This is a genomic window from Photobacterium arenosum (genome assembly GCF_014841115.1).
GTDB lineage: Bacteria > Pseudomonadota > Gammaproteobacteria > Enterobacterales > Vibrionaceae > Photobacterium > Photobacterium arenosum.
On sequence record NZ_JACYTP010000009.1, the window covers coordinates 113,116 to 170,786 of the forward strand.

Consider the following 57,671-nt stretch of genomic DNA (forward strand, 5'->3'; position numbering starts at 1 on the left):
TTGAATTCAGAGCAGAAAAGCGCCCGAGTTGACGATTCTGGAATCCAGCGGTGGCGTATGCCAGCATGATGGTGGGATCAATGAGGATGGTACAGATTGTAAAGAGGAAATATTTGAATTTGGTTGTCTCAATCGATTCATCACTCGAATACGCGACTTCAGTGATTTGATTGAAAAAATGCTTAATCAAACCAAAAATTGGACGCCTTAACTATTTGCTACCTGAGTACCCGTGAAGAATGTTGTTAAGCCAATCGCACAGTCTTCCATAGCGGTACGCTAATAGCGCATATCCTGTTCCCATCAGGAACATTTTCACCACTATTTGTTTGCCCGGTCCCTTTGGAACCGGGTTTTTTTTGTCTGTCCCGTTTCTCTTTCTGAAAAAGTGACAATAAAAAAGCACAGCCGGCTGGCTGTGCTTTTCAGTAAGAGTCAGGCGTACAGTTATGCGGCTGTCGCTAGCTTCTCTTTAGCTACTTGTGCGGTGACAGGCTTGGTGATGAATGACAACAGAACCGCGACTGCCAGCATGCCAGAACACACAGAATAGGCCAGCGTGTAGGTGCCGGTCATATCGACTGCTACGGCGGCTACCACTGGGCCAATGAAGCCACTGACACCCCACGCAGTGTATAGAACACCATAGTTAGCACCGTAATTCTTCAGGCCATAAAAATCGGCTGTGATCGATGGGAAAACGGCAAGCAGAGTACCGTAGCCAACCCCGGCAACGGCAGCACCGACAATCAGGCTGAACTCGTTGTCGAAGGTGGCGAACATCACCATGTTGATGGCTTGCATGATAAAGGCAATCATCAGCGTTTTAACGCCGCCGATTTTGTCTGACAGTATACCGGCAGCGATACGGCCACCTGAGTTGAACACAGCCAGAATCACCACCAGAAACGCCGCGTCAGAGAGATCGGCCTGAGTCGCTGCAATAGAAGTAATATTGCCGATAATCATCAAGCCTGCCGCGGAGGCAAAGGCGTACATCACCCACAAGGAGTAAAACTGGGGTGTTTTCACCATGCTGCGCCAGGTCATGTTAACAGCTGGTGCCGGATTGGCAGAGGCCGCGATGGCAGATGGCGCCTCCGGCTGGTAGCCTTCCGGTGGGTTGTTGATAGTGCATGCCAGAGGGACAGCGACCAGCAGTACAGCGATGCCGAGGATCAGAAAGCTCTGATTAATACCGTAATCGGCAATCAGGGATGATGTCAGCGGCGCCAGATACACAGCAGCCAGGCCAAAACCGGCCGCGATCAGTCCGTTTACCATGCCTTTCTTCGAAGGGTGGAACCATTTCATTGCTGAAGGGCTTAAACAGGCATAGCCGAAGCCAATACCGCAACCTGTCAATACCCCGAAAGTCAGCACCAGCAGCAGTGGTGTGGTGGCAAAGCTGGATACAATCATACCCAGGCCAACCATGGTCGTGCCGAGCAGCAAGACCTTACGCGGACCGATTTTGTCCTGAAGAATACCGGCTAGTAACAATGAGAGAGAAAAGGTAATGATAGCAACGGTATAGGGCAGGGACGCATCGGCGTTTGACCAGCCAAGATCTACCACTAAGGCTTTCTTAAATACACTCCAGGCATACAAAATGCCCATACACAAGTTAATACAGAACCCTGCCAGCAGGATTTGCTTGGCGCGATCAAATGTTTTCATAGGTCTCTCTAAATGCCGGAACGGCAACTGCTTTACTAAACTTTTCTTGGTAGCAATCAAAAAAAGATGTATTTGTTGTTGAGGGCGCGGATTCTATCAATAAATGTTATTAAAATACCGGACAGCAATGTTTTGTTACAAATAGCTTGCTTGAGGCAGGTGATGATGGTGTTTGGCGGGGAAGGTTCTCCACCCCCTGGATAGCAGAGGGTGGAGCCAGGGAAAAGCTGACAACCTCAGTTCATGAGTATGTTGTAAATTTTGTCTTTAAGCTGCAAACGCTCCATTTTCAGTTGGGTGAAGTGGTGATCTTCGGTGGGAATGTTGCTGCATTCCAATCCCCGTATTCTATGGTCAAGCTGGTGATATCGGTCTGACATGGCCTTAAAGCTTTCGTCGCAGGTCTTCAACTCTGTGATTTTGTCCTGCATTTCGGGGAACTCAATGAAGAGTGCGTGATTTTCACCTAACATGTCTGTCACTCCATAAATTTTAGTGAATGAAAGCCCTGCTTTTTCGTCATTGTTTTTATAAACGTTCAACTATTTGCTTATTGGTCAGAGATTACTGCTGGTCAGCGCATCCCTTGCAGTTAAAAATGTTTACTCGTTTAAGCATAGTCGAATGAGGTTATTTTCAACCCCACTGAGGCTGAAAATCAGATGAAAGGCACAAAAGCTATAGTGACGTTGTCACATCTCGACGGGAAGCAGGCGGGCAGGCGGGTGATTATTGATACTTTTTGGCACGTAGTGTTTTTTTGAGCGATTCAATATAGGCAATTCTGTCGGCATTAGCAGGCGCTGCCTGAGTTTGCAATTTTGCTTTAGCCTGTGCTTCTTCCTGTGACATGTAGCGGCCATTAATTCTGACATGAGGGGCTTTGGTTTCCTGTTCGGCTCGAACAGAGGCATCCTCCTGGGCTTTGGCTATTGCATCACGTGCCGTACTTTGGCTGGTTTTGTCTTCCATACGCTGTTGCAGCCAGACAGGTTGCTGCTTATTTTGGACCGGTTTATTGGCCTGTTGCTGACGTTGCTTAAGCACCGTTTCCAGATAATCGCTAAAATCCATGTTTCTATCCTCGCCCATACTGAGCGTATTGTAATTGGCTCTTGGCAGAAGTGAAAGTTTACAAACTGAGGTAATCTGACTCAGTAGGTAGAATGTTCTTTCGTATTCTGAACTGGCAGCAAAAACCTTGTTTCAAAATCTGATAGCGGCAGTGGCTTACAGTACAGAAATCCCTGAAATTCTTCTACACCTATGCTTGCCAGGAAATCTGCCTGTCCTTTGGTTTCTACACCTTCTGCCACCACGCTGATATTTAGATTATGGGCCAACTCAACGATAGCGTTAGTGATGGTGACAGATTCTTTATTGAGGGGTAAATCACGGACAAACTCGCGATCGACTTTGAGTATCTGAATCGGAAACCGACTGAGGTAGGCCAGGGAGGAATAGCCGGTACCAAAATCATCAATGGCAATTCTGACTCCCAGCGCGTTGATCTGACGTAACTTATTCAATGCCAGCTTAACGTCAGACATGACGACACTCTCTGTGATTTCCAGCTCTAAAAAACTAGGGTCGCACTGGCTATTCTGTATCGCTTTGCTGACAGTACTGACAATATCGGAATTCAGCAACTGCCGGGCTGAAATATTCAGGGCAAAATGCAGCCAGTGGCCTTGTAACTGCCACTGGCGTAATTGTTTGCAAGCCTGTTGAATCAAATGCTCACCAACCTCAATAATCAGACCTGTGGTTTCCAGAATAGGGATGAACTCAGTGGGTGACTGGATGCGGTTGTCATCATCGACCCAGCGTAGCAGCGCTTCCGCTCCGCAAAGCTGACGGGTCCGTGAGTCAAACCGGCCCTGATAGTAATACTGATAGCGATCAGTGCCGCAGCTTTGCCTCAGTTGAGCTTCCATTTCCAAACGTTTGACACTGTTGGCACCCATTTGCCGGTTATAAACCCGGTATTGTTGCTGTTGTTTGTTGTCTTTGGCTTTATACAGCGCAATGTCTGCCTGCCTGAGCAGGGTTTCGCTGGTCGAATGGATGCTGTCACTGTAGGTGATACCAATACTGGCACCGACCACCACTTCTTTACTGCCCAGTGTCATCGGCTCGCTGAGATGACGAAGGATACGCTCGGCCAGGTGTTCAAGAGCGGGCAGCCGGTTATCTGATGCTACCAGGATGGCAAATTCATCACTGCCTAATCTCGCCAGCATGTCATTTTCACGCAAAATAGTCTGCAGACGTTCGCTGACGGCTAGCAGCACCTGATCGCCGGTGTCGTGGCCCAGAGAATCGTTGATTTGCTTAAAGCGATCCAGGTTGAGGGTGAGCAGGCCAATGACAGGGCAGGGCGATTGCTGGAGCAGGTGATCGATCTGCTGCTGCAGCATCAATCGGTTTGGCAGTTGGGTGAGTATGTCAAAGTGCGCTAATTGTTTGAGTTTGCTTTCAAACAGCACTCTGTCGGTAATATCTTTCCCTGTTGTGATGTAATGGCTGATTTTCCCCAGGTTATTGCGAATAGGAGAAATGCGTTTTTCCATATACACCAGACTGTTATCTTTCTTGCGGTGCGAGATGATGCGGTTGATTGTCTGGCCTTTGACCAGCTGTTGCTGCAATTTTGCCAGTTCTGCAGGATTTTGCAGAGCGGTAAGAATCAGGTGCGCGGCATCACTGCCGATCAGCTCGTTGGCATCGAGCTCGTTATATTTTTCAAAGCTGTGGTTTACATACTCGATGATCCCTTTTTCGTTGGTGATGATGATAGAGTCGTCACTTTGCTCCAGGGCGCGGGACAAGCTTTTCAGTTTTTCTTCACGATCAACCCATACAGTGACATCCCTGATATTTAACAAAATCTCATTACCGTCATTGTAAGCGGTTTCGCTCGCAATGATTTCAAGGTGTTGTACAGACGTAGTGTTGATGGTGATTTGTTGACTGACGGGCTGGTTATCACCCTGATTCATCTTGCCGTGTACCTGACTGAGTAATCCAGCCAGCTTGTTACTGGCTTCGGGATCGTTAACCAAAGCGGTAATCTCTTGGTGTGAAGCCTGTTGTTCTGAGGTGTTCAAAATCTGGCAAGCGGACTGATTGATATTGAGTACAGTGTTGTCCTGCTTGAGCAGAACCATGCCGTCCGGAGCATGTTTCAGTACATGGCTGAACTTTTTGACCATGTCGTGTAACTCGCCTTTCAGGCGTTTTTCATGGCGAAGCATTTTATGCAGGTGCCAGGCCAGTACCAGACAGCCGAGAAGAAAGCCGAAAGAGATCAGTGAAAACAGCGTGAATTTTTCAAGTTTCTCCCGTGAATACAGATTGTTAAAGATAAACTGATTCACACTGAGCTGGTTCAGTATTGAGTGAAGTGTGCTGGCGTTTTCCCATTCTTCTGCCAGAAATTGATACCCGTCAGACAATAATGTGTGGTTATCAAGCCGTGAAGAGGCGTGTGTAATAGGATGTCCCCGTCTCTCTGGGTTAGCGCTAGGACTGCCATTAAGAAAAAAAAGACACAGCAAAAAGATAAAAAGCAGCAAAAAGAACAGCAGCATTTTCGAATGAATCACATTTCTCTTCATATATCATCCATCATCCATGATAGAGCAGAGTCCCTAAGAGAACAGTATAGTGACGGTTTTCTGGGCATGCATAACACGCATTTCATGCGTATTAGGAATTTTTTGGCTTATCGATGAACAATAGACAATATTTTTGAATATGAAAAATGCAGGCAGCATCAGGGGCTGCCTGCAATTGAAGAACCGTGATAGAAAGAAAATGATCAGTTTGGAGTGGATTGTGCCTCAATCAGTTGCTGGCGCTGGCTGCTGACAACAAAAGCGAACCCGATCAGAACGAAGACACAGGTGCCGGCAATGCTAAAGGCAACAATGCTCAATCCTTTATCGGCAAAAGCTGCAACCAGTGAACTGGCCGCAAAACAACCTAATGTTTGCAGGAAATTCATCACCCCGGCCGCGGTTGCGCTGCAGTGCTTGAAGTCTTCCAGGGCTTTACTGATCACAATGGGGTATATCGCACCGTTAGCAACTGCAATAAAACAGAAAGGCAGTAAAACGGGCCAAATGGTGTCTGGTTTATGCTGCACAGTGATCAACAGTATGACCAGCGCACTGCCGATGAACAGTTTCAGCAGCCAAGGCAGCAGCTTTTTACCTTCCATGCGGTTTAGCAGTGCCCGGCAGCCATAGCCGCCAATCAAAAAGGCAATAGTCTGCGGCACATAACTTAAGCCGATATCTTCGCTTGAGTAGCCCATAGCAGACATGATAAACGGTGACCCTGTCAGGTAGGCGAAAAAAGCAGCAGAGCAGGCTGCAAAAATGAGCATGTTACCCATGAATTTTTTTGACTTGAGCAGGCTTGTATAGTTAATTGCCAGTTCTGACAAGACGTTGCCCTGCTTTTTTTCACCCTTGGCACTTTCAGGCTGCATGGTCGTCATCAGTGCTAACACGGCACCTAAGGCAATCAGGCTCAGGAAGATAGCACGCCAGCCAAAATGTGACTGAATCGCTGCGCCAACTAAAGGCGCAAGGGCCGGTGAAAGGGCGACCAAAGGCATGATAGTTGCGAACACTTTTTCGGCAAGCTTTCCTTCATACCTGTCAATGACAATAGCCTGCCAGAGCACGGTGGCACTGCACGCACCCAGCGCCTGAAGAAAACGGAATGCCAGCAGGGTTTCCACATTCGGTGCCATTGCACAACCCAGGGTGGCGAGGCTGAACAACAACATAGCACCCAGCAATACTTTTTTTCTGCCTAAGCGGTCAGAGAGAGGGCCATAGATAAGCTGACCAATGGCCATGCCTAACAGAAAAAGGCCGAGTGTCATGCCAATCAGGCTGGATGAGGTATTCAGGTCGGCCTGCATGGCGGTGAAAGCAGGCAGATACATGTCGGTGGCCAGAAAGCCGAGCATGCTAAGTAATGCAAACCAGGCAAGCGTAACGGTAGTTGGTTTTGTCGTCATTTTATTGAAACCAGAAGTTTTTTCAGTGATCAGATTGTAAGCGTGGTGATTTGTGCTGTGAAACGCTAAAATTTCAACATTGCTATCAAAAAATTTGATTCAACATCACGCGTAATTAAGTAGCAGGATATATGTTTTCTTTCAATGATTTGCAAGTAATTGATGTTGTTGCGAGGCGGGGCAGCTTTTCCTCAGCAGCAGAAGAGTTGCACAAAGTGCCCAGCGCAATCAGCTACACGGTCAGGACAATCGAGGATAAATTGTCTGTAACCTTATTTGAGCGTCATCACCGGCAGGTCAGCCTGACTCCTGCAGGCCAGTACTTTGTTGAAGAAGCCAGACAGCTGCTCAAGCAAATGGAGCACATTAAGTTGCAGACACAACGTGTTGCCAATGGCTGGGCTGAAAATGTGTCGGTGGCACTGGACACTGTGGTCAGACAAAGCCGTGTCAGCACTATGGTACGAGATTTTTATCAGGCGTTCCCGGATGTTGAGCTGCATCTGACGATGGAGGTCTATAACGGGGTGTGGGACGCCCTGGCAGACGGCCGGGCAGATCTGGTGATTGGGGCGACGGCGGCCATTCCGGTCAGCGGGGATTTCGATTACACCGATATGGGAAACCTGCACTGGGTGTTTGTGATGGCGCCGGATCATCCGTTGACGGAAAGTCCGCTGCCTCTGCCAGACTCAGAACTGGCAAAGTATCCCGCTATCTGTCTTGAAGATACCTCACGTACATTACCTAAGCGCACAACCTGGCTAATGAATAATCAGCGCCGCATTATGGTGCCGGACTGGTCCAGCGCGTTTCAGTGTCTTGAAGCCGGGCTGGGCATAGGCGTTGTGCCGGAACATATGGCCGCCCCCAAGTTGAAAAGAGGCAAGCTGGTGGCCCGCACGCTCCCTCATGCCCCGCCGGTCAGTCCCTGCTGTCTGGCATGGAACAAAGCCAGCCTTAACCCCGCCCTGAGCTGGCTGCTGGAGTACCTGGGAGATAGCGAACAATTGCACCGAGAGTGGATGCGATAGCAGAAAAAAACACAGTATTCAAAGCGCTCAGTCGATGTTGTTCGTTTAAAACAACAGATTGAATACGCGAATATTGGTATGAAAAACAAGCGAGAGGATAAAAAAATCCTAAAAACAGCGCCAAGTCATAATTCTTTCATTCAGACCGCTTAGGATGCCCTTCGTCAAATCCATTACTTCCGATGAAGATGAATAAAAATACTGTGTTGACGATGAACAGAACGACAGAAAAGAATAGAGAGATGTTGGCAATCGCTATTGATTATATCTACCAGGCCTTTCCGAACCTGAGCTATCGCCCCAGACCTGATGACGTCAAGCTGCTGGCGGCTTTTCTGCAAAGTCAGAATCCTGATTCTCCGGCATGTCTGGGCGAGTTGATGAACAGCAGCTATAACGCTATTGATATCGAAATTAATAAATTTCACAGCCGGCAGGGAAAACACAATCAGAGCATACCGGCCTTCAGCTAGAGGACTGGTGACTGAAAACGGCGGCTGGGCAGGCCTGGGTCGCCGTTTTCTGTTGCTGACACGTGTTTCTGCCGGTGCTATCCGACCGGTGTTTTCAGGGTCTGATAGCCAGCCCAGATCCGTGTTGCGGTTGTCACCCAGCACAGTGATCCGAAAATCCAAGCGATGGGCGCAAAATGTGCCGGGAACAGGCAAAAGAGAACAAAACACGCGATAGTTTCTGTGCCCTCAGTCAAACCTCCCAAGTAAAACAAAGATTTGTGTTGATAAACCGGATTATCAATATCGCGCTTACCCGCCATGATGGCAAAAGCCAGAAAGCTGGAACCTGTGCCGACAAAGGCGAAGATCAAAAACGCACCAGCAACTGCATTTTGTGTCGGGTCTGCCAGAATGAAGCCAAAGGGCACAAGAGAATAAAACAGAAAATCCAGTGTGATATCCAGAAAACCACCACAGTCTGTGATGCCCCTGCGCCGGGCCAGAGCGCCATCCAAACCATCAAATATGCGGTTGATAATGATAAAACACAGTGCCAGCCAATATTGCTGGTAGAGGAGTGCAGGCAATGTCAGCAGCCCAATACCAAACCCGGCTACTGTAATTTGATTGGCGGTGAAAGGCGTTTTCGCCAGCAGTAAGCCTACACAGTTAACCGGCGCTTTGATGAGTTTGATGGCGTAGCGATCAAGCATGGGGCTGTTCCTCCTTCAGCGCGGCGGGCCAGTGCAATACCTGACCGTCAGGTGGCACGTCATCCTGATCATGGGTGACCATCAGCGCTGGGATATTCAGCTGCCGGATCTCCTTAAACACCAGGTCGCGAAACTGGATACGCAGATCTTTGTCCAGTTTACTGAAAGGCTCATCCAGTAAGATGGCGTCCGGCTCTGCCAGCAGACAACGCATCAGACTGATCCTGGCGCGCTGTCCGCCAGAAATCTGGCTTGGGCAATGAGAGGCCAGTTCTGTCAGGCCTAACGCAGCTAAGGTGTCATAAGCTCTGGTTTTTCGTTCAGGCTTTTTCACACTGGACGGTAAACCAAATGCCAGGTTCTGCCACACATTCAGGTGCGGGAATAGCAGATCATCCTGAAACAGCAGGCCAATGCGCCGTTTATCCGGAGCCAGTTCATTGAGCAATCTGTTATTGAGGTTGATCTCGCCCTGATAGAGGCAGTCGGGCGGAATATGGCCGGCAATCACACCCAACAGAGTCGACTTCCCACAGCCGCTGGGTCCCATAATCGTCAGTACCTGTCCCTGCTCAACCGACAGCGTCAGCGAACTGAGCAACCGCTGATGTCCATTATTTATAGTGAGGTTTTTGACTGACAAGCACATTGGCTTTTGCATTCCTTGTGTATGTTCCGGAGGTCATTCTCGATTGATAGTAACGGCTTGCGAAAGTGGCAAGCGCGAAGAGCATGAAGGGCACCAGTCCCTGCAGCAGTCCGTAAATCGCACTGACTCTTCTGTCCTGTCCGCTGGCGAGCGCAACGGCTTCTGTGGTCAGGGTGCTGACCCGGCCTGCACCAAGACTGAGTGTCGGCAGATACTGAGCCAGGCTGACACTACAGCCCACGGCCAGTGCCAGACAAATTGCCGGCATCAGCATAGGACGCTTGACCCGCCACCAGGCCTGGAACTCCGATAAGCCAAGGCTACTGGCTGTTTGCGTATACCGGCGATCAAAACTGCGCCATGGGCCATCCAGCGCAAGGTACAGGTAGGGAAACACAAAAAGCACATGGCTCCATATCACCCATAGCAGGTGATGCTGGCCGGGGATCATATAAGTGGTGACCTGAATACCGAACAGTAAAGAAACCTGTGGCAACACCATGGGCATGGCTATCAGCCAGCCTGGGATACCGGTTCCTGTTTTGTCCCTGTATTCCAGACAGCCAATGGCCAGACAAAGCGCAATCGCTGTACTGATACCGGCCAGCATTAGGCTGGTAGACGCCAGATCGGTAAACACGGCGGTTTCCTGTTGCCAGAATTGCACACTGAACCGGCTTGGTAACAGATCAGGAAACCGCCAGCGCAGCGCCACGGACCAGAGCATGAGAACAGGAATGACAAGCAGCGGCACCGCTATTAACGGCCAGTGAAAGTAACGCCCTGGCAATCGTTGCTCGCGATGGCCGGCATATTGCCAGCCTTGAAAGCCACGCAGAATCAGCCATTCCAGCACGCGAAACACAGCAAGCAGGCAAAGGCCCAGCATGAGCAGCATTAATGCGCCGACAGCGGCTCTGGGCAGCAAAGCGACATCCGGCTCATTGAACCACTGCCAGACCAGAACGGCAAAAGTGGGAGGACGGGTCGGGCCCAGAATCATGGCCATGTCTACCACAGAGATGCCATAAGCCAGCACGGCATAGATCGGCAGTCGCATCCTGGGGAGCCATTGCGGCAGTATAATAGTGATCCATGTTGATGCCCGGTTATAGCCCAGGCCATTGCCTGCAGCCAGCAAGCGGCCGACATTCAGTTGCTGCAGGACAGAGATACTCATTAATAACAGGAATGGAGTCTCTTTGATCGCCAGAGCCAGGGTGAGCCCTATGCCGTAAGAGTCCTGCAGCAGAGAAAACTGACCGGGATTGCCGCCCAATGCTGAGACGAAACGGGTGATGATCCCCGTGGATGAAAAGGTGAAAGCAAAGCCAATCGCGAAGGCCACATGCGGAATCGCCAGCATCGGAGAGAGCCAGGATTCTATACTCTGCCAGCGGCGGGAGCCCCAGTATCTCTGCAGGATCAAGAAGGTAAAAGCTAATGCCAATAAAGTACTGATGACGCCAGTGGAAAGCGTCAGCAGAACAGAAGCAGACAAACCGGGCCAGGCTAATGCCTGGTAGAAAGCCTGTGGCCCGGGCTGAGTCAGGCCAGCAAAGGGTAACCAGGACAGGGCTGGCAGCAAAATGCCGAACAGGCCCGGTAATAACGGCAAACAGCAGATCAACAGCGTGGCAATAAACATCAAGTACAACATATTGCAACGTTCGCCTAGTGGGTGTCAGGGATAAACTTACAGGGTGTCAGGAAACGCTCAGTGTCCATATTTTTGCTGCCAGGCGGCCTCCAGCGCAGTTTGCCAGCTAGGGTGTGGCTCAGGGATTGCACGATACAGTTCTAAACTTTGTGCTTGGTCGGCTCCCATAGCCTCCGGTGTCAGCACGGCAGGATCACCCCAGATCTGAATATTTGCTTTTCGTTGTTGCGCTTCAGGGCTCATGAGAAAGTTAATCACAACCCGGGCACCTGCTTTCGCGCTGGCATTCCAGGGGATGGCCAGAAAATGAATGTTAGAGAGGGCGCCTTGCTCAAAGGCAAATGCCTTGGCTGACTCAGGCAGATCACCGCGTTCAATCGCTGCTTTGGCCTCATTCGGGTTAAAGGTGATGGCAACCAGAAGCTGCCTGTCATCTAACAGTTGCATCATTTCCGTTGAACTGGCCGGAAAGCGTTTTCCCTGCTGCCAGGCAACGGCATGGAGCTGATTGAGGTACTTCCAGAGAGGCGCTGTGAGGCGAGCGAATTTCTTTTCATCCGTTGTCGGGTCAATGGGCTCATAGAGCGCCGGCGCCGCGTTGGTCAGCTCAATCAATGCGGCCTTTAAAAAACTGGTGCCATGAAATGCAGGCGGCTGCGGGTAGGTCACTTTGCCCGGAAAGGCGACGGCCAGACTTAACAGTTCAGCAAAACTATTGGGTGGGTTGCTTAATGTCTGGCTGTCATGGATGAAGACCAGTTGTCCTACCCCCCAGGGGGCTTCGAGACCTTCTGTGCTTTCGGTAAAATCTTCATAGACGGGCAGTTGTTTATCGACCAGCTCCCAGTTGGGTAGCTGGGCGACAAACGGGCCATCCAATAAGTGATTGGCTTTCATGGTGCGGAAGTTTTCGCCATTGATCCAAACCATATCGACGCTGCCGCCGGTTTGTTTGCCGGCCGCTTTTTCCGCTAACAGTCGCTGTGAGGTTTCAGCGATGTCGGCCACTTTGACATGGTTGAGCGTAATGTCATAACGACTCTTTACTTCGCGGGCAACCCATCTTAAATAGCTGTTGATGGGCTGGCTGCCTCCCCAGGCATTGAAGAAAACAGTCTGTCCGCGCGCTTCTTGTTCAATCGCATCCCAGCTCATCTCGGCGATGGGCGAGGTTTCAGTTTGTGCTTCATTTGCCAGAGCAGGCATAGCCGCTGCGATTGCCAACCCAAGTGCTATCCATGTCATTTTCATTGCTGATCCTTACTTTCCTGCAGATGAGCTTTCAGATTGTCGCTCTGTGATTTTTGTTGATGGCCGTTGTCGCCACCTCGCCGCCAGCGATGAAATCTCTCCAGCAATGCCAAAACCCGTTCCGGTTTATTGGCATTTTTCCATACACCTGCTGTGTATTTATTGGCTTCACTCATAGTGGGGTAAGGGTGAACCGTACCCAGAATTTTGTTCAATCCAAGCCCGTGTTTCATTGCCAGGGTAAACTCCGCGAGAAGTTCTCCGGCCTGGTTACCCACAATGGTGGCACCGAGGATGGTATCTTTCCCTTTTGGGGTCAATACTTTAATAAAACCATAGTCTTCACCGTCAGCAATTGCGCGATCTAAATCATTCAATTCATACTGAGTGGTTTCCGCGTCTATGCCCTGAGCTTGTGCTTCTTTCTCATTAATGCCCACACGAGCGACTTCGGGAGCCGTATAAGTCACGGCAGGCAGGACACGGTAATCCACTTTGAATGACTTAAACTGTCCGAACAGGCTGTTTACAGCCGCATACCAAGCCTGGTGTGCGGCGGCATGCGTTAACTGGAACGGGCCGGCAACATCTCCGACGGCGAAAATATTGGGATAGCGGGTTTGCAGGTATTCGTTAACGTCTATGGTTTTGCGTTCGTTCAGCGTGATGCCAAGTTCTTCCAGGCCAAAACCTGTAACATTGGCCACACGGCCTAACGCCAGGATGACCGCATCAAATTCAACCTGATGCTGCTGTCCGTGATTATCCTCAAGGATGACATACTGAAGGGCTTCGCCGGAATCCGACGTTGCAGCGTCAAATTTTACCGCTTTGTGTTGCAGTTTAATGTCTACGCCGTCTTTCATCAGGCTGTCCTGAACCCGCTTTGCCACGTCTGCATCTTCCCGGACCAAGAGCTGATCTGTCATTTCAACCTGAGTGACCTGGCTGCCCAGGCGCTGAAAACTCTGTGCCAGTTCGCAGCCAATCGGGCCGCCACCCAGCACAAGCAGCTTTTTGGGTTGCTCTGTGATGGACCACAAGGTGTCTGAGGTCAGATAGCGTACTTTTTCAATACCCTCGATGGGCGGTACAACAGGTCGGGCACCGGTGGCTATAACTATGTTGCGTGTCGTGATGCGTGTGCCGTTGACTTCCACTTCCCAGGGAGAAAGGATACGCGCTTCGCCCTGAATGCAGTTTACCCCAAGCTCAGAGTAACGTTCGACGGAATCATGCGGTTCTATCCCTTTGATAACACGGTGAATACGTTGCATGACAGCAGGAAAATCCACCTGGGCTGGCTGGCTGCGAATCCCGAACTCCGGTGCCCGGGTGATAGTATGCAGAGTATGTGCGGCCCGGATCAGCGCCTTAGACGGTACGCAGCCGGTATTCAGGCAGTCACCGCCCATTTGGTGTTTTTCAATCAGAGTGACTTTGGCTTTGACGGCTGCGGCAATATAGGCGCTGACCAGCCCGCCGGCACCGGCACCGATCACAACCATGTTCTGATCAAAACGCTCAGGTTTTTGCCAGCCTTGATAGACCCTCCGCTGTTGGACGAAGGCCATGACTGCTTTGGCGATAAAGGGAAAAATACCCAGCAAAACCAAGGACAGCAGAACAGGCAAAGAAATCAGCCCGGACAGCGACTGAATCTCACCCAGCTGTGTCCCGGCATTTAGGTAGACAGCGGTACCTGGCAGCATACCTAACTGGCTTACCCAATAAAACTGACGCGGGCGCATAGGTGTCAGGCCCATCAGCAGGTTTACCAGAAAAAAGGGAACGACGGGAATTAAACGCAGCGTAAAGAGGTAAAAAGCGCCGTCTTTTTCTATGCCACGATTAATCGCGGCCAGACGCAGGCCAAATTTGCGTTGCACCCAGTCTCGCAATAAGAACCGACTGGCCAGAAATGCCAGTGTCGCTCCGATGGAGCTGGCAAAAGAGACGATAAGCAGGCTCCACCAGAAACCGAACAGTGCAGCGCCAAGCAGCGTCATGATGGCGGCCCCAGGGAAGGACAAGGCCGTCATGACAACATAAATGAGGAAGAAAAGTCCGCTGGAGAGCAGAGGGTTTGCGGTAATGGTTGCCTGTAACGAATGCTGGTAAACCTTAGCCTGTTCCAGAGTGAAATAATCGCCGAGATCGAAAGCGAACCAGGCCACGATGGCGCTGACGATGAATGTCAGCAATAAGGGTTTTTTCATATTTTTCATCATTGATTATCTGCGTTGCTGTTGGTTTGCATTGCCATTCGACGGCTCTTGTTTTTGCTCAGTGTGTTTATGATCCTTTGTTAAAGGAATAGTGCAAAACGCCTGAGAAGGGACATCTAACGCAGTATTAAATTTCGCAGACAGGTTTTGAAAGCTGACTAATGCGGTTAACTCAACGATAGCATCTTCGTCATACCACTGTTTGAGGTCATCAATCATTGCTGATGTGACTTTCATGCCTGTTACAGTCATGGCTTCTGTATATGCAAGGACAGCTTTTTCTTGTGTATCGAACAGCGGGCTTTGCTGCCAATCAGGCAGAGATTGTACTTTTTCTACAGACTGGCACCGCTGCGCCAGTCGCATACCGTTGGCATCTATGCAGAATGCGCAGTCATTTAACTGTGAAACACGTACACAAACCAAGGAACGTATCACATCGGATACAGGGGATCGCTTTCGGTCGAGATAGCCAAAAAAACTGGCAACCAGATAAAAGAGGAAGGGGCGGCGTCCCCAAAGCAAAGCCGGGTTCAGGGGTTTGCCAAAGTGCCGTGTCTGCAGCCAGAGCAGTGGACGGATTAAGATCGAATAATGCTGTTTTGTGGTGATGCGCACCTGAAGCTCTCCGGATAAAGCGATTTAATAACACGACCGCGGATACCCGGACAAATTTCAGAAAACAGTCAAATTTGTGTGTTCTTGTTGTTAATTGACTGAAAGTTGAACACTGCGAGGGGCAAGGTGGTTCGCCGCTGTTTTAGGTTCGTGCTGTTCCAGCAACAAATAACTGCTTGCTATTACAGGTAGAAGTGCAACGAGCATGGTTTTGCCGATATGATAATTTCGGTACCAGTGTTTACGTGCTTTGACTTTCAATATGATGCCCCAGAAAAAAAGCAGCATATTGAGCGCAGAAGCAATAATGCTGGGGATCAGCACCTCGTTAACGTTAACTGCGTCAGTGTGCACAAGTGCGACAAGAAAGGCCGGAGGTAACAAACTGATGAAGACCAGGTAACGCATTAGTCTTGGCCATTTACAGAATTTGTCTCTGAAGATGTTGTCAGTCTGACCCGGAAACGGCGATGACGAACGCATGAAACCTCCCTTGGGTGGTGGCAAAACATACATTCTAAAGGTGACAGAGCTGAAGGGAAGCTAACTGATAATCTTGTAACTTGCGTTTGTGAGTTGAGTCTTCATTTTACACAGCCCTGACGGAGCGTCAGGGCTGGAAAGCAGGTTATAAACCGTCAGCGTTCATCACAGGTAATGAAACACTGACAGGGGAAACCTTAATGATGAGCACTTGAAGCTGATGTTTCCAGCTTTGACAATAGCTCATTTCGGCGTTGTGGGGTAATAACAGACCAGTGTTTACCACTGACTGCACCTTCCAATGCCCAGAGCAGATCCAGACTCAATGACTCGTGATGAGATTCCTGCAACGCTTGGAAAGCACCAATAGCACCGACCTCGAAGAGTTGATCAACAGAACTGATACCGGCTTTTTTGAGCATACGCTCATTGGCCAGACGCAGGTTAGGCAGATCTTTAATGCGATTAGGGCTAGCCTGCAGTTTTTTCTCTTTATCCGCCTGGGCAGCATTCAGAGAACGTTCTGCATGTTCCAGGATAACATCAGGGGTTTCCCACCAGTTATCCGGAATGGCATAGTGCTTCGTAACAACAGGAAAACCGCGTTTCTGGTAGACGTACGGTTTGAGGTCTGCTTGTTTGAAGGCTTCTTCATTTCTCGCATTAGCGCGCAGATGCAGCTTGTTGTTAACAACTAGAGCGAACATCGTTTCACCTGCGAAAATGCCAAACCCGCCAAACATAGAGCGAGATTTTATTTGACCAAATTTCTCAAATAAACGAATTGAATCTTTCAGTAATGGTTTGTCCATGCTTCTTTTCTCGGCAATTATTTTCAACAAAAGAAGTCACTTAACAAAGGAGCGAGGATTCAATTATGCACAAGATTATGAATGCTTTGTCATAGCTATGACAAAAACAGTCTATAATCTTCACTTCATCCATCGGCAACCCCGCTACCATGAGTAAAAGCTAATCAAGCAGTTACTTTTAGGCCGGAAGCTTTGCGTCCCATTCTTTCAAATGGTTTGCCTTGTTCGTGACTGTTTAATCATATATCAATAAGACTAATTTGATATGGATCGCACAAAAAAATTGTGAGGCTAATCGCAATAAAAATCGTATAAATTTTACAGAATGCGATGCATTGTCTCATTAATTCCCCCATGGCGTAGTAATATTCCATATGCAAATAGCCGATAGTCAAATTAATATCGGCTGCACGCTACATCACATGGAGGAAAATCGTTTATTTTTTACGTGATTCGTTTTACAGAATGGCGGACAACTAATTCCGGATTGATTTCAAATGTCTGGAAATCGTGACTTTTGCTTTTCACTCTTTCCATCAGGATTCCCACTGCCGTTTTGCCCAAACGCCGCTTCGGCTGGTGGATAGTGGTCAAGGGTGGGGAGAAGTAAGGGGCCAGATCTATATTGTCATAACCGATAATAGAAACATCTTCAGGCACTCTCACGCCGGCTTGCTCAAACGTGCTGATTAATGCCATGGCCATAATGTCATTGAAACAAAAAATGGCTGTTGGACGATCTTTCATAGCAATAAATTCATTGGCTGCAACAACTGCAGATTCACATTCGAAATCACCTTCAAGAATCCAGCTATCATTGACAGTCAGACCCGCTTCGCGCATCGCTTTATTAAAACCTTTCAGCCTTTCACGGCAGGTGGATTTATCTTTCTGGCCAGACAAGCAGCCGATTTTAGTGTGTCCATTGTCAATAAAATGGCGGGTTGCCAGGTAACCGCCCAGCTCAGCGTTATCTTGTATATTGTCCGTTTTGGGGCGGGCCGGACCCCAGTCCATGATCACCATAGGCAGATCAGGCTGTCGTTCTAATTGTTCCAGCAACTGATCATCCAGATCAGAGCACATGACCAGTAGCCCGTCGACGCGTTTTTCAGACAGCATGCGCAGATAATCTTTTTGCTTGTGGAGATTACCTTCAGTGTTACAAAGGATCAGCGTATATCCTGCCTTATAGCAGTATTCCTCGACACCATGCACCAACTCTGCAAAAAATGGATTGGTCGATTTGGTCACCAACATGCCGATTGTACTGGTCGTGTTGCATTTCAGGCTGCGTGCGACAGCACTAGGCGCATAATTCAGCTCCTCAACTGCAGTCAGGACTTTCTTCTGTGTCGCCTCCGCTACGAAGCGGGTTTTGTTGATCACGTGTGAAACTGTGGTTGTCGATACACCAGCCATACGTGCAACATCTTTAATGGTTGCCATAGTTGTTCTTCTAGTCTTCAGGCCCTTTGGGCCTCTTTGAGTCTTAATGTTGGCCAGACGTTAAAAAGCCGCTTTATGCATAAGAAAGCGGCAAGAAATGAATGACTCAGGCCTGGTCGTTAATCATGTTCTATCGGTGTTGTGCCATCTGACAATGTCTTGAAAAGATACCCACAACGCACTGTAAAAGAGAACCCGAAGGCTATCGCCCAAGGGAGCGTAAACCGGATAAAAGTTTGACCGCCATTACGCTTCGTTTCATCGGTTAATCGCTTGCGATCACATTTTACTGAGACTCACGCACAGTGCAACGTTTCTCTTGTTGAGTGGAATGATTCTTGATAGAGGTCAATAATAGGATGCAACAATTGTACGCAATTTTAGTGGTGTAAAATCAGCAGAAGGCACAGTTGAATGTGCCTCATGGTTTGTGGCGTTATGCCGACAGGACGACAGGGAAATGCCCGCGCGGGTGAGTCTCTATGATAACAGGGGCACCATACACGGATTGGATATGTTCCGCTGTTAATGTGTGCCAGGCATCGCCATCTGCTTGTATTTTACCGTGGTTGAGTAAGATCAAACGATCGGCATACTCAGCAGCGAGATTCAGGTCGTGAATAACAAGAATGACCGCGGCGCCATTGTCTGCCATTTTTTTTGCCAGACTTAAGCAAGTTTGCTGATGGGCAAGATCTAAAGCAGAGGTGGGTTCATCCAGCATTAATAGACATTGATCACCGGCAGCGCTGAGTTGCGTCAGTACCCTTGCAAAGTGGACACGTTGTTTCTCTCCACCGGAAAGTGAAGGATAAAGCCGCTGGCTGAGATGACTGATACCCACATCGGCCATTTTTTGACGCGTTATGTGCTGGCTTTCTTTAAGACTGAGCTTTAAGGGCATAGTGCCCAATTCTGCAACTTCCTGAGCGGTAAAACCAAAAGACAGCGTACTGTGCTGAGGGAGCACGCCCATATGATGCGCCAGACGGTGGGCATCCCAGTTTTTACGATGCTCACCAAAGATGTAGATATTGCCTTTGGCATGCATTTCCCCCGATAACACTTTCAGCAAAGTACTCTTACCGGCACCATTAGGTCCGAGTAAAGCGGTCAGCTCACCACTGCGAAAACTAATGCTCAGATTATCGAGCAACACTTTACCGCCCAGTGCCAGCGACAGTTTCTCGGCCGATATTGCCACTGGCAGGTTTCTGGCAGCTTGCTTTTTGGGTTGACATATTATGTGGTGGATCATTGCAAACGACCTCGCTGTTTTGTAAGCAGGACGATAAAAAATGGCGCGCCCAGAAGGGCTGTGATAATACCTACCGGCAGCTCGGCGGGCGCGGCGACAACGCGGGCTAGCATGTCGGCAATCAACAGGATCAGTGCGCCCAGCAGTGCGGAAAGGGGCAACAGTGTTTTATGGTTAGGGCCAGTTAACATGCGGCCAAGGTGCGGCACAATCAGTCCAATGAAGCCAATCACACCGGAGAGCGAGACGGCCACGCCAACACCGGCTGCACACAATAGAACCAGTAAACGTTTCAATGCTTGTACATTGACACCTAAATGCTGAGCCTCAGATTCGCCCAATAAGAGGGCATTTAATGCATTTGCCTGGCGAGTGAACAGGCAGAACAGGGTGGCTAGAGTAACAAAAGACAGGGCAATACCTGGCCAGGTCGCCCCCGCCAAAGAACCCATAGTCCACAGTGAGAGATCACGCAGTGCCTGATCATCGGCATAGAAATTCAGCAGCCCGAGCGCTGCACCGGATAAAGCGCCAATCGCCACGCCAGCAAGCAACATCACTGTGACAGAGGTGCCGGTTTTATCTGTACCGAGAAAGTACACAACCCAGGTTGTGATAGCGCCACCGGCAAAGGCAAAAACCGGTACGGTTCCAAGGGTCAGCAGCAGCGGGAATGACGCTGCCAGTGAGCCGAACAAGACTATGGCTAATGCAGCGCCTAAACTTGCTCCGCCGGCAACGCCTATAATGCCGGGATCAGCCAGCGGGTTTCGGAACAGTCCCTGCATGACCGCGCCACAAAGCGCCAGCACAGCGCCGATGGCAATACACAGCAGTGTGCGTGGTAAACGAACTTGCTGAATAATCAACTCAATATGGGGAGCCACTTTCTGCTGCCCCGGCAGAATAACCTGCCAGATGTCGGAGAACGAGATAGCCATTGGTCCGACAATGATGGAACAACATGCCGCAATGGCCAGTAACAGACATGTCGAGGGCATGATGGCTGACGTTGGCACTCGCAGTAATGACAACAGACGGATGCGTTGCATCCTTGAATGAGACATGCTTGGGTCAGACATGGTTTTACTGGCCATACAGAACCTGATTCAATCGCTCGGCTTCTTCAAGACTCTTCAGGTTCAAGCCGCCAATCAGGGCAGTACCGTCAATGGTATATAACGCATTGTTCTGACCAGCAGGTGTCGCTGCCAGTAAGGGTAAGCTTTTTAACAGACCGTTGAGTCCGCCTATCGACTGGCTGGCATGAGTACTTAGCAGGATGATATCAGGTTGCATCTCCACCATAGCTTCCGCAGATAAGGGTTTGTAAGATTCAATGGCTGTAGCCGCTGGATTCATGCCGCCTGCGAGCCTGATAACCGTATCCGCAGTGGTGTGGCGTCCCCCAACCATAGGTGCTCGCCCGGCATGAATGGTCAGAAAGAGAATACGTTTAGGTGTGTGTTTGTCTGCCAGACGCGATTCAATTCGCTTCACTTGCTGTTGAATCTGGCTGTTTAGCTGTGTTGCCTGGGCCTGTTTCCCCGTGAGTTGACCTACTTGCTCGACACGCTTGAGCAGATCATTAATGGTATCGCCCGAATTAAGGATGTCGACTGAGATACCCGCCTGGCGAAGCAGAGAGAGTGTAGTTTCAGGCCCCATTTCTTTAGAACCCACGACCCGGTCGGGCGTCAGCGCGATGATGCTTTCCGCGGAAAGCTGTCTGTGATAACCAAGGGTTGGAATGCCATTACCGGTATAAGCTTTACTGGTGATATCGACACCAACAAGCTGACTCTCTGCGCCCATTGCCACTATGAGTTCGGTAATGCCGGAACCTGCACTGATTATTCGTTCTTCTGCCCATGCAGATGTGGCAGCGAAGAAAAGAGCAACAGACAGTACGGCGCGTTTCATGAAAATCCCTCAATGTGATTGCAGATAGTCTTGATAAATCAAAGAAATATCAATTGCTTATGGAGTTCTGACAAAATATCTCAAATGAAATACAGATGAAAATCAATATCACACAAATGATATTGTTATCACAAGTGATAATTATTATTAATCGCGTCATTATCCATGAATGCTAAACAATATCAATTATCATTTGCAAAAGGACATAGAGCACCTTATCATTTTTACAAATACAATTAATTATCATTATTTTTTGTGTGTTGCTGTGCTTCTGCATGCCGATAAGGCTGACAGGCTATGAGGGCCGACTTTGCAAGCAGCATGATGAAGGAGAGCGTGAGTGTTTGAGAAATTCAGTTTGGCAACGCTGAAAACAGAAGTTGGTGCGATGCTGGAAGAAAACCCGAATTTGCACGCAGTGCTGATAGCGGAAAAGCTGGGTGTGACTGAGGGCGAAATCATCCTGGCCTTACCGGATGAACTTGTTACCCATATTGCAGGGGAGCATGCTCAGGCTATTTTAGAGGTGCTGCCGGAGTGGGGAATGATGACAACCATTGTTCACTCTATGGGATCAATCTTTGAAGTAAAGGCGCCATTTCCGAAAGGTAAAGAAGCGCGTGGATACTACAATCTGATTGGGAAAGCGGGTGAAATGCATGGCCACCTGAAGCTTGATCGCGTGTCGGATGTGGTTTTAGTCAGTAAACCTATGCAAGGAAATGAAAGTTATTTCATTGGTTTTCTGGCAGACAATGGTGAGTGTATTTTTAAAATTTACCTTGGCAGGGATGAAAAGCGACAGCTTATCCCTGAGCAAGTTGAGAAATTTAATTCGTTGAAACAGGCTTTTGTTGGAGAAGAAGTGTAATGAGCGAAGTGAAACAAGAACGTCTGCAAAACCGTCTGGAGCCACAAATTCAGGCGTTCAGAGATGCTTGTCAGACACTGCAGTTGGCAACAGTAGACTCAGAAGGAAAGCCGAATGTGAGCTATGCGCCATTTGCTTTGTTGGATGACGGATACTATGTGCTCATTTCGAAAATCGCCCGACATGCCCGAAATCTGCTGGAAAATCCGCAGGTATCTCTGATGATGATCGAAGATGAAGCAACCTCTAAAACGATTTATGCGCGTACCCGTTTAACATTCGAAGCCAATGTTGTACTGGTAGAACGTGACACTGAGCGCTGGCAATTGGGTGTTACAGCGTTAAAAGCGCGTTTCGGTGAGATTGTTGACGGGCTGAGTGGCCTGGAGGATTTCAAACTATTCCGTCTAGAGCCGACTCACGGCCTGTTTGTTAAAGGTTTCGGCCAGGCATTTCAAGTGACTGGTGATGATCTGATCGATTTTGTCCACCTGACGGAAGGGCATAAGCGCATTGATGATAGCGATGATGTAAAGTCAGCCTGATAGCTATTTATACAAAAAAACGGACAGTTTACTGTCCGTTTTTTTATGGTGCGTTTTAATGACTGAGATTGGCTTGAGAAAGAATGCGCGCTGTTATTGCGTTAATCTTTGGCAAGCTTTGCTGGCTGGTTAATGCCAGTTGCTTCTGCTCTTTGAGCACATCACTCAGAATGTCTGGTGTTGTCAGAGGGTTAGCCAGTACCACACGAAAGACTGTAGTGATCCGGCGATCCCATTGTTCTGGCATCAAACGTGTTCGCGAGACAAAAGACTTACCCGATTCACGCTGACGTTTCTGGATGTACTGAGTCAGATCGTTCAGGGCTTCGTGAATGGCCTGTTTGTCTTCATCGTTAGCAATAGCCAGTGCCTTTTGTGTATCTTCAGGCACGTAACGATAAGTCAGCAAGCACAGCTCTGGTGCTGATATCAGTTCAAACTCGGGGTCAGATTTGATCAGCTCAGCAAAGTAGCGGGCTTTCTCGATACTGTTGTTGATCAGTAATTCATATCCCTGGCGGCTGATAATATTCAGGCTGGCAAACACCAGCATCGCCATACCATTTCTGGATCCTTCAAGCGTATGGCTGCCAAGATCTTTGGAGCCTTTACGGAGTATGTATTCTGCATGATGTTCAATTGCAGCCATAGAGGCGGGATTTTTAAAAATCACCATACCCGCACCCATAGGGATATACAGCTGTTTATGGGCATCAATGGTTACTGAATCTGCTCGCTCGATGCCTTTCAGTAATGGACGGTATTTATTGGACATCAAGGTCGCACCACCCCAGGCCGCATCAACATGGAAATGGCAATTGTGCGCGAGAGCGATATCGGCTAATTCATCCAACGGATCGATGTTGCCTGTTTCTGTCGTTCCGGCAACGCCAACAATCGCAAAGGGTTTGATATTTCTGGCTTTGAGACTTTCGATGGTGTTCTGCAGATCTTCGGTACAGATCTTATTATTTTCGTCGGTTTTGATCGCAATCAGGCAGTCTCTGCCAATGCCGAGCACATCGGCGGCTTTTTTCAGTGAATAATGCCCGCGTTCCGACACCAGTACAGCCAGATCATCATAGCCGTAATGTTTCATCGCCCGAAAAAGGCCTTCCTGCGCGACCCCTTTAAAATCACCTTCTGGCTTTAGCAGGTTGTTACGGGCAACCCATAGTGCGGTGATATTCGCTATTGTTCCGCCCGAACAAAATGCGCCTAAAGAATGTTCAGCACTGTGCATCCAGCGTTGATAAAACGCATCTCTTTCACCGTAGATCAGATTGTGGAGAATCCCCAGTACCTGCCGCTCAAGTGGCGTGAAGGCCTTTGAGGTCTCGATTTTCACCAGGTTCTGGTTGAGGCCAATCATGATCTTTGACAGCGGCATCAAAAAGTAGGGCAGAGCCGATGTCATATGACCAATGAAAGTGGGTGCGGATGTGTGAACAGACTGAGCAACCAATTTTTCCAGTAAGAAATGTGTATGTTCAGAGACAAAACTGGGTTGCTCTGGCACAGAAGCACAAGAGAAATCTTTTTCAATTTCAGTCAGCGGCTTTTCCTGGGCGGCAATGTGAGTCTGTAAAAAGGCGTTGAGGTTTTCGGAGATCTCTTTCTCGATCCGACCAAGCGTGGAGTCGGGGGCTTCCGGCACGGTAAAGATACGGTGCAGGGTATCAAGAGATGCTTCAGCTTGTCTGTTTTCCACTGCCATAATGAGTTGTTACTTTTAGTTAACGTCGGCAAATCCGGCTAATTTACTGGAAATGAGGATAATTGTCTTGAAATTTTTATCAGAATGCACCGAACGTGTCACGTCCGGTGCCAGTCGGGTGAGCGTTATTCGCACTGAGTGGCAGCAATAGCGCTCATTTGTCGGTTGTATTCTTTGAGTGGCTTATCAATGTCATCCGGGTGGGTTAGCAGGTCGGCAAAAGCGCTGCGAAGCTCATAATTTTTCGGGTGTGGCGTGCTTTGACGATCCTCAAAGACTTTCTTCGCGTAATCGCCGAGGCTACCTTGCTGGGCAGATAGTGTTTTAATGTCTTGCTGAGTCAGCTTAAGCCAGGATTCGACAGATTGTGACAGGTCTAAATGGCTTTTATCGTTTGCCAGGTACCAGTCAACGGCTTCACGTTTCAATTCAAAATGGTGGGTTCTTCCTTCCATGAACCAGTCGCCGACTTCCTGTAAATCGGGATCTTTTTGCACAGTCAGCTGGACCAGGTTCTGGTACCACTCAAGAGAAGCATCAATGTACTGGTGGTATTTATTGCTTTCGCAAGTTTGTGTGGAAGCGAAAGCAGTAGTAGGTAGCAGGGCGAACGAGAGAACAAGAGCTGGAAACTTCATGGTCTTTCCTTGAACTGTTTGATAGAAGCTATTAACGCCATGTCATCATGGTGTTCAAGCTTTCGGAGTATTTTGGCAAATTGTAGCGGTAGAAGCGTCTGAAAGGAAAGAGATCTTGGTATCATTCGTTCACATCGTTCAACGAATATGAATCAAAGCGCACTTTTGAGTGTGAATCAACTGTAATATGTCTGAGGAGAATACAACAAGAGGCCCGCAGGCCTCTTGTTAGCAAAGGGTTACCCCTTGTTTTTCATCGCTACTGAGATGCAGTAAGCTGCGCCTCCCCAGGTAATACCCAGGCCGAATAGCATCATGATGATAGCACCAGCAGTCATACTTATACCTCTTTATTCTCTAGTGGTTTAGATGCAACATTGATAATCACTGCAATCACAAACATCGCTGCTACCAGGCCCCAACCCAGCATTAGCAAATCAGACGTTTCGTAACCACCGTAGCCGTTATTAAAGGTGTTGGTCAGGTTCGTACCCAGGATGATTGCCAGCATGATTGGGCTGATAAAGCGGATACAAATTTCAAACCATTTACCGATAGAGAACTCAGAAATGCTGTTCACATAGCTGCGAATGTCAGAGACTTTCAGCAACCAGCCAATAACCAGCAATTCAATCAGGCAGCTTGCCAGCAGGGCAACGTTGTTGATGAAGTAATCAACCAGATCCAGCAGCAGCAGGCCACCATTGGTTGCAAACGCCATCGAGACGATAAAGCCAACTCCACAAACTACGGAAGCTGCTTTTTTACGCGACCATTTCAGCTTATCCATTACCGCCGAGGTCACAGCTTCAATGATTGAAATGTGTGAGCTCAAACCCGCAACAACCAGAGCCAGGAAGAACACCGGGCCAAGAATATACGGAGCCGGTAACAGGTTTATTGCCGCAGGAATGGTGACGAAGGCCAGACCCACACCGGCAGAAACGACTTCAGTAAGCGGTTTAGCCTGTTCCTGAGCCATATAGCCAAGCACAGAGAAAATCAGAATACCCGCTACCATAGAGAAGCCACAGTTGATCAATACCGTCATAAAGGCATTGTTACTGATGTCGGATTTCTCAGGCAGGTAGCTGGAGTAGGCGATCATGATGGCAAAACCGACACTCAGGGTGAAGAAGATTTGCCCATAGGCAGCAGACCACACTTTTGCATCCAGGATTTTGCTGAAATCAGGCTGGAACAGGTAGTTCAGACCGTTCAGTGCACCATCCAGGAAAATAACTCGGGCAATTAGCGCCAGCACCATCAGGAACAACAAAGGCATCATGATTTTGCTCGCGCGCTCAATACCACCTTTAACACCGGTGAAAATAGCCGCGAATGTGATACCCCAAGCGATGATCATCGGAATGGCGATGTGCAGTTGTAGTCCACCCAGATTACTTGGCGAGTTATCCCCGAGTTTCAGATATTCACTAAAGAAGAAAGCGTTAGTATCACTTCCCCAGCTTTGAGTGAATGCAAAGCCCAGGTATGAGATGGCCCAACCGATAACAGCGACGTAATAAACGGCGATGACAGAAGCAATGAATACCTGGAACCAGCCCAGCCATTCCAGTTTCACACCTAGCTTGGAAAACGCTCTTGGTGCTGCACCACGCAGCTTATGTCCCAGGCTGAATTCCATAATCATGAATGGAATACCGGCCGTTATCATGGCGAAAAGGTATGGAATAAAAAATGCGCCGCCGCCGTTTTCGTAAGCCATATAGGGGAAACGCCAGATATTCCCTAATCCTATAGCAGAACCCACGGCTGCCAGAATAAATCCGGCTCGGGTTCCCCATTGTTCGCGTTTCATAAGTATCTCCTTGTGTACTGTTTTTCTCTATGAAACAGTATCTATTAAGTTTTTTATTCTAAGTATTTACTTCCTGTATCGTGGAATTTGGTTTGAAACCCCACGCAGTTAAAACGAGATTAACCACTGATACTTACCAGCGCAATAGACAGTAAGTTTTGGACTATTGGTTATAAATAGGCATTACTATTGACTTATTCCTCCGTACTGTGGAAATAACAAGTTGTTAACGAAATGTTTAGACGATCACACCGTAATGCTGTGATTATTGAGTGAATTGTTTTATTTTAATTTTTTAGCGTCGATGACTAATAAATAGTCAAAAATTAGACTTTTGCAACATTTTGAAGACTAATTGTACTAAGTAAGTAGTTTACTATTTTCTTTCAGAACACAAAGCTGACACCAAGATTGGTTTGATACACACTCAACCAGTCACTATCGATATTCACGTCACAGGCTTGTATTCCTGCCGTACCTTGGCAATCAGCAGTGGTGTTTCCGTCAACACGGCTGGCTAACCATCTGGCTTCTAACCGAATTCTGGTGTTGTTATTGATGAAAAAGTCAGAACCAAAAAAGGCGCCGCCCGACAATAAAATATTCTGTTTTGACCAACTGACATCCATGAGTGTCCCACCCAGACTTAAGCCGATAAAGCTGGTAAGCATAGGGGCTACGCGATAATGGCTGCTGCTTTGAAAATGAAAAAACGTTGCACTGCCGTCGTCATCAAAGCCTTTGGTTTGCATTTTCATGTGCTGTGCAGTAAATCCAATCCGGCCATTGAATAATGATTGTTTTCCGTAATTACCTTCAATGGTGACACCGAAAAGACCCACGTTATCCGGGGATATTGTCATCCCGCCCTCAGACTCAATACTATCCGGAAAGGAGTAACCCCAATACGGCGTCACATAGATTGGTTTTTGCGAACTCGCTTGTGTTTCAGGTGTGATTGCCAGAGCAGAGACAATGCACATTATGAATAAATGATTGTTATTTAATGCCATTTTTCCTTCCTTGCGCCAGTATCAAATAATTGTGATAGTCGCCCTAAAACCATGTTTATTGTATGGTCAAGGTGCACGCTCAGCCCTACAATCTGCTAGTGTTAGTACCAGTGAATGGTGCTGGTAGCCCGCACTCACAGTGATAGTAAATATGGAGCGTATATGAATCATTTAACCCCTGAATTTAAAATGGCGTTAACCGTTGCCGTTATCATTATGATAGTCCTTTTCGGATTTGGGTTGACGGCAATAACGCATTAATCGTTATATATCACCCTGTTATTATTTTTCTCCTGTTGTTGAGCATTCGCCTTACAATGAAATGAGGGGAAGGTTTTTGTTTTTTAACAGAGTGAGTTAGGTGTATGAATCACTTGCCTTTTAGTCTCGGGGATCTGGATGACAGTCTTGTCGACACATTTTCTGCAAAATTGTCGGAATCAAAAAAGCAAAAAATTGCACTGGTGGTTCAAGGGGGCGGGCAGCGCGGCATTTTCACTGCCGGTGTTTTTGATGCCTTTCTGGAAGCCGGATTTGACCCGTTCGAACTCTACATCGGTACATCTGCCGGCGCGCTGAACCTTTCCTCTTTCATCAGCCGCCAACCCAAGTTTGGCCATGACTTCATCGTTAACCTGACTACCCAACAAGAGTTTTTTAATCTCTACCATTATCTGAGTCAGCAAAAGCCGATGAATCTGGACTGGGCCTTTGATCAGATTGGCCTCAATGGCAAAACGCCTTTAGATGTCTCGACGGCCCGTCGCGTATTGACGTATCGTCAGGCACTTGCCTGTGCCACGCGCAAAGATACCTTGCAGGATATCTACCTGCCTATGTACGAAGACAACTGGCGTGATGTACTGCGCGCGTCCTGTGCCATTCCACTGCTTTATAATCTACCCGTTAGTCTCAATGAACTTGAATGGGTCGATGGCGGAGTAAGTGCGGCTGTACCTGTGAAGGAAGCCTGGAAGCGAGGGGCTGAGCTGGTCATAGTGGTTCGTACCGAACCTTTGCAGATGATACAGCAAACACCGGGGGTGCTGGATGACTGGAGAGAGCGCATCGAAGTTGCCCTGCCGGAATATATTGAGCGATTCAGCCTGAATGAATCTCTCGACCGCGTGAAAGCGGTGCGTCATGAACTGACCGACCGTTTCGATAATTGGAAGCGTTTGTGGCTGGATAAAGAAACACAAGGCATGATCGCAGCCGATGAAATGAATAAAGAGCTCGAAGAAGAGAAAAAAGCGGTGAATGGTTACCGTAAATGGCTCAGTGGGTTGAATGTAGAGCGTTTTCTGTCCTTAACCGGTAAACGTTCTGAAGTGTTTGATATGCTCAACCGCTACTATCAAACCTACAAAGATGTTAATGATTTCCTTATTCATCCTCCTGAGGAACTGAAAGTGATCCAGATTGCGCCGCAAAAAGCCCTGCATAGTAAGGCTTTGTTGAGCAGCCAGCAGGATCTGAATCTTGATTACATGCAAGGTAAGGAAATCGGCCGTGAATTTTTGGTGTATTTTGCTGATATGCTGAACAACAAAACGACAGTCAGGCAATAACCTGATTTTCAGTACTCGATACACAATGACGTACCAGTGGCGTGATGGCCATAACCGGTGACAGTGACCATCCTTTGGCACATGGCACCAGGTAGAGACGGAAAGTCCTCCGTTGGTGCATGGAGAAAATGATGCAATCAGGTTTTTATATTGGGGACATGTTCTGTCAGCCCCACGTTTTTCAACTGCCTTTGGATTACCACCACCCTGAAGGCCAAAAGATTCGTGTATTTGCCCGTGAAGTGGTGGCGAGAGGCAAGAAAAGCAGCGATTTACCCTGGTTGGTTTATCTGCAGGGGGGGCCGGGTTTCCCATCACCGAGACCGGAGGCCGAAAGTGGCTGGTTGAAGCGGGCATTGAAAGATTACAGAGTCCTGCTGCTCGATCAGCGGGGCACCGGACAGAGTGAGCCGGTCCATGCGCAGACTCTGGCAGGGTTAACGGCGCAGCAGCAAGCCGATTACCTGAGCCATTTTCGGGCAGATAATATAGTGCGTGACGCAGAAGCTATTCGGGAAGCGTTGGGGATCAAACAATGGTCACTGCTTGGGCAAAGCTTTGGTGGTTTTTGCGCTCTGCATTATCTTTCTTTTTACCCGGACAGCCTGGTGAGCGCCTGTGTAACTGGCGGAATTCCTCCAATTTCTGGCCATGCTGATGAGGTGTACCGGGCAACCTATCGCCGGGTGCTGGATAAAAATGCGGCTTTCTTTCAGCGTTTTCCTGCCGCTCAGGCATTGTGTAATCGCATTGCGGATCATGTATTGACCCAAGATGTTTTTCTGCCGAACGGGCAACGATTTACTGTTGAGCAGTTTCAGCTGATTGGCATCAATCTCGGCAGAAGTGGCGGGGATCTGGCGCTCTATTATCAGCTGGAGAGTGCATTTGTCGAGGTGAGCGGGCAACCGGAACTCAGCTATAGCTTCCTTAACGCCATGCTGGCGGAGCAGTCTTACCAGACCAATCCGATTTATGCGATTTTGCACGAATCAATTTATTGTCAGCATCAGGCGTCCCGCTGGTCTGCGCACCGGGTGCGCGATGAATACCCGCAATGTCATTATCAGCCCGGCCAAGATTTTTGTTTTACCGGAGAAATGGTTTATCCGTGGATGTTTGAGCAGCTCGACACCCTGAAACCATTGCGAGAAGCGGCAGCTATTCTGGCAGAAAAAGCAGATTGGCCAGCGTTATATGATGCCAGTCAGCTGGCCGCTAACAAGGTCCCGCTGGCTGCAGCGGTTTATGTCGAAGACATGTACGTGGAATTCGATTACAGCCGTGACACCCTGGCCGGTATCCCAAACAGTAAAGCCTGGATGACGAATGAGTTCGAGCATAACGGGCTGCGGGCGGATGGTGAGCGTATCCTTGATACCTTACTTCGCTTTAGTCAGGAGATTCACGATCAGTTTCAGGGCTAGAGCAGAGGCTCTGAGGTATGCAGGGCCCTTTATCTCTGACAACAATCATCATTGCTCATGACTTAATTGTTATGTTATAACACTTTTAGTGGGTGGCACCGGAGCATAAGTCAACGGTGATGACTGTTTTAGTGTCATAATTTTAGATATCATCAGCGCCACATGCATACCAACAGCGCATTGAAGTCAGCGGTCTAATGAACTGTGTCGGTAGATAACATAGCAATCAATTGTCGTCAGACTGTGGTTGTATGAGAGGTAATAAAACAAAATGGTAAATGTAAGGGCCAGAGTCCCCTTTAAAGTCGGTACGAAAAGCCATATCCCTGCCGATATTCTCTCTTTTGATGGCCTAGCTTCAGGAAAAGAGCATGTTGCGCTTATTTTCCGTGATGCAGATAAACAACAACTCCCTCCTTTGGTTCGGATGCACTCTGAATGCCTTACCGGGGATGTTTTTCATTCGTCACGTTGCGACTGTGGTGAGCAGTTAGATGAAACCATAGAACGGATGGCTGAAGAAGGTGGCATTATCTTGTATCTGCGTCAGGAGGGCCGTGGTATTGGTTTGTATAACAAAATCGATGCCTACCTGCTGCAGAGCCAGGGTATGAATACCTACGAAGCGAATAATCATTTGGGATTTGGTGATGATCTCCGGGATTTTTCCGAAGCGGCACAAATGCTCAAAGCACTAGGTGTTGAAAGCATCAGGTTGATCACTAATAACCCGAAAAAAATTCAGGACCTGGAAGCTTTAGGCATTTCGATTGAAGAAGTAGTGGGTACAAAAGCACACTTGAAAGAGGGCAATGAAAATTACCTTCGTGCCAAAGCCAGCCGTGGTAAACACCGTTTTCATTTTGACTGAAACCGGATAAAAGCCGATTGTAAAGCGAGCTGAAATGCTCGCTTTTTTTTGCCCGGAAAACCGCAATTTTAAGATTAGTTTTTATAATCCGAATTATAATAAAGTATCGTGCTGATTAGGTTAGGATTTACTTGTTGTTTGCCTTGCCTGCCATTACTATCCCGCTCGAAAGCTCGTCATAAGGCTACTTGATGCAAATGGTCGATTCTGCAGCCATTTCTCAACGTTCACTCTCCGCATTGACTTATGATGACTTGAACTTATCTTTTTCTTTGTATTGTTGTAAGGAGTGAGGTTGTGCAAAGGCAATCTTATTCTGCCAGTGTGGCAAAAATGTTGTTCCTGATTATTATTCTGGCCGCCGTTGGGCAAATGACCCAAACCATGTACGTGCCAGCGATCCCACAAATGGCAGCGGTATTCAGCATTAAGCCCGCTTTCTTGCAGGCTGTGATGGCCGCGTATCTCATTCCGTACGGCCTGTCTCAGTTCGTCTACGGCCCTTTATCGGATCGGATTGGACGTAAGCCTGTGATGTTGGCCGGTATGTGTATTTTCATACTCGGCACAATACTGGCGCTTTTTGCCCCTTCGTTTGAAGTTTTTCTGCTTGCCAGTTTTATTCAGGGCATGGGAACCGGGTGCGGTGGCGCAATGTGCAGAACCATTACCCGGGACTGTTACGAAGGTGCAGAGCTGCACAAAGTAAACAGCCTGGTCAGCATGGGCATTATTTTCTCGCCGCTGATTGCGCCGGTACTGGGCGGATACCTGTCCGAGGCATTTGGCTGGTCGGCAAGTTATGTGTTTTTACTGGCGTTGGGTGCTGCCGTTACCTTGATCATTTTATCCCGCTTCACCGAAACCCTGCCTGCTGAGAAGCGCAGGGTAGAACGTGTGACAGTCAGCTACAAATATGTGCTGAGTAATCGTAAATTTCAGGGGTATGTCATGTGCTTAGTGGCAACCTTTTCAGGGCTGGCTGTATTTGAAGCTGCCGCTGGCGTATTACTGGGTAATGTACTGAAGCTGGATCCGACGACAGTGAGCTGGCTATTTGTTATGCCATTGCCGGGATATCTGCTGGGCTCCTGGATGTCGACTTTGTTGCTCAAGCATATGGGGCAGCAGCGGGTGCTTTATGTCGGGTTGGCAGCACTTGGCTTCGGTGCGATAACCATTTTGTTGCCTGGGATGGCAGGGTTAGTCACCGTCAGTTCACTGATTGGCGGCGCATTTCTGTATTTCATTGGCTCCGGGATTGTTTTTCCTGTTACCACAACAGCAGCGGTGGAGCCTTTTCCTTTCCATGCCGGTACGGCGGGGGCTGTGCTGGGTGGTTTGCAAAACTTAGGCGCGGGTGTTGCGACGCTGGTAGCGTCTATGCTGAGTGCAAAAGACCAGTTCAGTCTGGGCGCAATAATGACGTGCATGGTGCTGATGGCGATTGCCAGCCTGCTCTGGGTCAGACGTTGTCAGCAGGAAGAAACGCCTGTATTGGTATGATTTAAAAAAACGGTGCTGATATCAGCACCGTTTTTTGTTGTATCTGACTTAATCGCCTGATTAGTCGCGTTTCCACAAGATGTGGCAGAATTTATTGTCCGGATTACGGCTTATCAGCATGCGGGCAAAGACGTCATCTAATTCATCGCTGGCTTCATTCACCAGCCCGATCCGCACTTCTGCATATTCTTCGCCATCAACAGCGAAGCCAACATGGCCTGGCCAGTCTTCTCCGGTTTCTACAACCTCTGCAGCACCACGGTCATCAAACTGAGCCGTGAACAGCAAGACATCGGCGGGTTCCAGACTGTCTTGTGCCATTTCCAGAAAAATATCGTAGGCAGCTTCAATAACGTCGTCGTATGAAATCAGGTCTAAGTTATCCATGTTTGGGTCAATATCAGTTTTATTGAATAGAACCGGGAGTATACCAAGGCCACCTGTCGATGGCTATGATACAGACGATTGTGCTGTAGCAGGCGCGGGCAGGCCTTAGTTGGTTGAGATTGCAGCGTTTAAGCCTGCCGCCAACTTTAAGGCTGCCACTTTCATGCTATGATGCTGGCAGACAGTGCGGTGCTCCAGGAAACAGATATTGCCAACTTTTCTTCCCGTCATTGATAACAACCGGCCTTTTCAACCGGTGTTTCAACCCTGTATTAATGAGACTTTGCAACACCTCGGTGTCCTGTTCAAAGACACACTTCACAGCGTATACCTTGCAGGTAGCGTTGCACGTCGTGATGCTGTGCCCGGGCAGTCCGATCTTAACCTGACTCTGGTGTTTGAGCGGCCACTGAACGATCTGGAAAAAAGCCGGCTGCACAGCCTGAGCACTCATATTGCCAGGCGTTACAGGGCAGTGAAACGTCTGGATATCAGGCTCGCCATTACGCGTGATGTCTTGTCACTGGACGGTATTTTTCAGTGGGGTTTTTGGCTCAGACATTGCTGTGTGTGCCTCAAGGGCGATGACTTGTCCGGACGCTTTGGTGCTTTCGAACCCAGCTGGGACGCGGCAAAATCATTAAATGGGCCTTTTGAACCCATCCTCATTGAATACCGGGAGAAAATCCTGAAAACACGGGTGCCTGAGCATTACCTTGACTACTGTGAATATATAGGGAAGAAAATGCTGTGGACGGCATATACGCTTGTGTTTCACCGGGAAAAAGTGCTGGCCCTGTCAGTCAGAGAGGCCACAGATCTGTTTTTGAAAAATTACCCTGATAAAGCTGTCGACGTTGAGCGTGCGTATATTCTGATGAGCCGGACACAAGTGCCTAAAAAGGCCTCCTTGTTTTTGATGCAGGGTTTTGGCCAGTGGCTTGTTGATGAGTGGAATAAAATTGAACGCAAAATCGGCTAAGCATCCCCACGTTCCACCTGGGCAAAATACACATTCTTTATCTCAGCAAGCTGAGGGGTTCGTGCTCACCCGTCAAAGCCGGGACAGGCAAGGGCAGACTCAGATTGTTATCTGGGTGAAAACGGACCAAGGACCTTGCCAGCTGGTTATCGACGGTGAAAGTCCCGTGTGTTTTATTCCGGCCAGCGAGCAGGAAAGGGCAGACACTGTACTTACCCAACACGGTTTTTCAGTCAACTGGCGCACGCTGGACATGAAAGACTTTCAGCACCAGACCATGTCGGCCTGCTACAGTGCTACGATCAGCTCCAGCCTTCGGATTGGCGCATTGTTGTTAGCAGAAGGCATTAAAGTGTTTGAAGATGATATCCGGCTTGCTGACCGTTATCTGATGGAGCGTTTCATCCGCGGTGGAATTGCCTTTGCAGGGAATGCTGTTATCAGAGACGGGTATACCGAATTTCGTCAGGTGAAAACCAAATCGGCGGATTATCTGCCTTCACTGTCTGTAGTCTCACTGGATATTGAATGTTCAGAGAAGGGCGTTTTGTATTCTGTCGGTCTGCACAGCGAGGCTGACAGCCGGGTGATTATGGTAGGAGAGCCACTCAACGCAGAGCAAGAGCAACTGACATGGATTGAATGGGTCCGGGATGAAAAAGCCCTGCTGGTGGCCATGCAGGAGTGGTTTATCCGCTACGATCCTGATGTCATTATCGGCTGGAACGTGGTGGATTTTGACTGGCGCTTGTTACTGCGGCGTGCAGAATGGCACAAATTGCCTTTGCGGCTTGGCCGTGGCAGGCAGACGCCGCACTGGCGCCAGTCCAGTCAGAACCCGAATGCCGGTTTCATCACCATTCCGGGCCGGGTGGTGATGGACGGTATTGATACGCTGAAAACGGCCACTTATAACTTTCGTTCCTGGTCGCTGGAATCGGTCGCACAAGAACTGCTCGGCGAAGGCAAAGCTATTCACAATGTGTACGATCGCATGGCTGAAATTAATCAGATGTTCCGCGAAGATAAAGTGTCACTGGCACGCTATAACCTGCAGGACTGTAAACTGGTTACCCGGATCTTCGAAAAAACACACTTGCTGGATTTTGCGCTGGAACGTAGCCGGCTGACGGGCGTCGAGCTGGACAGAGTCGGCGGCTCGGTTGCTGCATTCACCAACCTATATTTACCTCAGTTACATCGCGCCGGTTATGTTGCCCCTAATCTTGAAAGCGAAAACTGGATAGCCAGCCCCGGCGGTTATGTGATGGACTCGAAACCGGGTTTGTATGACTCGGTGCTGGTGCTGGATTTCAAATCGCTGTACCCGTCGATAATCCGCACATTCTGTATCGATCCCATGGGGCTGGTTGAAGGTTTACTTCTGGATGAGGGGAAATCTGAGCAGCAGGCCATTGCTGGCTTTCGGGGCGGCCGCTTTCACCGGCAGAAACATTTTTTGCCCGAAATGATCGAAGCGCTGTGGGCCGCACGCGACCAGGCGAAAAGAGACGGTGAAAAAGCGTTTTCGCAGGCGATAAAAATTATCATGAACTCTTTTTATGGCGTACTGGGTTCCTCAGGCTGCCGTTTTTTTGATCATCGTCTGGCCTCTTCGATCACCATGCGGGGTCATGAAATTATGAAGCTGACCCGTGAGCGCATTGAAGAGCAGGGTTATGAGGTGATATACGGCGACACGGATTCGACGTTTGTGTCGCTGAAAAAGGCCCACAGCGGTGAGGATGCGGATGCCATCGGTGCCCGGCTGGTGGTTGATATCAATGCCTGGTGGGCCCGGCATCTGCAAGAGCATTACAATCTTGCCTCCGCTCTTGAGCTGGAATACGAAACCCATTACCACAAATTTCTGATGCCGACGATTCGGGGACAGGAAACCGGCAGTAAAAAGCGTTATGCCGGTCTTGTGATTCGAAGCGGTGTTGAAGAGATGGTGTTTAAAGGGCTGGAGACGGTCCGCACCGATTGGACTCCCTTAGCACAGGAGTTTCAGCAGACTCTTTACCGTAAAGTGTTTCATGACGAAGACGTGGAAGAGTATGTACGTGCTTACGTGGAAATGACCGGGCAGGGAGCATTTGACGACAAACTGGTGTACCGCAAAAGGTTACGCCGTCACTTGTCTGAGTATCAGAAGAATGTACCGCCCCATGTCCGGGCCGCCCGGCGAGCCGACGAGGTTAATCAGCAGCTGGGCCGACCATTGCAGTATCAGACTGGCGGCTGGATTGAATATGTCATCACCACACATGGCCCGGAACCGGTGGAAGCCAGACAAAGCCAGATTGATTACGACCATTACATAGACAAACAGCTGAAGCCGATTGCAGATGGGATCCTGCCGTTTATCGGACGGCATTTTGACGACATTATTGCACCGCAACTGGGGCTGTTCTAAATCAGATTTTCTTTCACGGCATAAGCGGTGAGCTCAGCCGTGGAGTGCATGTTGAGTTTATGCTTGATATTCTGACGGTGGGTTTCCACTGTTCGGGTGCTGATCCCCAGTTCCATCGCAATTTTTTTACTGCTTTTGCCCAGCGCCACCTGACGCAGTACAGTTTCCTCACGCCGGCTTAATGCCGCCAGCACCATTTCAGCAGGCTCAGCCTGCACAATGGGCGTGGCGAATAAGGTATCGGCGACCAGTCGGCAAAAATACCGTCCGCCCTGATGCACGGCTTCTATGGCTTGTACCATTTCCTGTGCGGAAACTTCTTTGAGAATATAACCGCTTGCACCGGCCTGCATGACCTGAAGAATGTATTCGCGATTGTCATGCATGGTCAGGATCAGCACTTTGATCTCAGGAAAGCGGTGACGGAAATGGCGTGTGGCTTCAATACCGTTCATTTCCGGCATACTGATATCCATCAGTACCACATCGGGTTGGCACTGCTCGGCTTTTTTCAGCGCTTCATCGCCATTATTTGCTGTTGCAATCACTTCGATGTTGGCTTCGTTGTCGAGCCGTGCTTTAAATCCTTCCATGACGACCTGATGGTCATCCACTAACAGCACTTGAATTTTTGCCATAAATGTCCAGTCCTTGTTTCAGAGGGAGGTTGACCAAAATTTCCGTTCCTTGCCCCGGTTCACTGCTGATATCCAATTCGCCACCAAGAAATTCTAGCCGTTCACGCATGTTGCGAAGGCCGATTCCTTTGCCATTCATGGCGTGTTGCACATTAAATCCCGTCCCGTTATCGCGAATAATAAACTGCAAGTTTTCCTGTATCACTGAAAGTTCTGCATCGATAGCGTCAGACTGAGCATGCTTGCTGATGTTCACCAGTGATTCCTGAGCCACCCGGTATAGCGTCGTCATCATATCTGTAGAGAGGCTGGCGTTGCCAAGTGTCAGAGAACGATTGACACGTATGCCGGTCGAAGCGGAAAAATCACTGAGCAAGTTATCCAGTGCCGCAGTCAGTCCTATGTCATCCAACGAGCTGGGACGCAGACTGTGCGAGATACGCCTCAGTTCGGCAATGGCCTGCAACAGGGAGGATTCACTCAGACCTCGATGGCGTATGGCCTGTTCGATGTCTGATCTGGCTATTTTGTCCTGAAGCAATTCCAGATGGCACTTGCAGGAAACCAGCAACTGGTTCACCCCGTCGTGGAGTTCTCTGGCGACATGCTTTTTCTCTTCTTCCTGAAACATGACAGTTTTATACGCCAGCTCTTTTAAGCGGCTGTCTGCTAACCTGTGCTCATGAAGGTTGATCGCCAGCGTGGTGATCAGAATGATCAGAGTGGTGATGGCAACCAGAACAATGACAGAAATGAAGGTCGTCCGAATGTTAGCCTGTACTCCCTGTTCGACCTTGGCCATTTGGCGGGCGACATCTTCAATGTACAGGCCGGTACCTATCATCCAGCGCCATTTAGGCAACCATGCCGCATAACTGAGCTTTGTCACGATTAAATCACTGGAGGGTTTATGCCAGAGGTACTGATGGAAACCACCGCCAGACTTGGCTTTTTCTATCAGTGCCTGAATGAGGTAATTGCCATTATTATCCTGCAAATCCAATAAATTTTTTCCGACCAGTTCAGGTAAAACAGGGTGGGCCAGATTGGTGCCATCTTCATGGTAAACAAAAAAATAGCCGTCATTGCCGTATCTCAGGTCGTTCAGAACACGTTTTACTTCCGCCTTGGCTTTTTCATCATTGGCTGCGGCGTTTTGATAGATGTGATTAATGCTATCGAGGGCAAGATCGACAGTGTCTTTCAATGCCTGCTCTTTAGATGCGATCAGGCTGGCACGAAAAGTGGCGATTTCTTTTTGCCCGAGTGAGGTTGCCTGATGGATAGCAATCCAGCTGATCGCAGCGCTGATCAGCAGTAATGGGAGCAGTGTCAGTAAGATCAGCTTCACTTTCAGGGGCATAGTTGCAAACGTAGGGCTGTTGAGCGATTGCATAGTTGTCTTGAATGTTAACAATTTGTTGGGGATATCAAAGAAAAATAGCGGCACTTTATGGAAAAAGTGCCGGCTAGCTCTAGATTTGCGGGGTTTCATTGCAAGGCTACAGTCCGTAGAAGCCAGGGAATATTAAGACAGAGGCCAGGATCAGAACCTGAATGGTAATGAAGGGCATAACACCTTTATAAATATCCCGCGTGGTAATACCGTCAGGCGCAACGCCTTTAAGGTAAAACAGGCTGAAACCAAAGGGCGGAGTCAGGAAGGAGGTTTGCAGATTCATGGCAATCAGAATGGCAAACCAAAGCATATTGATCCCCATAGCATCGGCAATAGGCGCAAGGATCGGCACCACAATAAAGCAGATTTCAACGAAATCGATGAAAAATCCCAGAATCAGAATGATGAGCATGGTCAGGATCAGGAAACTCCATTCTTCACCGGGTAAAGACAGCATCCACTCTTCGACCAGATAATCACCGCCTGTGTAGGTGAATGCCATAGAGAAAGCTGTCGCACCTAGCAGGATACCAAACACCATGGCGGTTACTTTGACGGTTTCAAATGCACTGTCATACAGCATGCGCCATGAGAACTGGCGGTAAACGAGCGACAGCAAAACCGCCCCCATGCCGCCCAAAGCAGCAGACTCGGTAGGGGTGGCGATACCCGCAAAAATTGACCCTAACACCACGATAATCAGCGCCAGAGGCGGCAACACGGCTTTCAGTGCCGTGATAACTTCCTGCTGACGAGACTGGTCGGGATCCCGTTCCATCGGCTGGGTGGCTTCCGGATTCAACCAGCTGTAAATGACGATGTAAACGATATAAGCCAGTACCAGTGCGAGGCCGGGCCAGATAGCGGCCTGAAACAGATCGCCAACCGGAATTCCCAGTACGTCACCCAACAAAATCAATACGATGGATGGCGGGATGATCTGACCCAGGGTACCTGAAGCACAAATTGTGCCTGTCGCCAGGCCTTTGCTGTACTGATATTTCATCATAACAGGCAGGGATATCAGGCCCATTGCGACAACAGAAGCCCCGACCACGCCGGTTGACGCGGCCAGCAGCGATCCTACTAATACTGTTGAGATAGCCAGACCACCGCGAACACTACCGAAAAGTTTCCCCATGGACTCCAGCAGTTGTTCTGCCAGGCGGGTTTTTTGCAGCACCAGGCCCATAAAGACGAAAAGCGGTACGGCCATGAGCACAGTATTTTGCATAATGCTCATGATACGAAACGGCATGAATGCAAAGATTTCCGGCCCTTCTGCCCAGACGCCGAACAGCAGTGCGATGCCGCCGAAGGTAAATGCCACTGGAAACCCGAGTAACAGGGCAAACAGGGCAACGATAAACATGATGATACCAACCACGGAATATTCCTTATTTTTCGTGGAACAGGCTTGGGTTTACCAGCCGGTTAATGTTGTGCAGCAGCATTCCGATCCCTGAAATGGCCATAAACAGGAAAGAAAGAGGGATCAGGCCTTTAATCAGCCAGCGATAAGGTAAACCGCCCGGGTCGCCGCTGGACTCACCAAGAGAGTAGGATTCTTTCATATAATCAACGCCATACCAGTACACCAGGATACAGAATGGCAGCAGGAAAAAGAGTGTCCCCAGCAGGTCGATAATGGCGCGGGTTTTGAGAGTGAAACGTTCGTAGAAAACATCTACCCGCACATGGCCGCCAGCCTTAAGTGCGTAGGGAACACCCAACAGGAAAACGGCAGAGAACAGATGCCACTCCATCTCCTGCATGGCAATAGAAACATGGTTAAAGGCATACCGCATAACAACATCATAAAAAACGTTGAACATCAGTATGATAAACAGAGTGCTGGCCATCCAGCCAAGCAAATCAGAAAACCGGTTGATGATTTTTTCGAAGGCTAACAAGCTTCGCATAATAACTCCGTCGCGAGGCAACATTCCAGACTGATAAATAAGCATGCACCGGACAGACCGGTGCATGACTTTAGTGTTATTTCTGTTCAGCCTGACTGTCGAGATAGGCTTTATCAGCAATCAGCGTCCATTCACGGGCTTTTTTCAGATAGGCCGCTTGTGAATCCAGGATCTCTTTTGCCAGAGGATCACTCTTGGCCTGCTCTTCAAGCAATTCATCGTTGGCCTGGCGAATGGCTGCCATGACGTCATCCGGGAAGTTCATGACTTTGATGTTCGGATATTCTTCCTTCATGGTTGACCAGTTCTCAGCACTGGCGTGGGTATTTAAGATATACATGTCATAGGCAGAGAGGCGCATCGCAACGCGCAGAATTTCCTGCAGATCAGCCGGCAGGCGCTCCCAGGATTGTTTGTTAACCAGAAATTGCAGTTCAGTTGCAGGCTCATGCCAGCCGGTATAGTAATAAGGTGCGATTTTGTGGAAACCCATTCTCAGGTCCAGGCCCGGTCCCACCCATTCCAGCGCATCAATGGTACGGCGCTCAAGTGCTGTGTAGAGCTCGCCCGGCGCAATATTGGTCGGACTGGCACCTAACTTAGCCAGTACCTCACCGGCAAAGCCCGGAATACGGATTTTCAGGCCTTTCAGATCATCAGTCGTTTTGATCTCTTTCTGAAACCAGCCGCCCATCTGAACGCCCGTGTTACCACCGGGGAATGACAGCAGGTTATGCGGGCCATAGACTTTTTCCATCAGTTCCATGCCGCCACCGTGATAGAACCAGGCATACTGTTCGGCCGCGACCATACCGAAGGGCATAGTGGAGAAATAAAGGGTATTCGGTACTTTGCCTTTCCAGTAGTAAGACGCCGAGTGGCCAATGTCATACTGGCCGGCTTTTACCATATCAAACACGCCCAGCGGCGCTTTGTGTTTATTGGCAGAATCGATTCGGATCTGCAAACGGCCGTTAGACATTTTCTCTGCTATCTCGGCCATGGTTTTGGTGGTGTCACCAAAAATAGGAAAGTTTGCGCCCCAGGTTTCCGCCAGCTTCAGGCGATAGACTTTTTCTGCGGAATAAGCGGCGGTACTGGAAAGTAAAACCGCAACCGCGCTGGCTGCCACCAGAGCATTGCGTACAGTGCGTTTTACCAGACTCATGTTTCACGTCCTCATTGTTATTGTGATAGCGGGATAATCCCTATGCAATCAAAGCATTGAACAAACTATAGGCCTGAACAAGCGCAATAACACTGAGTGGAGATCAAATAAGATCGTGATAAATAGCGACTAAGGTATTACGTATTAACACGTAGGTTATCTTTTTAGTTAAATTTAACTGTTTGATAAATAACTAATACTTAGTGCGTCATGTGCTTTGGTGAGTTTCGTAAACTACGTAGAAAAGACATAGGTAATTATGTTAACTATTTGTGATGGGTGTGAAGTGGCTCACTGATGACAGATCGGCATTACTTCACCCGAGCGTACCCTTGGCCGACTGGCGTTATCAGCATAAAGTCGTTACTATCAGTTTGTATGCAATTTAAGCAGTTTGTGGTTGTTATGAACCTTTCACCGTATAGCACGCAGATAGCAGAGAAGGGGATATGGAGCAGTTAGAACTTTTTACCATTCCCAGCCCGTGTATTGGTGTCTGCCAGGTGAATAACAGAGGGTATTGCAAAGGTTGCCTGAGAAGCCGAGAAGAGCGATTTCACTGGCAGGTGATGAGCAACGATCAAAAACGGCATGTGATCAAATTATGCCGGCAACGTTACCTGCGTTTACTCAAGCGCAAGCGAGATCTGGAAATGCAGGCCGCGAACGGGCCAGACAATCCGCAGCAAGATCTGTTCTAGAATTTCATTTCGTTTCATGCAAAATCACCAGACACAAAAAAAGCGCCCTGAGGCGCTTTTTTCTTCAGCGTTTTCACACCAACCGCAATTAGATGCGGATAAAGTCCATGTGCTGAACTTTTGGCTTGAATGGGTGACGCTGGATGTCTTGTGGCTTAACGTTCACTTCTTTACCGTCGATTACCAGAGTGATGGCATCGTAGAAGCCTTCTTTATCCATCTGGTTGATCACGTCATCGTGGTTCAGTTCGATTGCAACTGGAGCTTCAGTGCCACCGTAGATGATCGCTGGGAATTTGTTAGTGTGACGCAGGCGGCGGCTCGCACCTTTACCCAGGTCTGAACGTACTTGTGCTTCAAATTTCATGATAACTACTCTTAAGTGAGTGAATAAAAGAAGGTATTTCAGTAATGCGACCTTACTGAGTACCGTCAAATTGAGCGCGGATACTAACACTCCCTCATGAAACTGACAAGAAAAAATCCTGACAAGCCTTTTAAACAACGAAAAAATCATCAGAACCATCCCATGCATAGCTCTTTTCTACTTGCAACAAAATACACCCAACAAGTTTCATAAATTGGACTTAGTTCCAATAAAATTGCCCAACTGTGATATAAATAACATTGAGATTGATAGTAATTATCATTTGTTTTTGTATAATCTTTACCAATAACGAATCTAATTGATAAAAAAATTGATAGCAGGGTATATGAATCACAAACAACTCTCACTGATTGCCAGCTCTGTATTGCTGGCCCTTTCTCCTTCATTGCATGCTCAGGAAAAAAAATCTTATACAGATGAAATGGTGGTTACGGCAACGCGCACCGAGCAAAGTATTATGAATGTGCCGGGGTCTGTATCGAAAGTCACTGCCGAGGACATGGAAAAAAACCTGGCGAATGATCTGCAAGATGCGCTGAAGTATGAGCCCGGTGTCCAGGTGAATGGCAATGGCCGCTTCGGGATTTCTGATTTCACTGTGCGTGGTGTTTCCGGAAATCGCGTGAAAGTCATGGTTGATAATGTTGAGCAGCCTGCCGGGTATAATCCGGGTGCCGACCAGATGCGCAAGTATTCAAATGGATTCGAGGTTGATACTTTAACCGCTGTTGAAGTAAGCAAAGGTCCGGGCTCAAGCCTCTATGGTAGTGATGCCATTGGCGGTACAGTCTTGCTGAGAACGAAAAATCCTGAAGATGTATTACAGACTGGAGAAAACAATCATCTGGCTGTCAAAACGGGTTACGCAAGCAGCAGTGATCAATACAAAGCAACGATTGAAGCAGCGAATCGTACCGGTGCTGTTGAAAGTTTGCTGATTTATACCTATCGGGATGGCCATGAAACAAAAGCGCATGGTGATGGGGCTGATATTGAAGGTCGCAGTCGTGGGCAGGCGAACCCGCTGACTTTTGCATCGCATAACGTGCTTGGCAAAGTGTATGTCCAGGTGAACGACGCCAACCGGGTTGGTCTGGTTGCAGAATATTATACACGCGATACAGATGCCCAAATTCTGAGCCAGGAAAATTACGATGCTGGTGGCGGTTTCATGCCGGGTTTTGTTTATACCAATGTGCGAGGTCATGATGAAGATGCTCGGATCCGATTGGGGCTGAACCACGAATGGCAGGCCAATCTTGCCGTTGCGGATTCCGTGAGCTGGGCGTTGAACTGGCAGCAGAGTGAAAGTAAACACGATAACTACGATCATACTGATAGATATGGTAATCGGAATCGCTACCGTGGCGGTGAAGATTCAAGCACTCAGTTTGATGCACAGTTTAATAAAGCCATTGCGTTATCCAATACTCGTCATGAGCTGACTTATGGCTTGAGTGTTGTACAAAATGAGTTCGAGCTGGATTATAAAGACTATTTCCTGGATGCAGGGACAGAGAAACCTGGTCCTGTAGAAGTGCCAAATGCAAAATCTGTGAAATACGGTATTTTCCTGCAGGATCAACTGTATTTAATGCAGGATCAGCTGGTGGTGACAGGCGGTCTCCGCTACGACAACTATCAGGCTGAACCAGCTTCCTCTTCTGGTCTGTCAGACCATGAAAGTGATGCTGTCACGGGTCGTTTGGGGGCGGTATATCACTGGACGGAGAGTTTCAATACATACGCTCAGATCAGTCAGGGCTTCCGTTCACCAACTATTGGTGAAATGTATGAAGATAAAGATAACAGTGCGCTTGGTTACAAGATTGTTGCCAACCCGAATCTGAAATCAGAGAAAAGCCTTGCTTACGAAATTGGTGCAAGAACACAGGGGCGCATCGGTTTGATGAGCATCGCGGCTTTCTACACCGACTATAAAGATTTCATTGCTTCCCAAACTGAGGTTGTCAGCGGTATTCAAATCACCAGTAATGAAAACTTAGACTCGGCCAAAATTTATGGTGCTGAATTCGCATCTGAACTCTGGTTGGACGAAGCTCTGAACGCGCCAAGCGGTACTTACGCAAAAGTATCTCTGGCTTACCAGGAAGGCGAAGATAAAAAGACAGGTGAGGCCTTAGATTCTGTCGCTCCGTTTACATCGGTTGTGGGTCTTGGTTATGACGCACCGAGTGGTGATTGGGGCAGTGAGGTCAATGCGGTTTATGTTGCATCGAAATCTGGTTCAGACTGGTCGAGTGATACTAATGTTGATGCGCCAAGCTACACTGTGGTTGACCTGACCGCTTATTACACACCAACCGAAGATCTGGTGCTTCGTGCTGGCTTGTTTAACGCGTTTGACAAAAAATACTGGCGTTATCAGGACATTGAAGGCTTTACAGCAAGTGAACCCGGCTTGGGTCGTCACACGCAACCAGGTCGCAACTGGGGTGTGAATGTGGATTACGCATTCTGATTTTTTGATGGAATTCACTGTCTGAATTTAGCCGCACATCACTGTGCGGCTTTGTTCATTCTGAATCATCAGACTTACTGCTTGTACTGATCCAGATCGAACAACTTATCCCGAATCGCCCAGAAGCGGCCGCTTTTCCGGGCGATAATGATTTCCGGCGGCCGCAGCCTGTGTTCATTGCTGGCAACACGTGTTGGCGCTGTATCGGTGAAGGGCCGGTGGCGATCGACCAGGTGGGGATTGATGAATTTCTTCAGAAAATCATTTTTCTGCGTCTTATTGGCTAATGTCCAGACTTCGCTGATATGGCCGTCTTCCTCACTGAAGTAGGTCACTTTCAGTTGAGGCTTGCCGTACTGGTTCTTGCCCGGTTCCAGCTTCATATCGGTACACTTCATGATCATTGCATCTTTAAGTTTCAGCGCATCACGCAGTTTTTTGTCCGGATCGACCATTACCGCATCACACTGATGGCAGCGTCTGGCGGCGATGTCGTTGTCCGTACCGCATTCTTCGCAGAATTTGGCGCGAAAGCGATAGCCACACTCTTCACGCTCTCCGTCATCGTCTTCGAAATAGCCCTGACAGCGGCGGCCATAGTGTTCTATCAGAAAACCGGCCGGGTCGAGTTTGCCCCAGAAGCTGTTTTTAAAACCGCAAGCCGGGCAGGGCACCATGATCACTTCACTGTTACTGTCAGGTTTGGGATCGCCGACTTCCGGCTGGTACAAGTCATAACAGTTACCGGCATATTCGAGCACCAGACAGTCCGATTTACCTTCGGCTAACCGCAGACCACGGCCGACAATTTGCTGGTAGAGGCTGATAGATTCTGTCGGGCGCAGAATGGCAATTAAATCCACATGCGGTGCATCAAACCCTGTTGTCAGAACGGAAACGTTCACCAGGTATTTGATCTGCTGATTCTTGAACCCTGTGATGATGCGATCCCGCTCTTCCAGCGGAGTATCGCCAACCACAAGCGCGGCAGACTCACCGGCCAGATAACCCATGATTTCTTTGGCGTGATTGACCGTAGAGGCGAAGATCATCACTCCTTTTCTGTCTTTGGCATAATCGATCACCTGATCGATGATCATTGGGGTGGCGCGGGACGACTTGGCGATCACCGCATCCAGATCTGCCTCTTTATAGTGACCGTTGTTGGCAGGCTTAAGACTGGAAAAATCATAACCAATGACGGCCATGTCCATGATGCTGGGTTCGGTCAGGAAGCCTTCATCAAGCAGATAACGAATAGGCAGCTCGAAAATACAGTCACGGAAGAAGCGATCCTGCTCTGTCCGCACTTGCCCCCGCGTGTGGTATTTGTAAATCCAGCCCATGCCCAGCCGGTACGGCGTGGCTGTCAGGCCAAGGATTTTGATACCAGCGTTGATACGCTGGAGATGCTGGATAACCCGCTGATAGGCGCTGTTTTCATCATCAGGCACCCGGTGGCATTCATCAATGACCAGCAAGGAAAACTCATCGTTGAATTGCTCAAGGCTGTTGACCATAGATTGCACGGAGGCAAAAACGACTTGCTGATCGGTTTCTTTCCGGCCCAGCCCGGCTGAAAAAATGGACGCGTTCAGGCCGTAGCTTTCATACTTGGCATGGTTTTGTTCAACCAGCTCTTTGACATGGGTAAGCACCAGTACCCGGCCGCGGGCTATCCGGGCGAGTTCTGCGATGACCAGGCTTTTCCCTGCCCCGGTTGGCAGAGCCAGGACTGCAGGTGAGCTGTGTTTACGGAAGTAGTGAACTGTGGCTTTGACACAGTCTTGCTGATAAGGACGAAGCGTATACATCAATCACGGTCACTAGTGGAAAGCGAAGGGGAGTGTAACGGCTTTTCTTGGTGTTAGACAAGTAATCGGAGTAGGGCCCAGAGAAATGAGCCCCGGTGGTCAATCATTACGAAGCCATGTTCAGTGGCAGTTTCGTGGGCTTGATGGTTTTGGTCATCATGCAGAACTGGCGGCGCGGAATAAAATCGTGCTTCTCATAGAAGCTGCGGGCGCCTTTGTTACCTATGTTCACTTCGAGAGTCAGTGCATGCACACCGGCTTCTGCGCAGTGATGTTCAATCTGAGGCATGAGCTCAGTGCCTATTCCTTGCTGGCGCCATTCGGATTTCAGGTAGAACTGATCTATCAGGGCTATTCGTCCGCCATGCTCAAGGCTGAAGCTGTAACTCAGGATAATATGTCCGGCAATCATAGTATTGCCTTCATGTTCAATTTCTATAAACCAAACCTGACCCAGTTCAGGATTGTTCAACATCTGGTGTACTGCCTGTGTGGTTTGCTCACGCTTTTGTGGCAGGACTTCATATTCAAAGAGTTCCCCAACTAGTGTAAGCAGCATGTCCACAGAAGACAGGCTAGGCGCTACAAGTGAGATGTTCATAAGTCAACCTTAGTTGTTCGGTGTTTTCATGGCACAGTGGTGAGTTGTTCAAGGTGTTTATACGGATAACTCATGCCCTCTGTCTATAAGTGAAGACCGTGAAAATGGAGAAATGTTCTACTTTTTGAGCTTAGTGGCAGTTCAGGCAATGCGATGTAAAAATTTGTGATCAAGGGTTGCAATTAGTGATATCGCTTCAGCCGGCTCAGGTTTGAGATTTTTCGTGCATCACGCAGGTCAGGTTTTTATAATGGCGCTTTTGCACCACTCGGAGCCTGCAATGCGGCTTGACAAATTTTTATGTACCGCCCTGGGAATTACTCGCAAGGAAGCCGGTAAATTACTCAAAGAAAAAAGAATAGAAGTGAATGGCGACATCGTCAAAACCGGTGCGCTGAAAATCACGGATGACTGTGACGTTGAGTTTGATGGCAGCACGCTGCACATGACGGGCCCGAAATATTTTATGCTGAACAAACCTCAGGGTTACGTTTGTTCGCATGTGGATGACTTTAATCCGACCGTCTTTGTGTTGCTCGATGAAGTCAGCCCGGAAAAACTACATGTGGCGGGCAGGCTGGACGCTGATACCACAGGGTTGGTGCTGCTGACGGATGATGGCCAGTGGTCACACCGCATCACCTCGCCGCGCCACGTTTGCGAGAAAGTGTACTACGTGGAAACGGCCGATCCAATTCCGGCCTCTGCAATCAAGGAGTTCGCCGAAGGTGTACAGCTGCGCGGCGAGAAAGATCTGACCCGACCGGCAAAACTGGAGATTCTTGAGGAGTGCGCAGCACTGATCACTATCTCTGAAGGGAAATACCATCAGGTGAAGCGCATGTTCGCTGCAATCGGCAATAAAGTGGTGGCGTTACACCGTGAGCAGGTTGGCGCTGTCGTGCTGGATGAAGATCTGGAACCTGGTGAGTATCGTCCTCTAACGGAAGAAGAAATCGCCAGCTTTTAATCTGTTAGCGGCTTAGCGACTCAGTGTTATAGCGACTTAGTGGTAAAACGACTTAGCGGTAAAGCCAGAAGGCGTCGGCCCTGTAGGGGTATCGACGCCTTTTTAATACCTGCTATTTGTTCTTTCAGGCTGCAGAGAAAAACAGCGAAAATTCGCTGTCAGGCAACATAGATGCGATTTTTTGGTCAATACTTGAACTTTGTGATAACGCGCATCACAATTTTTCGCTAGTACACTATAAAAAGAAACTTATCATTTCCTGTCGGGAAAGATTTAAGTAGAGGAAATTGTCGTACAATCACTCCCTCTCCTTTTCAATATGCTAATAAGTGGTTTATGAATAAATCTGACAGTCCAGGCCTGAGCTTTTCGCTGATCCTCATCCTGGGGGCAATTGCCGCACTCACACCGCTGGCAATTGATATGTACCTGCCTGCTATGCCAACTATCGCGAAAGATCTGGGCGTGAGCCCCAGTTTAGTGCAGGTGACCCTGACAGCGTATACCGCAGGTTTTGCCGTTGGACAGCTTATTCATGGCCCGCTTTCAGACAGCTACGGCCGTCGCCCGGTACTGATAATCGGTGTGATGCTTTTCGCACTGGCGGCAGTGGTGAGTGCAATGAGCCATAACATCAACGAACTGACCTGGATCCGTGCCGCGCAAGGCTTTGCCGGTGCCTCTGCCGCCGTTATCATTCAGGCGCTGGTGCGGGATATGTTTGAACGGGAAGAGTTCGCCCGTACCATGTCTTTTGTCACCTTAGTGATGACAATTGCGCCATTGGCCGCGCCAATGATAGGTGGGTATCTGTCTGTCTGGTTCGGCTGGCGTTCCATTTTCTGGTTTCTGGCACTGGTTTCGGTGCTTGTCATTCTGGCCGTGTTAAAAATGATCCCCGAAACCCTGCCAGCTGAAAAAAGACTGCCGTTTAACTTAGGCTCCACACTCAGAAATTATGCGCGCATGCTGACATCAGCCCCCGCGCTCGGTCTGGTGGTGAGCAGCGGTTTTTCGTTTTCGGGGATGTTCGTTTTCCTCACTGTCGGCTCTTTTGTGTACATCGATCTTTATCATGTCAGCACCGAAAACTTTGGCTTGTTGTTTGGTCTGAACGTGATCTGTCTGATTGTCATGACCACCTTGAATGGCAAGCTGGTACGTAAAATGGGCTCGCATTATATGCTGCGTTTGGGCCTGATCATTCAATTGATCGCCGGGGCAGGGTTGATTGCAGGACAGGTGCTTGAACTCGGTCTGTGGGGCGTTGTGGTACCGGTAATGCTGTTTGTGGGCGCGATTTCTACCGTTGCCAGTAATTCAATGGCTTGTTTGTTAGCCAAGTATCCGCATATGGCGGGTACGGCTTCGTCATTGGCTGGTACAATGCGTTTCGGCACAGGTACTGTGGTGGGCGGTATTGTAGCGGCGATGCCAGATACCACAGCCTGGCCGCTGGCAGGAACGATGGCCGCTTGTGCAGTCTTAGCCTGCTTGTTTTATTGGGGACTGGCGAAAGACGCCTGATGACCTGTGATTGAATAAGAGTATTTGAAAGAAAAATTATGGCTGCGTTTTATCAAGAGCTGAACAAACTGGTGGATGAAGGTCTGGCTGAGTTGGAGTCTTCTGTTACAGCAGGCAAAACTCCCAACAATCCGGTGAGTGAAACGCACTTTATGAGTGCCTGGATCACCAAAGTGATTAAACAGCAACGCTATGATCATTGTGTGGCGAAAACATTGCTGGGTTGGCAGCAGATGGCTCGCAGTATGGGTAAGCAGGCACAGCTGAAGCTGAAGTTTGAACACCTCGCATGGGCGCTGTCGGGTGTGTTGACTGAAGAAGGCACCACCAGTCCGGTGAAATCTGAACAATTGGACAGGTTTTACAGTGCGCTGCTGCAGCTCGACTGGGTGGTGGCGACAGAATACGAAGTGAACCGAAAAGTGACGCACCACACCGATGGTCAGGCGTCATTGGTGGTGTGTGCGAAGCAGTCAAATGAAGCATTTGATGAGGCAGGAAGACTGGCTAAGCCATTGTCTGTTTTTGTTCGCGGCAATATCCAGCAATGCATTGATTTGGCCTATCAGCAAGGATTACTGCTGTACAAGGTTACTGACTATAAGTCGCTGGTGAAATACCACGGTGAATATATTCTTTATCCTGATAATGCAGGTGACTATCTTCCCGAACTTCCCACGCGAGCAGCAGAGTAAGAGACATTAAAGTGCAGCGAAGTCGCTGCATTTTTTATATTTTTATTATGTTTATCACGGTTTGTAGCCTGTCAGATAGAGTAAATAACAGGTCGGTTCAGGTTGTCATTCACTTGTGACTTCAACTTGTGATTTGAAAGGGCCAGTATAAAATCCGGGCCTGTCGCTTTTCTTGTTCTCTCCTTATTTTTCAGGAATATGTATGTCGCCATCTGCTTCTCCTTTATTTGAAGGGGTGTTTGTCCGTCGCCTGCTGGCGATTGCTTTTCCTATTGCCTTACAGGTTATGCTGTTTTCCAGCCGTAGCCTGGTCGATATTCTGATGCTGGGTCAGTTAAATGAACTGGATGTGGCGGCAATTGGTATTGCTGGCCGGGCACTGTTTGTCGTTACTATTATGCTGTTTGGTGTGACGACGGGGGGGGCATTACTGGCGGCCCAGTATTGGGGGGCTGGCAATCAGCACGGGATGAAGCAAAGTGTTGCGCTTACGCTGACCATGACAACCCTGGTCGCCACACTGGCTGCGCTGGTATTTCTTGTGCTTCCTGAGCAGGTTATCGGATTGGCGACAAATAACCCTGAGGTGATTGCCCGGGGCGCTGAGTATCTGCAAATTACCGCCGTGAGTTTGTACGCTGTGTCGTGGGGAAGCAGTGTCTCTGTGGGTTTACGGGCTATGCATCAGCCTGCGATCAGCACGCTGTTCAGTGCCGTAGGCATTGCGCTTAACCTGTTCCTGAACTGGGTACTGATTTTCGGTAATCTTGGGATGCCGGCTTATGGTATTGCCGGTGCAGCATGGGCCACGGCGATCAGCGGTCTGGTCGAAATCGCGCTGCTATTTGGTTATCTGCATCTCAAGGATCACCCGATTGCGCTGCGCTGGTCGCTGTTTCCTGAAGTACTTAATGCTCAGATGATAAACCGCTTCCTGAAACTGTCGCTGCCGACTACTTTTAACCATCTTGCCTGGTCGGGCGGGATCTTCATGTATCACGTCATTATCGGGCAGGCCGGTGTCGATGGTTTGGTGGCCTTATCGGTGATGACGCCTATCGAGTCGATGGCGCTGGCGATGCTGATTGGTATTTCCAATGCATCAGCCGTACTGATTGGCAATCAGTTGGGCGGCAGTAACATGGATCAGGCTTACCGGCAGGCCTGGGCCGTCACTGTGATCAATTTTGGCTTTGCTGTGGTCACGGCTGGACTGATGTTTCTGATCCGCGATCCTGCACTGGATTTGTTTGCTGCCATGACAGCGGAAACCCGGGAGTTGACCGAACATTTCTTCATGATTTTTTGCGTCGGTATGATAGTGAAAAGCTTGCCGATGACCATGATAGTTGGCGTGTTACGGGCAGGTGGCGACATTCGTTTTTGCTTTTATCAGGATATTGCGGCGCAATGGATGATAGGGATCCCACTGACTGCATTTTGTGCCTTTGTGCTGAAACTTCCGCTGGAATGGGTTTACGCCATGCTGGTATTGGAGGAAGTGGTGAAAATCATCGGTTCCAGCATACGCATACGCTCAAAAGCCTGGATGAATAATTTGGTGGCAGGTTAAAGTTTCATCCCATAACTTCCGATCCGGATGTTATCGCATGATAATCAGCTTTTTCTTTATTCAGACAAAGGATGACTGATTGGGTAGACCACAACACCAACAGAAAATTATAAGCGTCGCCATCCTGGCGGTGCTTTTTTTGCTCTATAAAAGAGAGGCTTGGCGCAATGTGACAGGAACAAGCCTGCTGGCGCTATATACTACACTAAGTGATGAGTGTTGAAGTGAACACCTCAGTAGCAATGAGCTTTGTTTGATATGACGTAAATTAATCCGTTTTCCAATGTGAGAGCATAGTCACTATTGGCTGTCTGCCCATGATATTTAAAGGTGGTTTGGCATCATTCGATTCACGCTTGGAGAAAAAGGATGTTGAAACTGATTGATCTCTGCAAAGGGTATCAGGATGGCAATGAGTTTCATTCTGTGCTTCAGGGAGCCGAACTGACATTACAGCGGGGCGAACAGGTTGCATTGATGGGGGAAAGCGGGTCAGGAAAAAGTACATTACTCAATCTTATTGCAGGGCTGGATAAGGCAGACCAAGGTGAAATCTGGCTGGCAGATACCCCGATTCATGCCGTGACAGAACGTGAACGCACGGCTTTTCGCCGTCATCATATTGGCCTTATTTTTCAGCAGTTTAATTTGCTTCCTACTTTAACAACACAAGACAATATCCAATTCTGCCGCCAGTTGAAAGGCTGGCCGGAAAAGCCTGAATTGTGGCGAGCGATTGTCTCTGCACTGGATTTAAAACCTCTACTTAAGCGCTATCCGGAGGAAATGTCAGGTGGTCAGCAGCAACGGGCGGCCATTGCGCGGGCCTTATATATGGAGCCCGACATCCTGCTGGCCGATGAACCGACGGGCAGTCTGGATGAGCGCAATGCTCAGGCTGTCATGCGATTGCTGACCGGACTTTGTGAGCAGCTAAATTGCTCCCTGCTGCTGGTGACTCACAGCAAGCAGGTTGCCTCCTACATGAATTCCAGCATAGTGCTGAAAGGGGGCGTACTGAATGCGAAGCCCCGTCTTTAATGCTTTGTGGGGGCATTACCGGCGCCACCCTCTTCAGATAGTGCTCTTGCTGCTGGGGTTGATGATGGGCGTTGCTCTGCTCGTCGGCGTGCTGGCGGTCAATCAGCAGGCCAAAGCGAGCTACAGGCAAGGCGAGCTGTTATTTGATAACCCGTTTCAGTATGCCATCCGTCATCATCAGGCAGGAATGACTGTGCCACAGGGCTTTTACATTCAGCTGAGGCGACTGGGATATAAACAATGTGTCCCCCTCGAAACCCACAGGATTCAGACGGCTGAAGCCGGTGAGCTAACGCTGGCAGGTATCGACCCGTTTGTTATGTTGCCGTTCGCTCAGTCTAATGGTCAGCTGACGGGAGCACTGTCCCTGACACAAAAGCCTTATCCGATATGGATAAATCGCGAACTGGCCGCGGCAAAAGGACTGACAGAGGGCCAGCTACTGAGGCTGGATTCTGGCGATGCAGTCGGACGGCTGGTACTGGTGGGCAACAACCGGATTCAGGGCTCGCGCCTACTGGCTGATATGGGGCTGGTCAGGCAGTTATTTCCCCGTTCCGGCTTCACTGCCGTGCTGTGCGGTGCATTGAGCGCTCAGGAGCAACAGGATGTCAATACTCTGTTGCCCGGCGGTCTAATCCTGACGGAAAACGACAGTGCACAGCTGGAACCGCTTACCCGGGCATTTCACCTTAATTTGTTTGCTATGGGGATGCTGGCTTTTGTCGTCGGGTTGTTCATCTTCTACCAGGCCATGTCATTGTCGTTAACCCAGCGTCAGTTTCTAGTCGGCTTACTCTGTCAGGCTGGCGTGACGGGCAGACAGCTGGCGGGCGCCTTATGCATTGAAGTGGTCATCTGGCTGATGATTGGCGTCGCGGGCGGCAATCTGCTGGGGCTGTTTCTGGCCCGTCAGTTATTACCTTCTGTCGCCGTGACACTGAGTGATCTCTATCAGGCGAATATTGCGCTGACAACGGGATGGCACTGGCAATGGGGGGCGCTGAGTCTGGTTATCGCTGTTCTGGGTACTTTGCTGGCTTGTGGCTGGCCGTTAATGAGGTTGATTCGTACCCAACCGATCAGGCTGACTGCGCATATGACTATGGTACGGGGCAACTGGCGAGAGTTTATCTGGCAGGCTGGCATGTCCGGCGTATTTATTATTGCTGCCATCATTGTCTACTTTGTCGATCACAGCCAGTTTGCCGGCTTTGTGCTGATTGGCTGTCTGTTAGCGGCGGCGGGTTTGATCATGCCATTTATACTGTGGGCGGCCTTTAAGGCCATTGCCAGATGCCTGAAATCGCCACGGTTGCGCTGGTTTTTCAGTGATGCCGCCGCCAGCCTGAGTTACCGGGGCGTGGCGGCGATGGCGTTTATGCTGGCGCTGGCAGCCACCATAGGCATGGATACCATGGTTGGCAGCTTTCGGCAGGCAACTCAGACCTGGCTGGGCCAGAGGCTGGCTGCCGATATCTATGTGCAGCCTGCCACGGCTCAGGCTCCGGTAATAGCAAACTGGGCTGCTGAACAGCCGGAAGTGACCGAGCTTTGGTGGCGCTGGCGACAGGAAGTCCCTGCCGAGCTGAAAGAACACACCTTGCAGGTGCTCAGTGTTGGCCGTTCAGACGGTGAAAAACAGTCGCTGCCCATGAAGCAACATCTAGACGGCTACTGGTCTGCGCTGCAGAACAACGGCACGGATAAAGTGTTTCTGGCCAGTGAATCTCTGGCGCTGAAAAGGGGATGGCAGCCCGGCCAGCGTGTTGATTTACCGTTAAGGCTGGGTGAGAACTGGCTGATGGCCGGGATTTATTATGATTACGGCAACCCGTACAGCCAGATCTTTGTGTCTGATGAGCAATGGCACAGGCTGTTTCAACAGGATGGCAAAGTCAGTCTTGCCATTCACCTGGACAACAAAGATCACACCTCCGTGTTTCAGGATAGCTTGCAGGAAACATTTGGCCTGAAGTCTAATCAGGTTCGCGATAACGCACATATCATGGCACAGGCACTGGCGGTGTTTGACCGCACTTTCGTCGTCACAGCCACGCTGGGTAAACTCACGTTGTTGGTGTCAATCGGTGGCTTGTTTATTGCAACAATCGCAGGTGAGCTATCGCGCCAGAGACAGTTTGCTTTACTGCGCTGTATGGGCATGACAGGTAAAGAACTGGCCTTGCTGGGCGGGGGGCAGTTAGCTGCTATTGGCGTACTGACGGCAATGATTGCTTTACCCCTTGGCTTGCTGCTGGCACAACTGCTGATCGATGTGGTGCTTAAGTATTCTTTTGGCTGGACCATGCCTGTGCAGTTTTTCCCGCTTCAGTACCTGCTGACACTCGGGACGGCGCTGACAGCTTTGCTGCTGGCCGGTGCCTGGCCGGTGTGGCGTTTGGTTAAGCGCTCAGCCATGCTGTCGCTCAGGGAGGCATTTTGATGTTGCTTGCTGATGCGCGGTTCAAACCGCTTGTTTTTGTTCTGTGTCTCCTGTCAGGCGTATCGGGGTGCGAACCAACGAGTGTGCCAGAAAACCGGGCAGCAGACATACTGTCGCAGCAGAGCCAGGCTGGTTTTGAACAGGTCTTGCCCGGTCAGCCTCTGGTGTTTCCCAGGGATCACTTGAGCCATCCGGGGTTTCGCACCGAATGGTGGTATCTGACAGCCAACCTGGAAACGGCAAAAGGCCAGTGGATTGCGGTGCAATGGACGTTATTTCGCATCGCCACTCAGCCGCTTTCAGGCTCTGAAGGCGCCACTGGCTGGCAAGATACGCAGCGGTTTATGGCGCATGCTGTGCTGACAACGGAGAAGAAACGCTGGCAGGCAGAGCGCTTTGCCCGCGGCGGCATTGGTCAGGCCGGTGTGGAAGGAGAGCCGTATCGTCTCTGGCTGGATAACTGGCGCTGGCAGGGGCTGGAGTCATCGCCGTTTCCCGCCACCCTGACGTTTTCAGACAGTCATTCAGATGCCCACACCGATGCTCACACTAATAGTGATACGAGCATGAGCGATAGCAGCATGGCCGCAACGCTCAATATCCGGAGCTATGGCAACCTGGTCAGACAGGGTGAGGCGGGTTACAGCCAGAAAGACCCCAAGGATCCGCGGCTGGCGTCTTACTACTACAGCATGCCATTTTTGTTACTGGACGGGGTTGTGACACTGGACGGCGAGACAATAGCGGTGAAAGGTGAGGGCTGGTTTGACCGAGAATGGAGCAGCCAGGCGATGTCTGAGCATCAAACCGGCTGGGACTGGTTTTCTCTCCATCTGGATGATGGTCGCGCATTAATGCTTTATCAGCTCCGCAGTACGCAGCATGTTCCTTTTGCCTTCGGCAGCCTGAGCTGGCCGGATGGCCGTTCAATCGCCCTGTCTTCTGATGAAGCATCGCTGACACCGATAGCGACAAGCACACTCTCCGGCAGGGAAATTCCGACCCGCTGGCATCTGCAAGTGCCTGCACAACAGATCGATCTCGATGTGCAGGCGCAAAGGGAAGATCAGTTACTGCCGTTTCTTTTCCCATATTGGGAAGGCCCGGTGACCGCTTCCGGCAGCCATAACGGACAAGGTTTCATGGAACTGACTGGGTATTGATAAGATAAGCCATACCATAGCAGTCAGGGTTGAAGACCCGAAACATTTATACGTGAATCGCGCCTGTTCATCGCTGGGTGTCATTCCGGTTGAGCTGGTGACAGTTCAGAGCAAAGGAGTCAG

The 57,671-nt window shown here is 49.2% G+C and carries 50 protein-coding genes and 1 riboswitch; of the genes, 19 read left to right on the forward strand and 31 right to left on the reverse strand.

The genetic code is table 11. The annotated features are described in order from the left end of the window. Positions 1–447 precede the first annotated feature (447 nt). The 5 genes from IFO68_RS14490 to punC form a co-directional block, all read right to left on the reverse strand. Complete coding sequence (locus IFO68_RS14490; RefSeq protein WP_192016564.1) at positions 448–1,680, reverse strand: L-lactate MFS transporter; 1,233 nt, start codon at positions 1,678–1,680, stop codon at positions 448–450. A 236-nt stretch (positions 1,681–1,916) separates the two neighbouring features. After that, entirely contained in the window at positions 1,917–2,153 is a 237-nt protein-coding gene (locus tag IFO68_RS14495) for an HP1242/YdcH family protein (protein ID WP_192016565.1), read from the reverse strand. A 256-nt stretch (positions 2,154–2,409) separates the two neighbouring features. Next, complete coding sequence (locus tag IFO68_RS14500; protein ID WP_027252341.1) at positions 2,410–2,754, reverse strand: hypothetical protein; 345 nt, start codon at positions 2,752–2,754, stop codon at positions 2,410–2,412. A gap of 80 nt (positions 2,755–2,834) precedes the next feature. Further along, complete coding sequence (locus IFO68_RS14505; RefSeq protein ID WP_192016566.1) at positions 2,835–5,300, reverse strand: bifunctional diguanylate cyclase/phosphodiesterase; 2,466 nt, start codon at positions 5,298–5,300, stop codon at positions 2,835–2,837. Between the two features lie 203 nt (positions 5,301–5,503). Further along, entirely contained in the window at positions 5,504–6,718 is a 1,215-nt protein-coding gene (gene punC, locus IFO68_RS14510; protein ID WP_192016567.1) for a purine nucleoside transporter PunC, read from the reverse strand. A gap of 131 nt (positions 6,719–6,849) precedes the next feature. On the opposite strand from punC, the gene punR reads away from it, so the two are divergent. After that, positions 6,850–7,752, forward strand: coding sequence for a DNA-binding transcriptional activator PunR (gene punR, locus IFO68_RS14515; protein WP_192016568.1), 903 nt, complete (start codon positions 6,850–6,852; stop codon positions 7,750–7,752). A 242-nt stretch (positions 7,753–7,994) separates the two neighbouring features. Beyond that, positions 7,995–8,225 carry a hypothetical protein gene (locus IFO68_RS14520; protein ID WP_192016569.1) on the forward strand — a complete coding sequence of 77 codons (231 nt, stop codon included), beginning with the start codon at positions 7,995–7,997 and terminating at the stop codon, positions 8,223–8,225. A 77-nt stretch (positions 8,226–8,302) separates the two neighbouring features. Here IFO68_RS14520 and IFO68_RS14525 read toward each other — a convergent pair whose 3' ends face one another. The 12 genes from IFO68_RS14525 to IFO68_RS14580 all read right to left on the reverse strand — a co-directional run bounded on the left by IFO68_RS14525 (position 8,303) and on the right by IFO68_RS14580 (position 21,251). Further along, complete coding sequence (locus IFO68_RS14525; RefSeq protein ID WP_192016570.1) at positions 8,303–8,920, reverse strand: CDP-alcohol phosphatidyltransferase family protein; 618 nt, start codon at positions 8,918–8,920, stop codon at positions 8,303–8,305. Beyond that, a complete protein-coding gene (locus IFO68_RS14530; protein WP_192016571.1) occupies positions 8,913–9,569 on the reverse strand; it encodes an ATP-binding cassette domain-containing protein in 657 nt (218 codons plus the stop codon). Before IFO68_RS14530 ends, IFO68_RS14525 begins: the two co-directional genes overlap by 8 nt. After that, the gene (locus IFO68_RS14535) at positions 9,535–11,229 is read right to left on the reverse strand and encodes an ABC transporter permease (protein WP_192016572.1); all 1,695 of its coding nucleotides are present in this window, start codon (positions 11,227–11,229) and stop codon (positions 9,535–9,537) included. Before IFO68_RS14535 ends, IFO68_RS14530 begins: the two co-directional genes overlap by 35 nt. Positions 11,230–11,286: 57 nt before the next feature. After that, positions 11,287–12,435, reverse strand: a complete 1,149-nt coding sequence (locus tag IFO68_RS14540; protein WP_237028875.1) for an ABC transporter substrate-binding protein — start codon at positions 12,433–12,435, stop codon at positions 11,287–11,289. A gap of 41 nt (positions 12,436–12,476) precedes the next feature. Further along, positions 12,477–14,699, reverse strand: a complete 2,223-nt coding sequence (lpdA, locus tag IFO68_RS14545) for a dihydrolipoyl dehydrogenase (RefSeq protein WP_225445240.1) — start codon at positions 14,697–14,699, stop codon at positions 12,477–12,479. Positions 14,700–14,714: 15 nt separating this feature from the next. Beyond that, positions 14,715–15,326, reverse strand: a complete 612-nt coding sequence (locus IFO68_RS14550; RefSeq protein ID WP_192016574.1) for a carboxymuconolactone decarboxylase family protein — start codon at positions 15,324–15,326, stop codon at positions 14,715–14,717. A gap of 90 nt (positions 15,327–15,416) precedes the next feature. After that, positions 15,417–15,809 (reverse strand): hypothetical protein, encoded by a 393-nt coding sequence (locus IFO68_RS14555; RefSeq protein ID WP_192016575.1) that lies wholly within the window; start codon positions 15,807–15,809, stop codon positions 15,417–15,419. Between the two features lie 197 nt (positions 15,810–16,006). Beyond that, positions 16,007–16,621 (reverse strand): TfoX/Sxy family DNA transformation protein, encoded by a 615-nt coding sequence (locus IFO68_RS14560; RefSeq protein ID WP_192016576.1) that lies wholly within the window; start codon positions 16,619–16,621, stop codon positions 16,007–16,009. A 131-nt stretch (positions 16,622–16,752) separates the two neighbouring features. After that, positions 16,753–16,852, reverse strand: a riboswitch (cyclic di-GMP riboswitch). 213 nt (positions 16,853–17,065) lie between these two features. Continuing rightward, positions 17,066–18,070 (reverse strand): substrate-binding domain-containing protein, encoded by a 1,005-nt coding sequence (locus IFO68_RS14565; protein WP_192016577.1) that lies wholly within the window; start codon positions 18,068–18,070, stop codon positions 17,066–17,068. 436 nt (positions 18,071–18,506) lie between these two features. Beyond that, the gene (locus IFO68_RS14570; RefSeq protein ID WP_192016578.1) at positions 18,507–19,328 is read right to left on the reverse strand and encodes a heme ABC transporter ATP-binding protein; all 822 of its coding nucleotides are present in this window, start codon (positions 19,326–19,328) and stop codon (positions 18,507–18,509) included. Continuing rightward, entirely contained in the window at positions 19,325–20,380 is a 1,056-nt protein-coding gene (locus tag IFO68_RS14575; RefSeq protein ID WP_419555448.1) for a FecCD family ABC transporter permease, read from the reverse strand. The genes IFO68_RS14570 and IFO68_RS14575 overlap by 4 nt, the downstream gene beginning before the upstream one ends. Before the next feature lie 34 nt (positions 20,381–20,414). Next, the gene (locus IFO68_RS14580; RefSeq protein WP_192016579.1) at positions 20,415–21,251 is read right to left on the reverse strand and encodes a heme/hemin ABC transporter substrate-binding protein; all 837 of its coding nucleotides are present in this window, start codon (positions 21,249–21,251) and stop codon (positions 20,415–20,417) included. 388 nt (positions 21,252–21,639) lie between these two features. On the opposite strand from IFO68_RS14580, the gene hutX reads away from it, so the two are divergent. Continuing rightward, on the forward strand, positions 21,640–22,122 hold the full coding sequence (gene hutX, locus IFO68_RS14585) for a heme utilization cystosolic carrier protein HutX (RefSeq protein WP_192016644.1): 483 nt from the start codon (positions 21,640–21,642) through the stop codon (positions 22,120–22,122). Next, on the forward strand, positions 22,122–22,667 hold the full coding sequence (gene hutZ / locus IFO68_RS14590; protein WP_192016580.1) for a heme utilization protein HutZ: 546 nt from the start codon (positions 22,122–22,124) through the stop codon (positions 22,665–22,667). The genes hutX and hutZ overlap by 1 nt, the downstream gene beginning before the upstream one ends. 55 nt (positions 22,668–22,722) lie before the next feature. Here hutZ and panP read toward each other — a convergent pair whose 3' ends face one another. The 5 genes from panP to IFO68_RS14615 form a co-directional block, all read right to left on the reverse strand. Beyond that, on the reverse strand, positions 22,723–24,384 hold the full coding sequence (panP, locus tag IFO68_RS14595; RefSeq protein ID WP_192016581.1) for a pyridoxal-dependent aspartate 1-decarboxylase PanP: 1,662 nt from the start codon (positions 24,382–24,384) through the stop codon (positions 22,723–22,725). A gap of 125 nt (positions 24,385–24,509) precedes the next feature. Continuing rightward, the gene (locus IFO68_RS14600; RefSeq protein ID WP_192016582.1) at positions 24,510–25,022 is read right to left on the reverse strand and encodes a hypothetical protein; all 513 of its coding nucleotides are present in this window, start codon (positions 25,020–25,022) and stop codon (positions 24,510–24,512) included. Between the two features lie 239 nt (positions 25,023–25,261). After that, positions 25,262–25,360, reverse strand: coding sequence for a MetS family NSS transporter small subunit (locus IFO68_RS14605; RefSeq protein WP_120510723.1), 99 nt, complete (start codon positions 25,358–25,360; stop codon positions 25,262–25,264). A 2-nt stretch (positions 25,361–25,362) separates the two neighbouring features. Then, a complete protein-coding gene (locus IFO68_RS14610) occupies positions 25,363–26,844 on the reverse strand; it encodes a sodium-dependent transporter (protein ID WP_192016583.1) in 1,482 nt (493 codons plus the stop codon). A 386-nt stretch (positions 26,845–27,230) separates the two neighbouring features. After that, positions 27,231–27,857 (reverse strand): hypothetical protein, encoded by a 627-nt coding sequence (locus tag IFO68_RS14615; RefSeq protein ID WP_192016584.1) that lies wholly within the window; start codon positions 27,855–27,857, stop codon positions 27,231–27,233. A gap of 365 nt (positions 27,858–28,222) precedes the next feature. Between IFO68_RS14615 and IFO68_RS14620 the strand changes: the two genes are divergently transcribed. From IFO68_RS14620 to emrD, 4 genes are all read left to right on the forward strand, one after another. Then, positions 28,223–29,428: a patatin-like phospholipase family protein gene (locus IFO68_RS14620; RefSeq protein ID WP_192016585.1), complete on the forward strand. Its 1,206-nt coding sequence runs from the start codon at positions 28,223–28,225 to the stop codon at positions 29,426–29,428. Positions 29,429–29,559: 131 nt separating this feature from the next. Further along, a complete protein-coding gene (locus IFO68_RS14625; protein WP_192016645.1) occupies positions 29,560–30,855 on the forward strand; it encodes an alpha/beta fold hydrolase in 1,296 nt (431 codons plus the stop codon). Positions 30,856–31,126: 271 nt separating this feature from the next. Further along, the gene (locus IFO68_RS14630) at positions 31,127–31,726 is read left to right on the forward strand and encodes a GTP cyclohydrolase II (protein ID WP_192016586.1); all 600 of its coding nucleotides are present in this window, start codon (positions 31,127–31,129) and stop codon (positions 31,724–31,726) included. A 297-nt stretch (positions 31,727–32,023) separates the two neighbouring features. Further along, the gene (gene emrD / locus IFO68_RS14635) at positions 32,024–33,232 is read left to right on the forward strand and encodes a multidrug efflux MFS transporter EmrD (protein WP_192016587.1); all 1,209 of its coding nucleotides are present in this window, start codon (positions 32,024–32,026) and stop codon (positions 33,230–33,232) included. 60 nt (positions 33,233–33,292) lie between these two features. Here the strand turns inward: emrD and IFO68_RS14640 are convergent, their stop codons facing one another. Next, on the reverse strand, positions 33,293–33,619 hold the full coding sequence (locus IFO68_RS14640) for an HI1450 family dsDNA-mimic protein (RefSeq protein WP_192016588.1): 327 nt from the start codon (positions 33,617–33,619) through the stop codon (positions 33,293–33,295). 208 nt (positions 33,620–33,827) lie between these two features. Here IFO68_RS14640 and IFO68_RS14645 point away from each other — a divergent pair, with 208 nt between their 5' ends. Both IFO68_RS14645 and IFO68_RS14650 read left to right on the forward strand, forming a co-directional pair. Beyond that, on the forward strand, positions 33,828–34,601 hold the full coding sequence (locus tag IFO68_RS14645) for a nucleotidyltransferase domain-containing protein (protein ID WP_192016589.1): 774 nt from the start codon (positions 33,828–33,830) through the stop codon (positions 34,599–34,601). A 61-nt stretch (positions 34,602–34,662) separates the two neighbouring features. Further along, positions 34,663–37,020: a DNA polymerase II gene (locus IFO68_RS14650; RefSeq protein WP_419555447.1), complete on the forward strand. Its 2,358-nt coding sequence runs from the start codon at positions 34,663–34,665 to the stop codon at positions 37,018–37,020. Here the strand turns inward: IFO68_RS14650 and IFO68_RS14655 are convergent. From IFO68_RS14655 to IFO68_RS14675, 5 genes are all read right to left on the reverse strand, one after another. After that, on the reverse strand, positions 37,017–37,658 hold the full coding sequence (locus tag IFO68_RS14655) for a response regulator transcription factor (RefSeq protein WP_192016591.1): 642 nt from the start codon (positions 37,656–37,658) through the stop codon (positions 37,017–37,019). The genes IFO68_RS14650 and IFO68_RS14655 overlap by 4 nt on opposite strands. Then, the gene (locus IFO68_RS14660) at positions 37,627–39,021 is read right to left on the reverse strand and encodes a cache domain-containing protein (protein ID WP_192016646.1); all 1,395 of its coding nucleotides are present in this window, start codon (positions 39,019–39,021) and stop codon (positions 37,627–37,629) included. Before IFO68_RS14660 ends, IFO68_RS14655 begins: the two co-directional genes overlap by 32 nt. A gap of 139 nt (positions 39,022–39,160) precedes the next feature. Beyond that, entirely contained in the window at positions 39,161–40,444 is a 1,284-nt protein-coding gene (locus tag IFO68_RS14665; protein ID WP_192016592.1) for a TRAP transporter large permease, read from the reverse strand. A gap of 10 nt (positions 40,445–40,454) precedes the next feature. Next, the gene (locus tag IFO68_RS14670) at positions 40,455–40,979 is read right to left on the reverse strand and encodes a TRAP transporter small permease subunit (protein ID WP_192016593.1); all 525 of its coding nucleotides are present in this window, start codon (positions 40,977–40,979) and stop codon (positions 40,455–40,457) included. A gap of 76 nt (positions 40,980–41,055) precedes the next feature. Continuing rightward, complete coding sequence (locus IFO68_RS14675) at positions 41,056–42,147, reverse strand: TRAP transporter substrate-binding protein (RefSeq protein WP_192016594.1); 1,092 nt, start codon at positions 42,145–42,147, stop codon at positions 41,056–41,058. Positions 42,148–42,596: 449 nt separating this feature from the next. Between IFO68_RS14675 and IFO68_RS14680 the strand changes: the two genes are divergently transcribed. After that, the gene (locus IFO68_RS14680) at positions 42,597–42,848 is read left to right on the forward strand and encodes a DUF1289 domain-containing protein (RefSeq protein WP_192016595.1); all 252 of its coding nucleotides are present in this window, start codon (positions 42,597–42,599) and stop codon (positions 42,846–42,848) included. Between the two features lie 88 nt (positions 42,849–42,936). Here the strand turns inward: IFO68_RS14680 and rplY are convergent, their stop codons facing one another. Next, on the reverse strand, positions 42,937–43,215 hold the full coding sequence (gene rplY, locus IFO68_RS14685; RefSeq protein ID WP_192016596.1) for a 50S ribosomal protein L25: 279 nt from the start codon (positions 43,213–43,215) through the stop codon (positions 42,937–42,939). 346 nt (positions 43,216–43,561) lie between these two features. Here rplY and IFO68_RS14690 point away from each other — a divergent pair, with 346 nt between their 5' ends. Beyond that, positions 43,562–45,718 carry a TonB-dependent hemoglobin/transferrin/lactoferrin family receptor gene (locus tag IFO68_RS14690; RefSeq protein ID WP_192016597.1) on the forward strand — a complete coding sequence of 719 codons (2,157 nt, stop codon included), beginning with the start codon at positions 43,562–43,564 and terminating at the stop codon, positions 45,716–45,718. 74 nt (positions 45,719–45,792) lie between these two features. Here IFO68_RS14690 and radD read toward each other — a convergent pair whose 3' ends face one another. Both radD and IFO68_RS14700 read right to left on the reverse strand, forming a co-directional pair. Continuing rightward, positions 45,793–47,532, reverse strand: coding sequence for a DNA repair helicase RadD (radD, locus tag IFO68_RS14695; RefSeq protein WP_192016598.1), 1,740 nt, complete (start codon positions 47,530–47,532; stop codon positions 45,793–45,795). A gap of 106 nt (positions 47,533–47,638) precedes the next feature. Continuing rightward, positions 47,639–48,133, reverse strand: coding sequence for a GNAT family N-acetyltransferase (locus tag IFO68_RS14700; protein WP_027252305.1), 495 nt, complete (start codon positions 48,131–48,133; stop codon positions 47,639–47,641). Between the two features lie 280 nt (positions 48,134–48,413). Here IFO68_RS14700 and rsuA point away from each other — a divergent pair, with 280 nt between their 5' ends. From rsuA to IFO68_RS14735, 7 genes are all read left to right on the forward strand, one after another. Continuing rightward, positions 48,414–49,103, forward strand: a complete 690-nt coding sequence (gene rsuA, locus IFO68_RS14705; RefSeq protein WP_192016599.1) for a 16S rRNA pseudouridine(516) synthase RsuA — start codon at positions 48,414–48,416, stop codon at positions 49,101–49,103. A 336-nt stretch (positions 49,104–49,439) separates the two neighbouring features. After that, positions 49,440–50,630, forward strand: coding sequence for a Bcr/CflA family multidrug efflux MFS transporter (locus tag IFO68_RS14710; protein WP_192016600.1), 1,191 nt, complete (start codon positions 49,440–49,442; stop codon positions 50,628–50,630). A gap of 38 nt (positions 50,631–50,668) precedes the next feature. Then, positions 50,669–51,325, forward strand: coding sequence for a DUF2913 family protein (locus IFO68_RS14715; protein ID WP_192016601.1), 657 nt, complete (start codon positions 50,669–50,671; stop codon positions 51,323–51,325). A 202-nt stretch (positions 51,326–51,527) separates the two neighbouring features. Continuing rightward, positions 51,528–52,898, forward strand: coding sequence for an MATE family efflux transporter (locus IFO68_RS14720; RefSeq protein WP_192016602.1), 1,371 nt, complete (start codon positions 51,528–51,530; stop codon positions 52,896–52,898). Between the two features lie 369 nt (positions 52,899–53,267). After that, positions 53,268–53,939, forward strand: a complete 672-nt coding sequence (locus IFO68_RS14725) for an ABC transporter ATP-binding protein (protein WP_192016603.1) — start codon at positions 53,268–53,270, stop codon at positions 53,937–53,939. Further along, positions 53,920–56,385 carry an ABC transporter permease gene (locus IFO68_RS14730; RefSeq protein WP_192016604.1) on the forward strand — a complete coding sequence of 822 codons (2,466 nt, stop codon included), beginning with the start codon at positions 53,920–53,922 and terminating at the stop codon, positions 56,383–56,385. The genes IFO68_RS14725 and IFO68_RS14730 overlap by 20 nt, the downstream gene beginning before the upstream one ends. Further along, the gene (locus IFO68_RS14735) at positions 56,385–57,548 is read left to right on the forward strand and encodes a lipocalin-like domain-containing protein (protein ID WP_192016605.1); all 1,164 of its coding nucleotides are present in this window, start codon (positions 56,385–56,387) and stop codon (positions 57,546–57,548) included. The genes IFO68_RS14730 and IFO68_RS14735 overlap by 1 nt, the downstream gene beginning before the upstream one ends. Positions 57,549–57,671: the final 123 nt, after the last annotated feature.

Coding starts and splice junctions, on each gene's coding strand:
- IFO68_RS14680 (WP_192016595.1), top strand. CDS start 42,597: ATGGAGCAGTTAGAACTTTTTACCATTCCCAGCCCGTGTATTGGTGTC.
- IFO68_RS14710 (WP_192016600.1), top strand. CDS start 49,440: ATGAATAAATCTGACAGTCCAGGCCTGAGCTTTTCGCTGATCCTCATC.
- IFO68_RS14555 (WP_192016575.1), bottom strand. CDS start 15,809: ATGCGTTCGTCATCGCCGTTTCCGGGTCAGACTGACAACATCTTCAGA.
- IFO68_RS14725 (WP_192016603.1), top strand. CDS start 53,268: ATGTTGAAACTGATTGATCTCTGCAAAGGGTATCAGGATGGCAATGAG.
- IFO68_RS14630 (WP_192016586.1), top strand. CDS start 31,127: ATGGTAAATGTAAGGGCCAGAGTCCCCTTTAAAGTCGGTACGAAAAGC.
- IFO68_RS14565 (WP_192016577.1), bottom strand. CDS start 18,070: ATGGCAACCATTAAAGATGTTGCACGTATGGCTGGTGTATCGACAACC.
- hutZ (WP_192016580.1), top strand. CDS start 22,122: ATGAGCGAAGTGAAACAAGAACGTCTGCAAAACCGTCTGGAGCCACAA.
- IFO68_RS14495 (WP_192016565.1), bottom strand. CDS start 2,153: ATGTTAGGTGAAAATCACGCACTCTTCATTGAGTTCCCCGAAATGCAG.
- IFO68_RS14615 (WP_192016584.1), bottom strand. CDS start 27,857: ATGGCATTAAATAACAATCATTTATTCATAATGTGCATTGTCTCTGCT.
- IFO68_RS14530 (WP_192016571.1), bottom strand. CDS start 9,569: ATGTGCTTGTCAGTCAAAAACCTCACTATAAATAATGGACATCAGCGG.
- rplY (WP_192016596.1), bottom strand. CDS start 43,215: ATGAAATTTGAAGCACAAGTACGTTCAGACCTGGGTAAAGGTGCGAGC.
- IFO68_RS14655 (WP_192016591.1), bottom strand. CDS start 37,658: ATGGCAAAAATTCAAGTGCTGTTAGTGGATGACCATCAGGTCGTCATG.
- IFO68_RS14720 (WP_192016602.1), top strand. CDS start 51,528: ATGTCGCCATCTGCTTCTCCTTTATTTGAAGGGGTGTTTGTCCGTCGC.
- IFO68_RS14640 (WP_192016588.1), bottom strand. CDS start 33,619: ATGGATAACTTAGACCTGATTTCATACGACGACGTTATTGAAGCTGCC.
- IFO68_RS14730 (WP_192016604.1), top strand. CDS start 53,920: ATGCGAAGCCCCGTCTTTAATGCTTTGTGGGGGCATTACCGGCGCCAC.
- IFO68_RS14490 (WP_192016564.1), bottom strand. CDS start 1,680: ATGAAAACATTTGATCGCGCCAAGCAAATCCTGCTGGCAGGGTTCTGT.
- IFO68_RS14690 (WP_192016597.1), top strand. CDS start 43,562: ATGAATCACAAACAACTCTCACTGATTGCCAGCTCTGTATTGCTGGCC.
- IFO68_RS14560 (WP_192016576.1), bottom strand. CDS start 16,621: ATGGACAAACCATTACTGAAAGATTCAATTCGTTTATTTGAGAAATTT.
- punR (WP_192016568.1), top strand. CDS start 6,850: ATGTTTTCTTTCAATGATTTGCAAGTAATTGATGTTGTTGCGAGGCGG.
- hutX (WP_192016644.1), top strand. CDS start 21,640: ATGCTGGAAGAAAACCCGAATTTGCACGCAGTGCTGATAGCGGAAAAG.
- rsuA (WP_192016599.1), top strand. CDS start 48,414: ATGCGGCTTGACAAATTTTTATGTACCGCCCTGGGAATTACTCGCAAG.
- IFO68_RS14735 (WP_192016605.1), top strand. CDS start 56,385: ATGTTGCTTGCTGATGCGCGGTTCAAACCGCTTGTTTTTGTTCTGTGT.
- IFO68_RS14715 (WP_192016601.1), top strand. CDS start 50,669: ATGGCTGCGTTTTATCAAGAGCTGAACAAACTGGTGGATGAAGGTCTG.
- IFO68_RS14700 (WP_027252305.1), bottom strand. CDS start 48,133: ATGAACATCTCACTTGTAGCGCCTAGCCTGTCTTCTGTGGACATGCTG.
- panP (WP_192016581.1), bottom strand. CDS start 24,384: ATGGCAGTGGAAAACAGACAAGCTGAAGCATCTCTTGATACCCTGCAC.
- IFO68_RS14535 (WP_192016572.1), bottom strand. CDS start 11,229: ATGTTGTACTTGATGTTTATTGCCACGCTGTTGATCTGCTGTTTGCCG.
- IFO68_RS14505 (WP_192016566.1), bottom strand. CDS start 5,300: ATGAAGAGAAATGTGATTCATTCGAAAATGCTGCTGTTCTTTTTGCTG.
- IFO68_RS14610 (WP_192016583.1), bottom strand. CDS start 26,844: ATGAAACGCGAACAATGGGGAACCCGAGCCGGATTTATTCTGGCAGCC.
- IFO68_RS14660 (WP_192016646.1), bottom strand. CDS start 39,021: ATGCCCCTGAAAGTGAAGCTGATCTTACTGACACTGCTCCCATTACTG.
- IFO68_RS14540 (WP_237028875.1), bottom strand. CDS start 12,435: ATGCCTGCTCTGGCAAATGAAGCACAAACTGAAACCTCGCCCATCGCC.
- IFO68_RS14520 (WP_192016569.1), top strand. CDS start 7,995: ATGTTGGCAATCGCTATTGATTATATCTACCAGGCCTTTCCGAACCTG.
- punC (WP_192016567.1), bottom strand. CDS start 6,718: ATGACGACAAAACCAACTACCGTTACGCTTGCCTGGTTTGCATTACTT.
- IFO68_RS14675 (WP_192016594.1), bottom strand. CDS start 42,147: ATGAGTCTGGTAAAACGCACTGTACGCAATGCTCTGGTGGCAGCCAGC.
- IFO68_RS14620 (WP_192016585.1), top strand. CDS start 28,223: ATGAATCACTTGCCTTTTAGTCTCGGGGATCTGGATGACAGTCTTGTC.
- IFO68_RS14580 (WP_192016579.1), bottom strand. CDS start 21,251: ATGAAACGCGCCGTACTGTCTGTTGCTCTTTTCTTCGCTGCCACATCT.
- IFO68_RS14670 (WP_192016593.1), bottom strand. CDS start 40,979: ATGCGAAGCTTGTTAGCCTTCGAAAAAATCATCAACCGGTTTTCTGAT.
- IFO68_RS14575 (WP_419555448.1), bottom strand. CDS start 20,380: ATGCAACGCATCCGTCTGTTGTCATTACTGCGAGTGCCAACGTCAGCC.
- IFO68_RS14605 (WP_120510723.1), bottom strand. CDS start 25,360: ATGACTGCTGGTGCTATCATCATGATGCTATTCGGCCTGGGTATTACC.
- radD (WP_192016598.1), bottom strand. CDS start 47,532: ATGTATACGCTTCGTCCTTATCAGCAAGACTGTGTCAAAGCCACAGTT.
- IFO68_RS14625 (WP_192016645.1), top strand. CDS start 29,560: ATGCAATCAGGTTTTTATATTGGGGACATGTTCTGTCAGCCCCACGTT.
- IFO68_RS14525 (WP_192016570.1), bottom strand. CDS start 8,920: ATGCTTGATCGCTACGCCATCAAACTCATCAAAGCGCCGGTTAACTGT.
- lpdA (WP_225445240.1), bottom strand. CDS start 14,699: ATGAAAAAACCCTTATTGCTGACATTCATCGTCAGCGCCATCGTGGCC.
- IFO68_RS14570 (WP_192016578.1), bottom strand. CDS start 19,328: ATGATCCACCACATAATATGTCAACCCAAAAAGCAAGCTGCCAGAAAC.
- IFO68_RS14600 (WP_192016582.1), bottom strand. CDS start 25,022: ATGAAGTTTCCAGCTCTTGTTCTCTCGTTCGCCCTGCTACCTACTACT.
- IFO68_RS14500 (WP_027252341.1), bottom strand. CDS start 2,754: ATGGATTTTAGCGATTATCTGGAAACGGTGCTTAAGCAACGTCAGCAA.